Source organism: Bacteroides sp. AF32-8BH (genome assembly GCF_003435205.1).
Classification (GTDB): Bacteria; Bacteroidota; Bacteroidia; order Bacteroidales; family Bacteroidaceae; genus Bacteroides; species Bacteroides ovatus.
Map to the genome: position 1 here is coordinate 57,672 of NZ_QVLZ01000008.1, position 57,671 is coordinate 115,342.

Below are 57,671 nucleotides of genomic sequence, written 5' to 3' on the forward strand. Positions count from 1 at the left end.
TATAATCGGGAGATTCCGACTCGATCTTCCAATACTTATGAAACTGGCGGGCGTTAAGACCGGAAACTTGATTGTCTTGTGCATTCATGTTCATTCCCAAAGTGATGAAAAGGAACAAAAGAGGAAATATGTTCTTCATACGTCAATAAGCTATGTCACTCTGCAAAAATAGGGAGAGCCAATCAATTAAGAAATAGAATATTATACATATATATGTCGATTCGTTCAAATATGAAAAAAGAACAACCCGGCAGTAGACCGGATTGCTCTTTTTCAACAAACTTATTTCAAATGAGCGGTTCCTCATTCAAAGGCCTTTTCATTCTGCCTTTTTCAAAGTTTCAGCACCTACATAGTAACCTAAATTAGTTCCCTGATTATATCCCATATTCTGCATAGCTTGAGACATATCGTAATTATGATCAGTCATCAGGTGAGGAAGACGGAATTCAGTAGGATGGTTGGTAGAGAATATGTAAAGGGATTTACCATCACTTGAACCTAAAATCACCTCTTCACGATAATCACCCAAGAAGTCGCCATAATAACAAGGATTATACTTAGTACTATGATTACCATCATTACTACCATAAGCACCGAAATAGACCAAACGAGTTTTATTCGTCTTGTTTACATCCGGATTTTCCTTATAGCTCACGATACAAGCACGATCTAACATATCCCGGGTAGATTGTCCACTCCAATAAATTGTCACATTATACATAATACCACTACCAATACCGGTAGGGAATGTATTGGAGACTAATGCACCACTGCTGCAACTGAAGACCCCCGCATCCAATGAAGACCAGTATTCAAAATCAGGACTATCCGGATTAATATCTGCTACAATACAACGACCGACGTCAGCAGTCGAACCTGCCCCATGACCAGCTATCAAACTGCCATCTCTAGCATCAATCACCTGACATGCATACCCATGTCCTTGTCCATTATAATTGCTAGGTTCTTCAAAAGAAGCTACAATCTGCAATCCAGAACGATCCTTAATAAATTTACCTACATATAAACAGTCACCATGTCCGTTTCCTGTGCACCACAACTCACTTCCATCGTCATCAATTGCTGCAGAACCATACAAAATTTCATCTTTTCCATCACCGTCCAAATCCGCTACACGAAAACAGTGTGAACACATTGATAACCATTTTGAAGAGTGTTCGGCTGTATCAAACTTCCAACGGATTTCTAATTTGTTAGCTTTCAAATCAAGTGCCCATACTTGCCAGTTGTGATAAATCCCTCTACTGATAATCAAGCTGGGATTGCTTGTTCTTACTCCGGTATTTTCATCAGGAATACCATCCAGATAAGCTACTCCTATAAAGTAACGGTCCATACGATTTCCGTAATCATCCCCCCAGTATTCATTCCAATGTTTAGCCATAGATACTTTCCCTCCTTCTCCACCACGCGGTATATTATCTACACGGGTAATTTCACGTCCATCATATCCACGACAAATAGAAATATATTCAGGACCTTCCATTATCAAACCGCAAGTAGTGTAAAGACTGGCACCTGAATACCACCCTGCGCCATTCTCATCACGAATGCGATAGTCATTTACCTGTCCGAAAGCATCAGTTATTATTTTTCCGTCACCAAACTTCGTCCCTTCAGAAGAACGGAAAGCAATCTCACACAATCCGTCGCCATCAAAATCATATAGAATGTAAGAAGTATAATGTGAACCTGAACGGATATTAATACCCATATCAATCTGCCACAAGAAAGTTCCATCCATTTTATAAGCTTCCAGCAAAGTAGTACCATTACGCCATCCACCTTGATTGGCACCATCATAGGGTTCTCTCTTCAACACGATTTCCAATTCACCGTCACCATCCAAATCACCTACCTGAATGTCATCCGGAGAATAAGTTAACGATGCATCAGGAACATTCATATTCAATCTGATTTCATGATAAAATTTTGTGGCCATTTCGGGAGTAAATGTACGGTCACAAACAGTTTCGGTCTGTCCAGTCAGAGTCACCCGGTAATAGCTGGTCTTCGTCGGGTCCATATCCGCATCTGCCCAACTGGTAGAAGTAGAAATAGGCTCGCCATTTAACTTTACCTCTGTTCCTCCATCTACCGTCTTATAAATATCAAAAGCTACATTCGACGGATCGGTTTTTAACAACCGCCAACTAATCAAGGCAGATGATATTCCCGAAGAATTATTAGCATCAGCGTTTGGAGTAGGATCATAGCTTACCCACATAGCACGGCTTCCGGTGATAACTTCAGTTGGCAATGGCGGCAATTCTTCTTCCGTCTGATTACCGTTATTTCCCTTTACAACCGGATCATCGTCAGAACAGGCGGTTCCGGCCAGCAAGCAAAACATTCCCAATATGATATGATATTTCTTCATTTCTCTGTTCTTTTTGTTTTATGAATAATAAGTAGTTTCAAAATCCTATGATAAATTACCATCCCGGATTTTGTGTCAAATTTGAATTTTTCGCTCTCTCACTTTGAGGAATCGGGAAGAAATACATTTTATCATCCCATTGCCTTCTGACTGTATTACGATTATAAGTATATGTACCGTCGGAATTTCTTGTTATTTTCATCTCAACAATGCTCTTAAAGTGCTTGTCACCTTCTTTCCAGCGACGTACATCCCAGAAACGATGTCCTTCGAAAGCCAGTTCAACCATACGTTCGTTCTGATACTTTTTCCAAAACCCATCATTAGCCATTCCGATAGGAAACCCCGGCATTTTCGCACGATCACGAGTCATGCTCACGGCAGCGGTAGCGGACATGGTAAATTCGCCATCTGTTGCGTCCGCCGCAGTACTATTGCCGCCTAATTCAAAATACTTGAATACCGCTTCCGCATAGTTCAGATAAAATTCTCCCAAACGGAAGGTTATCCATGTATGATAATCCGCAGACGATGTGCTGGCGCGTAAATCGATAGCTGCCTGGCAATATTTCTTCAAGTAATAGCCAGTCGGAGTAGCACCGCTCAATGGCTCGGCATTTACTCCACCCTGATAAATCTGCAGAGGAGTGTCGTTCCAGCTTGGCCAGTTTTCATCTCCGTTTTTAGCAATAGTCAGATAAAAACGAGGGTCGCGACCTTCATAATACGGTTGTGCCGGATCATAACCACTAGTTTCGTCCGGTCGCAATCCGGTAGCCTGCATCTCATACGCATCCACCAATGTCTGTGTAGGACAGTTACCACCGTTGCAATTCTCCAATCCGACAGGGAAATTATATCCTTCGAATGAGTTAGTCGTACGGGTAGCACGACGCCCGAAAATCAGTTCGCTCAATGCAGTTCTATGACTGGTAGCACTCCATAACGCCGAATAGTCATTTATCAATGACATATTAGCAGCCACACAGCTATCAATCAATTCTTTATTGGCAACAGCAGCCCGATGCCACAGGTTTCTGTCATTTGTCGGATTAAATAAAGGACTGGCAGCATACAGAGCGGCCCGAGCTTTCAATGCCAGTACGGTCCGTTTATTGGCACGTCCCGTTTCACGTGCCTCATTAGACGGTTCCCAATCGCCCAGGTTTTCATAATTCTCAATAATCAGATCCTTAATCTCATCACACTCGGAGATGATAAAATCAAAGATTTCCTTTGCCGGACGACGTTCCAATGAATTGACTTCCGCAGTAGTCAAAACATGATCAGTAAAAGGAACATCCCCATATTGGCGCACCAGGTTGAAATAATAATACGCACGCAGGAAACGAACTTCGTATTGATAATTGTTATAACGATACATCTCTCCTTTATAATCGGAAATCAACTCATATTCCGAGAACGTCAACCCTGTAAATTCATCCAAGTACAAATTACAATTGGCAATCTGCTGATAGCAGGAAGTCCACATACTGCTTTTAGCATTTGTCGGACTCCACGCTCCATTATAGAAGTCTGCAATTTGATTACCCGTATGAGCATACACCGACTCATCGGTAGCCGATCCTAAAATAGCTCCGCTATAGTTTCCGTAGTCGGTATCCAGCCCTAAATATATATTGGCCACCAGCCCTCCCACATCACCAAAGGTACGTTTCACATAATCTGCGCCATAATTGCTATATTCTTTGTATTCCATTTGGTCAGAGCAAGCATTCAGCGTAGTCAGGCATAATATGCCATAGATTATTTTATTCAGTTTCATTATATTACTTTTGTCTTTAATGATTAAAAACCGATTTTCAAACCGACAACCACACTTTTATTCAGTGGGTTCGTCGCACCGTAAGATTCCGGGTCGGCAACATCAATCTTGTCGAAACAGAGCAAATCGACTCCACGAACATACAATTTTGCACTACCCAATATTTTTGTCTTTTGCATCAAGTTTTTAGGGAACTTATAATATAGTTCCACGTTACGCAACTTCAGGAATGAACGGTCTTCCAACCAAATGGTATTGGTCTGATAGTTGTTGGCATTACTTTGCGAACTCAGACGTGGATACTTAGCATTCAGATTTTCGGGCGTCCAACGATTCTCATAATAGTGAGAAGAGAGAGTGGTGTTATTAATCAACGGCCAGAACATACTTTTCGTATTCAAAACAGCCGAATAATTAGCTGTTCCCTGAAACATAGCACTAAACCCGATTCCTCTCCATTCGGCTCCCAAATGAAATGAATAGTAAATTTCCGGAGCTACCGTACTGTAACCGATAGCAATCTGATCATTGGAGTCAATCGTGCCGTCACCATTTACATCTTTATATTTGATATCCCCCGGCACTACAGTGCTGAAATTCTGTGTAGGACTACTTGCAATATCCGCTTCATCTTTGAAAAATCCTTCAGCTATCAAACCATATACTTGATTCAACCGATTGCCTGTCTGCACCAGATTATCGTACAAACGAGGTTCTTCCATCTGTTCCTTGATCTCATTCCGGTTCCACGCAAAGTTTCCACCGATATTAAACACTACATCACTGATTTGTTTCGTATAGTCCAGACCGATTTCCGTACCCCAACTATCTACAATTCCCGCATTCTCGAACGGGGCATCCATTCCTAATACTGAAGAATACTGTCCCTCGGAAGATACCCAAATATCTTTCCTCCTCTGATAATAACCTTCCACTGTCAGGTTCAATCCTTTAAACAAGGTAGCATCAATACCTACGTTGTACTTATATGCTTTTTCATGAGTCGAGTTAGTTGTAGCCAGACGGCTGATATATGTGCTACCAAACGCGGAATTATAACCCGAATCGAATCTATACATCGTACCAGTAGTTGTGTAAATCTGATCCCAGTAATTATATACAGTATCATCACCGTTTCTAGGCAGATAATCTGCATTGATGACACCAAAAGAAGCTCGCAGTTTAAGGAAATCAATCCATGATACGTTCTTCATGAAATTTTCCTCTGAAAGTACCCATGCAGCAGACACTGTCGGTGAAAAAGCCCATTTATGTCCAGGAGCTAACAAACTGGATTGTGAAGCCAATAACGCCAAGTCCAAATAATATCGTTTGTTGAATCCCAAATGGGTATACCAGGAAACATTCTGTCGATAAACAGTCGTGTTCAGCCCATAAGCATCACGATATTCATAGTCCCATTTCAGTTGCGAGTATATGTCGAACTTTCCCAATGAGCGATTATAATCAAAGCCACCCGCAAAATTAAACTGACGTGCCCAGTCATTTGTAGAAGCATCAGTCTTCATTTCTCCGGATTCTCCACCCGAGACTGTGGTATAGAACGGACCGTCCGCCCATCTGGTACTATATCCTTTAAAAGCAAAAGTCTTACTATGGTTTTCCCAAACAGAAGAATAATTATCGTAAGACAAACGGAAGTTGACACCCAGTCCTTTTACAAAGCCTGACAGGTCTTGTGAAAGAGTCAGATCGGCATACAGATTACGGGTATGCCCCTTACTATATGCTGCACCTTGAGATTGCGCTATCGGATTCATTGTACCTGCCCATGTAGTGCTACCACCCCAAGAGCCGTCTTCTGTACGTATAGGAAAAGCAGCAGCCGGCAACGAATAAACCATATCCCATAAATCGACAGATTCACCCGGACGACTGGATTCTGATAACGTACCAAGAAGATTAAGTTTCAACTTGGTTGTACTCGTCAAGTCAATATCCAGATTAGTACGCAAATTAGCTCTCGAATATTTGTTCTGTGTAGAATATCCGTCGTTTTCATTCGGGCTTTTCACAAACCCTTTATCTGTTAACAAACCGAGCATCGTATAATAACGAAACTTATCACCTCCCCCACTAAATTCAATCGTATATTTATTGGAGATACCTGTATCTTTGAAAGTCTCATCCATCCAGTTGACATTCGGATAAAGATAAGGGTACATACGAGAAGCACCGCCACCTGTCGCCCCATTGCGAAAAGCATCTACTTCTTCAGGAGCATAACGTGCGCTCAACCCTTCATAACCACGTGCTTCATTTATAGCTTCAGCGTACGTAGCCGCATCTACAAACTTAGGACGACGTGCCTGAAAGTTAGTCACATGATCATAAGTGAAAGTAACCTCTCTCGTGTTATACTTACCACGTTTTGTAGTGATTAGAATAGCGCCATTCACACCTTTGTATCCATAAAGAGCAACAGCAGCCGCATCTTTCAGAACAGACACAGACTCGACTTCCTCCGGAGTAACGAGACTCATGTCTCTTTCTAATCCATCTACCAACACCAATGGTGAACTGCTGGAAAGACTTTGCAATCCACGCACATAGAAAGTCGGTTCCACTGAAGCATAATTACCCGCATTTTGCAAAGTAGTCAGTCCTAATCCTTGTCCATATAATGAATTGGACATATTCTTAGCAGCCCGCTTATTAAAATCTTCGTTATAAACAGTAGATACAGCCGCTGTCGATTCTTGCCGCGTGAATGTCCGGTTGGCACCAACATCAATCGTCTGCGCCGCATAATCCATTACAATCTTCATCGCTTTTCCATGTTCCACTTTCACTGTAGTCGAACCTTTATCGGTTGTCACTACCTGCAAACTTCGTCCTGCATCAGCAGCTATTTCGAATTTGCCGTCTTTATCAGTCTCTACCCTGACATCCGGTATACCGGCCACATTGACCGAGGCACCGTAAACAGGATTTCCCCATTTATCAACAACAATACCTGTAATATTGCTGTCCGTATTCTGTGCTCCAACCGGAATGCTTAAGCAGACTAGCAAAGCCAGTATCAGAATTTTATTTTTTTTCATATCACTGTTCTAATATCGTTATATTCATGTATCGTTGACTCATCACCAGCCCGGATTCTGAACCAGTCCGTAACCTTTATTAACTTCAGTCTGTGGAAACGGAGAAAGGTACCATTTCGGTTCAAACCCATAAAGCCACCAATAACGACGACTATTTTTCAGTTCGAACTTTTCATAATCGAAATAAGTAGGCTGTAAAGCACCATCCACTTTACTCGTACTACCTGTACCGTCTCTCCAAGCTTTTTCAATTCGTCCACCGTTTTCATCTAAACGATAAATCAATAATCCATGCAATTGTTTTTCAAAACGGTCGGCACGTTTGTAACGAATCAAATCAAAGAAACGACTATCTTCCATTCCCAGTTCACAAACACGCTCACGGAGTAATTCTTCTATTAAAGCATCCTTGTCGGTTAACAAGCGCTTACCCGGATTAGACTGTACAAGCCCCGGCAATCCAACACGTGCACGCACTATATCAATTTGATCTACTGCACCTTGATGATCATTATTTGCCTGAAGTAAAGCTTCTGCATAAGTCAAATACAGATCCGACAAACGGAGCGCTACCCATTGTGTATTTTGCCGTAAATAGTCACTGCTACCTAAATAATATTTCATATTCTCATAACCAGTCGCATATCTCATCGTTTCATTAAAAGAATTTGATCCGGCATGGCTGCCGCCTACCCAAAGTTCATAAGGGTCTCCACCCACACTAACCGAACTCCAGCCCAAATTCCCCGGTAATCCATTCACAATCACCGATTCGTACAAACGTGGGTCACGGGTAAATACAATATTGGAAAGTAATTGTTCTCCATCATTAAACGTTCCGGTCAGGAACATCTCATCCAGACGCCCTTCCGCTTCAGTTTCATCCCAATTGAAGGGGGTTCCGTCACTCCATGGAAACATTTCTACATATTCCTGTGTAGGAGTATATGAGTTACGTCCGTTATCACTCCACGAATGCCAGCAATAGGATCCCGCACCAAATGAATCGTATCCATGTACACGAACAGAGTGTAACACTTCAGGACTATCCAATTCAATATATCCCATACGGTAAGCATAACGGTAATCAGCCTGTGTCGGTGTAGCACCTGTAGCCTGATTCAATTCATAGAACCCGTTCGAATTGAGTGCATTAAAGAACTCCCTACAAGCTTCCAGACATCTGGTCCAAAGGTCGGAACGATAGCCTCCATACCATACCAATAACTGTCGTTCTGCTTCAGAGCTTCCTCCTGCAAATCCTTGGTTATCATTGAATAGCGGCGAAGCAGCAAATTGTAAGATTTTGCATTTCAATGCCATGGCTCCCGCTTTGGTCCAATGTCCCGTATTAGTACTATTCGTCGATCCTGTATTGCCGTTATAGGCCCATTCCAACGATCCGGAGTTTATTGCATCGTCCAACATGCTAACCATATAATTCACGGTCTCTTCTACAGTGGCACGCGGCATACTATAACTGGATTCAGTTCCGGAAAATGATGCGTAAATCAACGGTAATCCTCCATAATGACGGAACAAATCAAAATAACGAGCAGCAATCAGACACTTGGCTTCCGCAACCAGCCTCTTCTTTTCCGTTTCATCCATTCCGGGTACCCGTTCTATATTTTCCATTAATATCCAGCACCAGCGCACTACTTCCCATACCATCTCACGAGTATATCCGAACTTGTCACCACGTTGCCCATAATTAGCCGTATGTGAACCATTATAATAACGATTATAAATAGTAGTACTCGAATAGTGTAGTTGCCAACAATCTGTCAATGCCTCAAACTTCCCCAAATAAGGATTTGATGTTTCAGGAACACCATCTTCTTGATTCTTGTTTATATAGGGTAATCCATAATATTGTCTACTGTAACAAGCGGTCAGGAACTGGCGCGTATACTCGGCACTGTTAAAAACCGTATCAATGGTAGCAGACCCTCCCGGAGCTTTCTCCAGAAAGCTGTTACCGAATTTTATCTCGTCCACGCAGGAAGTAGAAGCTACGCAAACTACTGCTCCCATTATCGCACCGACAAGCCATTTATTTTGTAATCTCATTGTATTTTCCTTTCCTATATTAGAATCCTAGTTTCAAGCTCAATGTATAAGTTTTAGTCAACGGGTAAGTAGGCGCATTACTTGCAGTCGCTTCCGGGTCACCCCACAAATAAGGAGAGAACGTCAACAGATTATACCCACTAAATGCTAGCTGACAAGTAGTTAATCCCAATTTTTTCATCAATGGAAACTGGAAATTGTATGCCACCTGAAGAGTTTTCAAGCGCAAATATTTCGCGTCTTTCTCAAATAGAGTAGAAGTCGCATAGTTATTGGAAGCATTCACCTGGGTAGCCCGAGGATATTCTGCACTTTGCGATGGATTCTCCGGTGTCCAGGTATGATCCAAATGATAGGACAGCAAGCCTCCGGCATTACTACCAGCAGAAGAAACGAACGGTTGACGGAAAACATCTGATATCATACGGCTCACATTCCATGCTCCCGTCCATTGTGTATTCACTTCCCAGTTCTTCCAGCTAAATCCCAAGTTCAAACCAATCATGTATTCCGGATCATCCGTAAAACCATAATCATAACTCATATCGTTTGCGTCTATCTTACGGTCACCGTTCAAATCGACGTATACAGCATCTCCATTTTCCAGTACTACAGAATGAGTTGGAAAAGGACGGTTGAAAGTCTTCTCATACAGTTCAGGCGTACTTTCATCATAATACCGCCAGAATACATATTGGCTCCGAGAACCGATACGATGATTCTTTCCATACTGATAATCATTGTCCTGTGGCGCTTCCTTCCGTTCTATGATTTTATTCTGGTTATAAGAAAGATTCATTGTCGCCCAATAACGGAAGTTTTTACCTATCTTATCGTTCCACTTCAAAGAAAGTTCCCATCCCCAACTATTCACTTCACCAAGATTGGCATATGGAGTTAAGAAGCCCAACATACCCGGAGCCGTACCATCTCGCAACAAGATGTCCCAACGATGTTCACGGAATACTCTGCAGTGGCACTCAAACGGTCATCAAAAAAATTGATATCAATACCGTAATTACGCTTGAAAGCCTTTTCCCAAGTTACATCCGGATTATTTTTCGAGACTTCACGCGCCCCATTTGTAACAGTATTACTGGTAATACCGAACAAATAGCCCCAAGCATCGGCAGCTTCACCACTGGCATAAATACGGTCAATTACTTTATCCAGATTTACACTATACGGATCTGCCAAATACATAAAACGAGCAGCATTCCTGTCAGGTTTATCATTGCCTACAAGTCCAAAACTAGCACGCAACTTCAAAAAGCTGACTACCGATTTCAAAGGTTGGAAAAACTTTTCCTCACTCATCAGCCATCCTACAGACCCCGCAGGAAAAGCAGAGAAACGCTTATCCGGCGCAAAATTTTCAGAACCATTATAACCAACATTGAACTCTGCCATGTAACGGTTCATCCAGTCATAAGTTATACGCCCTACTAAACCTACATATCCTTTGGGAATATCAGAATAAGTGGATGGATAATATGATTTAGACTGATTATAAAGCAATAAGCCACCTACCGTATGCCCACCGAAAGAACGATTATAATTGAAGCCGGCTTCCATATACCAATCACGGGATTTCCCTGTACCACTGGTGTAGCTGACATCTGTGTACTTACTATTATCAACAGGACGAAGTCCGACATTTCCTTCATCAACCAATACGGGATTATAGGTCATTTCAGTACCACCTGACATATATTTGTAGACAGTAAATGAACTGTTATATGAGCCCTTCAGCCTGAATGATAGCCCTTTGGTCAGGAAATCAAGATTCTGATTCAGGATCAAGTCGGCATTCAGCGAGTTATTATTGGTTTGAGTAGCACCACTTCCATAATACGTAAATGGATCGATATCGCCCACGAACGGGAGTTTCAGACCATCATCATGAGTATCGGCAGTACTGTAAACCAATTTATTGTCTACAAATCCGGCACTTCTGAACGGAGTAGAATAATAGATATTCTTAACCATTCCCGAAGATCCTTGACTGGTGCGCGGCTTATCTGAAGTATTCACATTACCGGCAACATTAAAGGAGATAGTAGTTGTTTTAGTTACATCCATATCCAAATTGCTACGATAATTAAAGCGCCGGTACTGGTAACTGATATTATACGGCAAATTGAACTCATTGAAAAGTCCTCCTTGAGTATAAGCACCTGCTGATATAAAGTAACGCACCTTATCCGTTCCTCCTGATATGTTGACATTATGTTGGCTTTGAAGCGTAGCATCTCCCATAATATAATCTGTCCATTTGATACTTGGGAAACGAATAGGATCCGTACCATCCTGGAATTTCTGAATCACTGCATCACTAAATACAGGAGAGGCTCCGTCGTTCCTGTTCATCGCATTGTAGAATGTAGCATATTCATAAGAATTAGCTTGCTCTACCAATTTTGTCGGTGCTAGAATACTTGCAGAAGTAGTGAATGATATCCTGGCTTTTCCTTCCTTCCCTCTCTTGGTAGTAATCAATATTACCCCATTGGCACCACGCACACCAAATACGGCTGTAGCCGAAGCATCCTTCAAAATGGTTATACTCTCTATTTCATTCGGGTCAATATCGTTCATGCCACGTTCGACACCGTCCACCTGAATCAATGGAGCAGCATCCGACCACGTAGCCTTACCGCGGATAAAGATATCAGCAGCATCCGAACCCGGTTCACCGGAATATTGCACAGTGGTGAGACCCGTCATCTGACCACCTAGGATATTAGCAACAGAACCTACTGATGTACGTGTCAAGTCTTCACTTTTCACACTAGCAATAGCACCTGTCATCGTCACCTTTTTTTGTACGCCATAGGCTACAATTTCTACTTCCTGAAGAGTGGTCGCATCTTCCACCAATATGACACGCATATCATTTTTGGCAACAACAGTCTTTGCTTCAAATCCTATAAAGGATATTTTCAATTTCGTACCGGCAGACACATTGAGTCTGAATACACCGTCAATATCAGTAATTGTACCGGTAGTAGTGCCTTCGGCAACTACATTTGCCCCGATAATCGGTTCTCCTTTCTCGTCTACCACTATTCCTTTAATGGCGCTTTGTTGCTGCACCTTGTCAATGGCAGCAGAAGCCGGCTGAAATCCCAATGCCGGCACTAAAGTAACCATGGAGAAAAACAGGGCAACAGGCAAAGCAGTCCTTTTTATATAGTTTTTCTTATTCATATTTATCTCATATAAGTCATCATAATGTTCTTAGAAAGCAAGCATCATACGGAATACTCCTGCAGTACTTCCAGCACTACGATAAGGAGTAGATATTCCACCGGAAACAAGATTGTGTTGATATACGACATACGAATTTCCCGGACGCTCATTTGAACTCCAATAACGGGAACCATTACCACCATTCTCTATGAGCTCCTCACCACCTGCAGCAGCTATCTTTGTATTGACAGTAGATACGACATCTACCAAGTCTGCTAATTCTCTTAGTGAAGGAAGAAACCACTCACAAGCACTGGCAGGCACAGGAACAGCAGTGCGATAAGCATTTATATAATTCAATGCGCCATCACATGCTAACGTTTTATTAGGAGAGTTTTCCATCAATACCGCATTGTTATAACCCAGTATCCCCGGAAGCGGGTCTCTTGTTTCTGAACTGATAAATTTACCCATCCAATCTTCATCAGTTGTAAACCAACTACCATAAAAGAAATCTCTTGAATTGGCAAACGGAGCAACCTTTGTTCCATTAACATCCGCATTATTCAAAGCAATCACCAGTCCATGTTTACAATTCGGATAATCCCGACGTAACGCATCATTATCCTCTGTATAAGAAGGATCGGCAGGAAGTGCTGACGGTTGAGGATTCCCCACATAGCACACAATACCAATTACATTATCGGGGACGGTTACCGCATCTTTACTTACAATTCTTCCATCAGCACAATAATAATCACCAACTGCCAATGTGAAGTCTATCTTATTAGGATCATTAATCGTATACTTTTTCGCTGTTCCATTTTCTAAAGAACCATCGGCAGTATATTCCATGTTCCTTACGCCTTCATAAGTACCTTTGATAGAGAAAGGCTTATTCGGATTTACAAGGAAACGGTAAGTATCCGTACTTTCCTGATAATAAGGGGTTACATCAACATCATTCAATGTAAACGAACCTACACCTGCGGGTAATGTATAGTCATCTATATTCGCATTGGTAAAATCATAAACGATTTCCGGCATTTGTATAACGGCAAGTGCCATCTGGTGCTTCATAGTGAAAGCTATTTTACCTTTCAGGCGGTCACCATCTACAGCCCCGATACTCGTCATCAGATCATACTTCGTATATTCCCCTTCACTCTGATCTGCTCCGACTTTCCAATTGTTCACATACGTCTCGAACGGGTTTGTCTTAGCCGGTTCAAAAGTAACATTCGGGTCATAAGGATAATAAGCATAGAAATTCATTCTCTGAAATTCAGAACCTTTGTATTCAATCTCATCACCACCGTCATCCAATGTCCAAATACCATCCTGCATGGTGAATTTACGGTTGTTGATTTCTCCTACTATTGCCTCATTTCTCACTGCAAAGACCCCTATTGCATCTCCTTCAACAAACTTTGTAGAGTAATCACTTTCAGTTGCACGTGTCTTGTTTGCATCCATATCCTGGAAACCACCATCGAGCACGCTGATTTGGAAGCTCTGTAAAGAGTCCATATTTTCTCCGCTCATTTCTTCATCCTGCGAACAAGACACAAAAATGGCTGTACCGACCAGGAGAAGCATTGATATGTAATTATATACTTTCATAAATCAGATTATATTTTTCGTTAGTATTTCATTTGTTTTTTTCGATATAGGATAAAATTAATTCCCAACAGGTGTAGGAATTATTTCCTCTTCCGTTATATTCCAAGAAGGATTAGTAGTCTCCGCATCAGTTCCGGCTACACTCGGATCGGATTCAATAGTTCCTCCATCCTCATTCTGCCATCCGACAATCTGCGTTTCTTCAGTAATAGTCAGCACAAACGGATTATCTTTATACTCGTTTGCTTGAATCGTATAATTATAAGAAACTCCCGGTTTTAATTCTTTCAAATTAGGAAAGTGAACTTCATAGTAATAACCATTCATTCCTGCCTGTATGTAGACCTCATTACCTACCGTTTGAGGAAGTAGAATTGCCTGTATCGTGTAATTATCAGCTGACCCCACTTTTGTCCATACTATATCATCGTCCACTGTAGCAGGTTCCCCAGTAACTGTTGTTTCTCCTGTGTTCGGATTAAACGTTCCTTTTGTCCTTAAATTAATAAGATAACATGTAATATCCGATAAAGTCACATTCTCACCTGCTGTGAAGGTAAGTTTAATACGGCTCATTACATGGTTGAATGCTAGTTTTACATTCGGAGTTTCGGCAGTTGCTTTTCCAGCTGCATAAAGGAAATCAATTTGCTCACGTGCAGCCGCTGTTGCTTGATTTTCACTATTAGTAGACACCTCGACAGCTATCGGTTCTTCTCCGGAAGTTCCTGTAAAAGGATAATAAGCCGTTACGTCATACTCTTGAGTTCCCAGAACCCAAATATTCTCTGCATATCCACTTTTTGCCGAAAACAGACTATTTTCACCACCAGTGTATTCATATTCAATATTTACTTGTCTGGAACCGCATGTAATTCCCACTAAGTCACCCATTTCCCAGCTCGTTTCCGTAGCTCTAGTTACAAGTTCACTTGCCTCTTGGTTATTAATCACTGCACTGAAGGAAACCTTCGCACCCGACTCTCCTGCAAACTTGATATCAGATTCTTTCACGTCATTACTGCACCCTGCCATGAGTAGCAAAGCCAAAGCAGCCGTTACATAGTTTATTTTCATACCATGTTTTTTAAAGTTAAACAAATATATTTTCATTATTAAATTCTCTATATGTTATAGGGAATAGCTCTCGGAATTCATCCTTCCCGATAGCAGTAAATAAGAGACAGTGTTTTCCATAGTTTATCATACTTCAAAATATTAAGTTAAACAAAAGTTAGATTTATATTTTGGAGTGAAAACATTGTATATCAATAGCTTATTAAATGACAGAAATTACCTTTAGACAATAATAGGGCAACCGTTGAGGATTATTCAACGGTCAAGAGGAATATGGAAACAGAAGAAGTATCTCACGATGATGGGGCACAAAGAAAGCAATGCTTTATAATAGCTGATCTAATATTTCTCTAAATACTTTATCAGCATGTTCCTGCATAATTTTAATATAATTGAATATAGGACGATTGTTTTTCATACTGTGCCCTATACAATACTCTATCTTTTCAATCTGGATTCCTAAATTGTATCCATGTTGTGCAAATGTTTTTCGAGCGGAATAGTAAGTCACCTTTTTATTTATCTCGGAAAGTCTCGTTACTTTATCTATATGTCGGAAGATTAAACTGTATATCTGTCTATAAGACGAATATTTCCCAAATTTCAAATATCCATCCCTAGCCAGATATTTATTTATGATAGCTTTTGCTTCGGATTGCAAGGTAAACACAATCTCATTCTCTCCTTTTTTACTATTACGTGTTTTATGACGCACGTACCGCATATAGTTTTTATCTTTGAAATTATATGCCAACAAGTCCCTTAGATTAATGCCACCTAAATAATAAGTAAGCATAAAAACATCCCTTACTATTGACAGAGTAGGCTTAAAAAGACGGACATCCCGTATTCTCTTTAATTCTTCGACGGATAAGTCAAGTTCTCGTACATTACTAACAGGCATTTTAAAAAAAATAAAAGGATGGATAGAGTAATTTACATAATTCATTTTTCCCGCATAATTCAATATTACTTTTAGTAGGGTCAAATAAATCCTGATAGTTGTATCTGTCAGATTCTCTTCGTGAAGAACTTTTGCGAATTCCTGTATATGGAGAGGGGTTAACTGGATTAAGGGAAAATCCCCTTTCATATACTTAATGAATCTTTCTGAAGCTATCTTATAAAGTTTGTAAGATTTCTCTCGTTCTTCTCCTTTCATGAAATCCATATATTCCTTCGCAACAGTTTGAAAAGTGATTCCTTTTTTTTTCTGTTCATAAGCTATAATATGGATTAGCTCAGTGCATGAGATTGCTGGCAAATAACTAATTGATGTAACAATCTCCTCATATTCATTTATTAGTTTTCGAAGGCATGCATTCATGTTTGTAGCATTTTCATGTCTTACTACTCTACCATTTTTTAACTGAGTAGCAGATTCTAAAATAAACTGCGTAGATATATATCTGGTTTTCGAATGATGTGCAACTGCTATCCTTATCCGATGCCTGCCATTTGATAGTTTTTTAGTTGGAACAATTACAATTGAAAAATTTGCCATATCTTTTTAGGTTTATAAATTACTATTTCTCATACAATAAAATAGAAACAAAAAGGTTCATAGCTATTGGTGGCTAATTAAAAAACGAACCCATAACATGGAATATCGTGCAAAAGACGGTATTTTCCATACATTTGTACGATTCTGCATTGCTATATTTTGATTTAGTCGTTATGTTTGCAACACTTTTTCACAGATAGAGTATGAAAAACTTCTTTAAAAAGAGAATCTAACTTTTGTTTAACTCTATAATAAAAACAAGATGTAAATATATTAATATCATATAATATATTACACTACTAAACATCTATAGAATAATACGTTATAAGAAATATCTATAAAGAAAAACAAAAAATCTTCAATAGAAGAAAAATCAACAATAAAAGATCTATAAACCAATATTTTATAACTTAATAATTAAAGTATGAAAAGCAACAAAAAAGGTAATCACCTGTACGCCTATAAGGATACTATCCGACGGCTATTTCTCCTCACTTTGTTTTCTTTTTTAATAGTAGAATCTTATGCCCAGAATAAGACAATTTCGGGCACAGTTACAGATTTCACCGGAGAACCGGTTATTGGTGCCAGTGTATTGGTTAATGGTACTACTAATGGTACAATTACTGATTTAAATGGCAAGTTTTCTCTTTCCAATGTGCCAATAAAAGGTACAATCACTATCACTTATATAGGATATAAAAAACAAGAAGTATCCGTAGCAGGAAATACCAACTTTAAAATTACTCTTCAAGAAGATACCGAGACCTTAGACGAAGTAGTAGTTGTAGGCTATGGAGTACAGAAAAAAAGTGACGTAACCGGTGCTATGGCTCGCGTAGGTGAAAAAGAACTGAAAGCAATGCCTGTAAGAAATGCGCTAGAAGGGATGCAAGGTAAAACAGCCGGTGTAGATATTACATCCAGTCAGCGTCCCGGAGAGGTGGGCAACATTAATATTCGTGGACAACGCTCTATTAATGCGGAACAGGGTCCACTGTATGTGGTAGACGGTATGGTAATTCAAAATGGAGGCATTGAAAATATCAATCCTTCCGACATTGAAGCTATTGACATTTTAAAAGATGCTTCAGCCACAGCTATTTATGGTTCACGTGGTGCCAACGGTGTGATTCTTGTAACTACCAAAAAAGGAAAAGAAGGTAAAGTGACCCTAAACTATTCCGGTACTGTCACTTTTGAAACGCTACACGATGTTACAGAAATGATGTCTGCCGCCGAATGGTTGGATTATGCCCGCTTAGCCAAATACAATGCAGGTTCTTATGCTTCTGCCACTCCAACTTATGAAGCCGATAAAGCTGCATTTGGTAGCGTAACTGCTTCATGGAAAAACATCGAAAAAGCATGGGTAAATGGAGTCTACGATCCATCTTTAGTAGGATCATATGACTGGGCTTCGCACGGTAAACAGACGGGGATCACTCACGAACATACCTTAAGTGCATCCGGAGGGTCTGACAAATTCCAAGGCTATGCCTCATTCGGTTATTTGGATCAGAAAGGTACACAACCAGGGCAAGCATATGAACGTTATACGTTAAAAACCTCATTTGATGTGACTCCTGTCAATTGGTTCAAAATGGGATCTTCAATTAATGCATCTTATTCCACTCAAGACTATGGATATAGTTTCTCCAAGTCTGTAACCGGTTCGGGTGATTTCTATAGCGCATTAAGAAGTATGATTCCGTGGACAGTACCTTATGACGAAAACGGTGAATATGTCCGTTATCCGAGTGGGGATGTAAATATCATCAACCCTATTCGTGAATTAGACTACAACACCAACCAACGCCGCACTTTCCGTGCTTCTGCCAGTTTGTATTCGCAAATTGATTTCGGTAAAATCTGGAAACCACTGGAAGGCTTATCTTATCGTCTTCAGTTTGGTCCTGAATTCCAATTCTACACTTTAGGAGTCGCTAATGCAGCAGATGGTATTAATGGAGATGGTAACAATGGCGCACAATACAAGAACGAACAAAAACGTGCATGGACATTGGATAACCTGATCTATTATAACAAAGCCCTGGGTCAACATAATTTAGGCATGACATTGATGCAATCCGCTTCTGCCTACCATTACGAGATGGGAGATATGAGAGCTACTAATGTAGCCTCATCAGATGAGCTCTGGTATAATATAGGATCTGCCGGTACACTAAACTCTTTTGGCACAGGTCTGACCGAGACTCAAATGGCATCTTATATGATTCGTCTAAACTATGGTTATAAAGATAAGTACTTATTGACAGCATCTATGCGTTGGGACGGCGCCTCTCAATTAGCCGAAGGGCACAAATGGGCAAGTTTCCCTTCTGCTGCTATCGCATGGAGAATGGATCAGGAAGATTTCCTGAAAGACATCAGTTGGCTGAATCAGTTGAAACTTCGTATAGGTATGGGTGTTACAGGTAATGCGGCAATCAAAGCATATGCAACTAAAGGCGCTATCACAGGCTTATACTATAACTGGGGACAGAATGAGTCATCCTTGGGCTATGTACCTTCAGATCCTTCACAGAAGGAACCCGCCAAAATGGCTAATCCAACTCTAGGCTGGGAAAGAACTACACAATACAATGTCGGTGTTGACTATGGTTTCTTTAATAACCGACTTACTGGTAGTATCGATGCATACAAAACGAAAACTGATGATTTGTTACTAGAAATGTCAATTCCTTCACTAACGGGTTATGTTTCTACTTATGCCAATGTAGGTAAAACATCCGGATATGGTATTGACCTACAAGTAAATGCAATACCTATACAAACAAAAGATTTTTCGTGGAGCACTACTTTAACATGGTCAATGGATAGAAACAGAATCGACGAATTGTCTAATGGTAGAACAGAAGATGTGAACAATAAATGGTTTGTCGGTGAGGAAATCGGTGTTTATTACGACTGGGTATATGATGGCATCTGGAAAACAGAAGAAGCCGAAGAAGCTGCCAAATACGGACGTAAACCGGGACAAATCAAAGTGAAAGATTTAAATAATGATGATACAATAGATGCCAATGACGATAAAAAAATTGTAGGTCACACACGTCCACGCTGGACAGGTGGATGGAGTAACACTTTCAGCTATAAGAATTTTGAGCTATCCTTCTTTATTTTATCACGTTGGGGATTTACTGTTCCACAGGGAGCTGTTACTCTTGACGGTCGCTATATGCAGCGTAAAATAGACTATTGGGTAGCCGGTACAAATGAGAATGCAAAATACTATTCACCCGGTTCCAACGGTGAAGGAGCCGATGCCTTTAACAGCGCAATGAACTATCAGGATGGCTCATACATCAAAGTTCGTAATATCTCATTGGGTTATAACTTTACCCCACAACAATTAAAGAACTTGGGTATCAATAATTTGAAGCTATATGTTCAAGCCATGAACCCATTCAATATCTATAAAGCATGTGACTTTTTGGATACAGACTTGGTAAATTATGACAATAATACCAAAACATTTGGTTCACCTACCACTTTGAAGAGTTTTGTAATAGGTGTCAACATCGGATTCTAATAAACAAATTAAAGTAAAGACATTATGAAATTAAATAGAATATTATTTGCTGCTTTAATAGCCAGCATAACAGGAAGCTCGATCACTTCGTGCAGTGAATCTTTCCTTGATGAGAATTTAACAACTCAATATAGTACCGACCGCTTTAAGACACAAGAAGGTCTTGATGAATTAGTGACTGGAGCCTATCAGAAACTGAAATTCAAATTCAACTATATATGGGGGATTCAGTGCTACAACATGGGAGTAGATGAATTTACTGATGCTAATAATGTTATTCCAGCATGGAATCACTATAGTCAAGATTTAAATTCATCTGAAAATGCCGCTAACCAACCTATCTGGGACAATTACTACGGACTGGTTGAACCCGCAAACATATTGATCCAAAACATACCTCAATATTATAACCAAAGTTCACCTACATACAACACACGCTTGGGAGAAGCACACTTTCTAAGAGCCTATGCTTATTTCGAATTAGTGAAGCAATTTGGTGGTGTGCCGTTGAAATTAGTTCCGTCTACAAGCGCGGAAACATATTTTACACGGAATTCTGCTGAAGAAATATACACACAGGTTATATCTGATTTTGGAGAAGCCTACAGACTACTTCCGGATAAAGGTGAATCAATCGGACGAATTAACAAATATGCTGCTGCCCATTTCCTTGCAAAAGCACATTTATTCCGTGCCTCCGAATTGTACAGCGATTGGAATAGTAATTATATAGCATCCGACCTCGATGCTGTTATTCAATATGGTTCGGAAGTTGTAGACGCACATCCGTTGTGTAATGATTATGTAGAACTTTGGGACTATGAACAGCCGAACGGAGCCAATGAAAAAGTAAGTGAAGTGATTCTAGCAGCTCAATTCTCTAATGATGAATCAACATGGGGACGTTATGGAAACCAGATGCATCTTTATTATCCGGCCGTATACCAAGGTAATGATATAGGTGGATGTAAACGTGACATCTCCGGAGGACGTGAATTCTCATACGTAAGTGCTACAGAGTATACCATGCAGGTATTTGACCGTGTCAATGACTCTCGTTTCTGGAAATCATTCATCACCTGTTATGGAGCCAACGAAACCAAAAGTGCTCCCACCTGGACAGCAGAAGATATGCCATACGCTCCGGCAGGTGTAAAAGAAGGTGACAAACGTTTCAGTGGAGGTGAACTCGGTATGAAATACATCGTGAATGACCCGGGAGACAATCGCTATGAGAAATATCCCAACGCTCCGGCATATACTGTTTTGAAAGATGGAAAAATGTGTAACACGTATACATATGTACGCTATTTCAAAGGACAGGAACACAGCTGGAATATAAATGAGAAAACAGGTAATTATTACGATATCATACCTCACAAGCGTTCAGTAGCTTTATCTAAATTCCGTGATGGTTATCGTGTTTCCATCGCATCTCAATTCGGTACTCGCGATGCTATCATCGCCCGTTCGGCAGATGATGTACTAATGGTTGCCGAAGCATATATTCGTAAAGGTGAAGCCAATTATGACAAAGCTGTCGAATGGATGAACAAACTACGTGAACGTGCCGGTTATAAAACTGGTGAAGACCGTAGTAAGAACGTAGATGGTGGACAAGCTTATAAGAATAATCCTTATTGTTCCGGGAAAGGAGGCGGTCACTCCTCCGAAGGTGCTATTTACTGGGAAGAAAACACCTATTATGAGTCAAACAATATCGAACAGGAGACTACTGCTTCTACCAAAACTACGATGAAATTAAATAGTGTGGCAGACGTTTATAACTCTACAGTCGACACTCCTATCTACAACGAACTGGGATGTACATCCAATGCTGACAAAATGATGTGCTTCCTATTAAATGAACGTACCCGTGAGCTTTGTGGCGAATTGCAACGCTGGGAAGATCTGGCACGTACCAAGACGTTAGACGCCCGCTGGCATAAATTCAACGACGGTGCCAGCAGAGGTCTTGGCGAATTCAAATCGGAGAAACATTACTATCGTCCGATCCCCCAAGCCTTCTTGGACGGTATCACCAATTCAAATGGTTCTGCACTAAGCAATGAAGAAAAGAAAGCAATGCAGAATCCGGGATATTAAGATAAACAACTAAACTTATTGCCACTTGGCACTCTTTGAAATAGTATTCCTAATCAAAGAGTAGCAAGTGGCAATATTATTTCTTATATTTCCGTTGTTTTTCACTTCGTCTTCCTCATAAACATCTTAATCTGTTCACTAATCTGCTCCATCCCCTTTATCGAAGGATGACCGCTCTTTTTGTCAATATCATGCAGTTCAATACAATCAATGTTATAGTGATTGCAGATAGCTCTGACTGATTCATTAAACTCTTCCTTTAAACCAGAGTTCAGCAGAAAGTAGATTTCAACATTAGGATAACGATCAATCATGTGGTCAAGCAGATATGCCATAGCCGGACGGAATGTATATAAATCTTCCTTGGTCCACCCTTCATACTTGTAATCCCCAAGCGGTGAGCCGGCCCAACAATCATTCGTTGCACCGAAAATAAAGATGATATCCGGACATCCCAGCTTATCCATACGGGTAATAAAAGAACGATCCGAATAATCAGCCTGATTATAACCGGTATTACAAATCGTTGCACCGGAAAAGGAGTTGTTGACACAAAGGCGGCAGTTATTCTCTTTGATGAATTTATGCCACCAGGTCTGCTTTACGGAAGTTACATCCGTTTGCTGTCGCGGAGAAACATAATACCAAATGCTATTGGTATCGGGTTGCAGGTATCCTTCAAATGTTGAATACGAATCGCCTAAAATAGATATAGATTTCAGGCTTTGAGCAAAGCTGATACTGCTATATAGAGTGATTAGCAGTAATAAATAAAAGGATTTCTTCATCTTAGCATAAAGTTTTCAATTTTGCTGCTAAGATACTACATTATACTAAAATTATAGCATGAAATTTTCTGCTACTTTCAGGAAAGGGTCATTTCCCTTTCCTATCATAAGTCACATTCTTTTCCACTACATTCTCTACATTATTCACTTTCTTCACGAACTCCTTTACCTCTCCTACTTTTACATCCCTAATCATTACATTCTTAGCCGGAAGTTTGGAGTTACCTTTCAGTTCGTAAATAGCATCTGCCGATTCACAAGTCACCTTATCCATATAAATACCATCAATACGAGTAATTCGTTCTTCATAAGTAGGTACCAGATCTTTCCATTGGTATAACACTTCGGTATCTATTTCGAGTACACGTTGAGCCGTTCCTGCCTTTACATTCTTCATATAAACATTCTCTATAAATCCACCTCTGCGATGATTGGTCTTCACAAAAAAAAGGCGCATCACAGAATTCGGAGCAGTGCAGTCATGCATATAAATATTCCGTATTCCTCCCGATATTTCACTTCCGATACCAAGTAAAGTATGTCCTTTTAGAATCTGACAATTACGGATAACGATGTTTTCACAAGGAGTATTCAACCGCCAAGCATCCTGATTACGTCCGGCTTTAATCACTACTGCATCATCCCCCTGATCGAAAGAGCAATCTTCCACTAAAAAGTTACGGCTCATTTCAAAATCAATACCGTCATTATTATGTCCATGTGCTTTTACATCGAGATTACGCACTAATCCCCCGTCACACATATAGAGATGAATGGTCCAAAACGGACTTTCACGAATCTTAAACCCATCCAATAAAACATTCTTGCAACGATTGAAATGAATCAAGTGCGGACGAAGATGATTCTCTCCTACTGCCATTTGACGTTCAATAACAGGAACATCGGTCGAAGCTTTCGTATATAACTCTTTCAATGCCTCCAAATGAGGTTGAGGACGTTTGAACCATACTTTCCAGGTATCCATCTTCGGCTGAAGAGTCCCTTTACCTGTAATCGCCACGTTCTCACATTCAAAAGCATAGAGCAATGGCGAATAATTATAACATTCCAAGCCTTCCCATGAAGTCATCACTGCCGGAAGATAATCAGAAGGATTATCCGTAAAATACAAAACCGCATTCTCCTCCAAATAAAGATTCACATTACTTTTAAAATGAATGGGGCCGGTCAGCCATGTACCTGCCGGAACAACAACACGTCCGCCACCGGATTGGTTACACGCTTCAATAGCACTAGTAATTGCTTTTGTATTATCTACTCTTCCTCCATTGACGGCACCGAAGTCTGTAATTATAAAGTCCTTATCAGGATAGATAAACACTTTAATAGGTTGCATCGGAAAAGGAGCGGTTACTTTAAGCACTTCATAGTTGCCATTTTTCGAAGTAAAAGAAGCGGCTAACAAATAAAAACAGGTACAAGTTATTAAACTTAGAAAATATCTTTTAATCATATCATTACTCTATTATCCAACATACCAAGATAAAACATTCTTAGTTATTTCACACTCTGAAAATCGGGAATTCGTTTCACATTAGCGCCTTTCATTACTCCCTTCTTTATTGCTTCATTTGTGGCTGTAATTTCTTGTTTTACTTTCTTATAATAATCTTTTGTTAGCCCATTGGCTATGGCATCTGACTCTGTTGCCGCCCAGAAATATTGATAATCTGTCAATATCAGATCCGGTGCCACTTTTGCGAAAAAAACAGAATCTCCTTCAAATTTTTCACGCAAATCTCCTAAATAAATAGTATCCGCCGGATTTATTTTCTTATCATTTTGAGATTTATTACTCGAATTACCAACACAAGAAGCAATTAATATTCCTCCAATCAAAAAACAATAGTTCAACAGTCTCATAATAAATAATTTAATTGTAACATAATTCTTTTCAACACTTATTTCACTGAAAACACCAATACACCCGCTGTAGGAATCTCTGTAGTCCCGATCAATGCTTTGGCTCCCTTCGATAAGTTGAAGGTATAAGGCTGATCTGAATAGTTTAATACAATTCCTAACCCATTCCGGTATTCCATTGTCACGCCATAAGGCAAATCCATTACCGGGATATTCAGTTGTGCATATAGCTTTTTCAATATATCTTTTTCCAATGCTCCGTTGTGGCTGTCCACTCCAACATAAGTAATCGTACCTTTCCCCAGTTTGCGGAAAGTCACAGCCGGACTTCCTTCATAGAATTCGTTCTTATAAGTAGCCCATATTTGAGCATCTGCCGGAGGATTCAGAATCTCTCCCCATGTATTCCAGGCATACTCTTTTCCGTTCATAACAACAGTACCGGGATCTTCGGGAAGAAGCAAATCATAAAAGTTCATTTCATTTCCGGTCAGCGGAGTAATCATAGAGCCAAAAGGAGCCTCCGGAAGACGGCCATAACGATCCTTCTGTGCCGTACGACAAGTAAGAATAAGGTTTCCGCCATTCTTCACATAAGAAATCCATTTGTCCACCAGTTCTTTATCAGCTAATTGATAAGCTGGCGCAATGACGACCGGATAATCGGACAAGTTCTTGGCTTCTGATATAAAATCGACAGGTGCTCCGAATGATTTTAAGGTACGGTAATACTTTTCAATATGTGCAAAAGTATCCCATGTCCGATTCTGCTTCTGCCGCTCGATACTCCAGGAATTTTCATGATTGAAAAGAATTGCAGTACGACGGGCAAGGTAATCGGCAGGTTTGGTTTCACGGGAAGAGCTATGTTTACGAAGTTCACGAATCTCCTTTATAAATGTCTCATATTCTCTTCCGCCGGGAGTAACAGTCACTCCGTCCGTGCCGACAATTCCGTAATGATATTGTTCCGTGCCGTAAAGAGGCTGGCGATAACGATAGGTGCAGATAAAATCACTTCCACCGGCAAACACACTCCACATCCACAGACGAACTGCGCCCGGAAGAGGTTGGGGATTGATACTGCCCCAGTTCACCTGTCCCGGCTGTAATTCCATCACACCATAAGTTCCCTGTATCGGACGGAAAAAGTCATTTGCCCAAGCTATCCGCAACGGATTACCTACCCGGTAGCCTCGACGACCAATCCCCTCATTATCACCATATACCATATAACGGGTATAACTTTGAAAATCAAGCGAGGGGCTACCACCGATGTGACCTTCATCATAATTCGGTATATAATTCGTAGTCACCCATTGGTTCTTTGCATATTTCTTTATCAACAGACATTGTTCGTTCAGGAAATCATTGGTTTGTGATGCAGCAAAACGACGATAATCCAAAATTTGATGATGATTCATGAACATCTGTACGCGCTTGGGAAGCGTTATTTCATCAAAGGACGAATAAGCCTCACTCCAGAAAGCAGTTCCCCATGCATTATTTAAAAGTTGAATGTCATTATTATATTTGGCACGAAGAAAATCACGGAAAGCAAGCTCCGCTTTCGGATTATAATCAAACTGTACAGCAGGTTCGTTGTCGAGTTGCCATCCGATAATACGGGAGTCATTGCCATAGTGCTGCGCCAGTTTTTCAATCATCTTGTATGATAATTCCCTGTAAAGAGGCGAAGCAAATGAAGCATGTTGGCGAGCACCGTGGTCAAGTATCGTTCCATCCTCATTCTTCAATAGAATTTCGGGATATTTCCGGCTCATCCATACAGGAGGAGTAGCAGTAGAAGTACACATGATAACTTTCAAATCATACTTGGCTGCCAAAGCTACAGCTCTGTCCAGCCAGGCAAAATCATAGCGCCCCTCTTCCGGTTCCAGTTGCGCCCAGGCAAACTCGGCAAAATGGGTAAATTCAAATCCCAGTTCATGCATTTTCTTGAAGTCACGTTCCCACTGGCTCTCATCCCAGTGTTCGGGATAATAATAGACACCCGTCAAAGTCAGGTCTTTATCATCAAACCAGGGAGAAGTTTCAATTACAGTCTTTTGAGCTTGCTTCTGTTGAGTTCCGGTTGCCAGTCTCTCTGCTGCCTGTATTCCAGTAGAAACGGTTAATAGACCGGCACAGAAAATAGCCAGAATTTTACTTTTTACCATATACTTCATAAATTCGATTGATTATTAGCGTTATAAAACGTTATTCATATATTTTCCATTCCCACAAACCGGCATCTCCCCTGCGAATATGAAGACGGAGATAACGTGTCTCTCCTATCTCCCTAGCAATGTGTGGAGAGCATACTTGCACTTTGCCTTGTTCGGCACATGTCTGCCAATGTTTTCCGTCGATAGACTTCTCCAGTCGCCAGGTATGTCCTTCAGTGGGACGGGTAAAATAGAACTGGCACTCCCCGACCTTACGGATTTCCTTTAAATCGACTGTAATAAACGGACTGCTATCCGTATCAGCCGCCATCCAACGAGTTCCATTCGATTCGTCAGCTACATGGGCAGCCTGATAAGTATGCGTGCGGGTATAGCTCTTCACCGAACCTTTTTCGGGCAATGGTTGATTGGGTTGCGTTTCGATATTGACCACGGAAGTACGGGGAGATTTCTCACTGGAAGCATAAAAATGCGACTGTAATGCCAGATTCGGCCGGGTCTCTTGGGAAGCAGCCAGATAACCTACACCACGCATATCGGGGATTAATGTCTTTATCGTTCCATCGTCATTAAATTCCATCCGGTTAGCATACACTTGACGGGTAGTTCCGCCATCTCCGTATTCCAGATAGAGAAAAATATATTCATCCGTTCCCTCGTCATAAAACACGTTGCCATGTCCCGGTCCCCACACTTGATTTTCAGGAGAAGAGAATAAAAAAATGTCGTTCCCCTCCGGCTTTACAAAACCCGTCAAAGGAGACTCGCGACTCATCATATAAGCATTGACATAATTCTGATGACCACTCAACGTATAAATATAGTAATAGATACCTTTACGCTTAAACATCACCGGACCTTCGGAATATCCCTGGCGGACTGTTGCCAGAGTTACCGGCTCACCTTCCAGATGAAGCCTGTCCGCAGAAAGCCGTCCCGCATTCCGGCGACGCCAGAAAATATATCCTGAACCGTCGTCATCAATAAAAGGTTCTCCGTCAATATCATCAACGACAGCCGGGCTATCTGTTCCTTCTTCTCCGGGAGGCAAAAGCCCCTGTCCCTCAGTAAAATGGAAAGGACCGTCCGGGCGATCAGCTATGAGCACATAAGTTCCCATCTTGTCATCCGGTTTCACAAACGTAACGTATAAATAAAACTTGCCGTCCTGCTCAATCACTTTTCCAGGCGCCCAATACCGGAAATAACCCTTTTTCTTTTCACCTTTATCATTCGTGTAGTCATATCCTTTCGACCAATCGAACCCGCTGATATGGGAGCCTTCGAAACTCCAGTTCACAAAGTCTTTCGATTTCCATACGACAGGAGTTCCGGCACGTCCAAGTCCGTAATCCAGATCGGTAGTGCCATAAAGATAATAGGTATCACCAAATTTGGAGACAGACGGGTCCGCCAGATTATCGGGAATAAGCGGATTATAGTTCCGGTCGGCAATCAGTGCCTCTACAATGGAGGCATCCACTGCAAACGCCGTTCCATGACGAATCCCCCTCGGAAAAAAGACCTGATCGGACACATCTTCCCATGTTTCACCATAGTCCAAAGAACGAACAGCTCCATAACGATGGTCACGGTATTTATCAAAATAGACATAAAGCGTATCACCTACAAAAAGAGGAGCCGGACCTTCCGCCCAATATTTTCCTGTAATAGGTGCCGATACTTTGGTCGGGAATCCTTTTTCTATCTTCTTTGTACGCGTCACACGCAAATTCTTTTCCGGCGGATTGGAATTTTCATTCTTGACTACCATTATCAAGTCTTCCCGCTTCGGGTCTTTCACAATAGCGGCATCAATCACACTGAAATCTGGATTGAAGAACATCTTCGTCTTTGAGAAAGTACGAAAATCCTTCGTCGTTACATAATAAATACGATGATTCAGTCCCTTCTCACTTTCACTGGTAGCCACTTCTTTGTGACGGCCGGGAATCGTAGTTGCCCAAAAGATATAATAGGTTTGTGAAGGTTCATCATAAAACAGTTCGGGAGCCCAACAGTTATGTGCATCCGGCTCGTGCATCATCACAGGGATTGCTTGTTGCTCACTCCAATGAACCAAATCGCGTGAAGAGGCATATCCGATAATCCGGTCCGTCCAACTGGAAGTCCAGACCATGTGAAAAGTTCCGTCCGGCGACTGGCAAATGCTGGGGTCACGCATTAATTTATCTTTACCAACCGTAGGGGTAAGATAAGAACGTCCGCCATGTAAAGGCAGCCAGTTCAATCCATCATAACTATATGCTAAATGCAATCCGTCTTTACTGTCATTGATAAAATAAGAAAAGAGGTAAGCTGTCTCACCGGCAAAGACTGTCATCACCGACCAAAGACTTAGAGCTATCCAGATTACTACTTTTTTCATGGTTCCTTATTAAGATTAAAAAGTTTACCTTGCAAAGATAAGGCATCTCCGCCCCTCCTCAAAGATAAAGAGCATGGACAATATTTCAAATCCATGTAGTTTTGTACACGAACGCTTTTAGATGTCCATTTTGATACAATATTCTATGTATCTGTACATCTTTCTATTTACTAAACCCTTAAAAAGCTCTACTTTAGCGGCAGATTTTAAAAAGAATGAAAAACATATCAACTCTATATATCATGAAACGACTTTTAGTAAGTATTGCTATCGTATTTATCTCCATACTGACCGTAGCGGGACAAAATCACTCTTTCAGTTTATCCGGCAAATGGAATTTCCAGATAGACCGGGAAGATACCGGCGTCAAGGAACAATGGTTCAAAAAATCCCTCGACGATTCTATCAACCTACCCGGCTCCATGCCCGAAAAATTGAAAGGAGATGAAGTGACCGTCCGTACCCAATGGACCGGAAGCCTCTACGACAGTTCTTACTACTTCAACCCATATATGGAAAAATACAGGATAGAGGGACAAGTAAAGCTACCCTTCTTTCTGACTCCCGACAAACATTATGTAGGTGTGGCCTGGTATCAAAAGAAAGTGACAATTCCGGCTGACTGGAAAGGAGAAAGAATCACTCTTTTTCTGGAACGTCCGCACATCGAAACTACTGTATGGGTAAATCAGCAGGAGCTTGGTATGCAAAACAGTCTTTGTGTTCCCCATGTCTATGACCTGACTGCTGCAACCACCCCCGGAAAAACGTACCTGATTACCATCCGTATCGATAATAGAATCAAAGAAATCAACGTAGGTCCAGATTCTCACAGCATCACCGACCAGACACAAGGTAACTGGAACGGTATCGTCGGACGAATCGAATTACAAGCTACTCCCAAAGTCCATTTAGAAGACATTCAGGTATATCCCGATTTGAGCAATCAGAAAGCGCTGGTTCGCATGAATATACGGTCTGCTTCTTCCACCAAGGGAGAGATCACCCTTTCCGCTGCGAGCTTTAACACGGACATTCAGCACAAAGTGGCTCCCGTACATCAAAGTTTCAACATCCGTCCGGGAGATAATCCGGTGGAAATGGAACTTCCGATGGGAAAAGAGTTTCTGACGTGGGATGAATTCAGTCCGGCACTTTATAAACTGACGGCAAAATTGACCAACGGCAAGCAAACTGACACGCAACAAGTACAGTTCGGTATGCGTGATTTCAAGATAGAAGGGAAATGGTTCTATGTAAATGGCCGCAAAACGATGCTTCGCGGTACGGTGGAAAACTGTGACTTCCCATTGACAGGCTATGCGCCGATGGATGTAGCTTCCTGGGAACGGGTGTTCCGCATTTGTCGTAACTATGGTCTGAATCACATGCGCTTCCACTCTTTCTGTCCGCCGGAAGCAGCTTTCATCGCTGCCGATCTGGTCGGTTTCTATCTGCAACCGGAAGGACCGAGCTGGCCGAACCACGGTCCGAGACTGGGTAACGGACAACCGATTGACAAATACCTGATGGACGAAACCATTGCACTGACCAAGGAATATGGGAATTACGCTTCTTACTGCATGCTGGCTTGCGGCAATGAGCCTTCCGGTCGTTGGGTGGCATGGGTCAGCAAGTTCGTGGATTATTGGAAAGCAACCGATCCACGTCGTGTATACACAGGAGCCTCCGTTGGAAACAGCTGGCAATGGCAACCTCACAATGAGTATCATGTGAAAGCCGGCGCACGCGGACTTAGTTGGGCAGGTGCGCAACCGGAAAGTGAATCGGATTATCGTGCAAGAATCGACACGGTGAAACAACCGTATGTATCACACGAAACAGGTCAATGGTGCGTATTCCCGAATTTCAATGAGATCCGTAAATATACCGGAGTCAACAAAGCGAAGAACTTTGAAATCTTCCGGGATATTCTGAACGATAACCACATGGGAAGCCAGAGTCACGACTTTATGATGGCTTCGGGCAAATTGCAGGCACTCTGCTACAAACATGAGATTGAAAAAACCTTGCGTACTCCGGACTATGCGGGATTCCAGTTGCTGGCTCTCAATGATTATTCCGGTCAGGGAACTGCATTAGTCGGTGTACTGGACGTGTTCTTTGAAGAAAAAGGATATATCAACGCAGAACAGTTCAGACGCTTTTGCAGTCCGACCGTACCTTTGGCGCGTATTCCTAAATTTGTATATGCCAACAATGAAACATTCCATGCTGACATTGAAGTATCTCATTTCGGAGCTGCTCCCTTGAAAAGTGCAAAAACAGTATATACCATTAAGGATAAATTCGGAAAAGTATATGCTCATGGAACTGTCGGCACCCATCACATTCCCATCGGAAATCTTTATTCTCTGGGTAGTGTAGATATGACTCTGGAAGGAATCGATACACCGCAGAAACTAAATCTGGAAGTACGTATCGAAGGCTGTGATGCCGTAAACGACTGGGATTTCTGGGTATATCCGGCACAAGTGGAACTGGTACAAGGAACAGTATATACCACCGACACCTTGGACGCCAAGGCATTGGCTGTGTTACAAGACGGAGGAAATGTGCTGATTACGGCTGCCGGAAAGATACAATACGGCAAAGAAGTCAAACAATACTTCACTCCCGTATTCTGGAATACTTCCTGGTTCAAGATGCGTCCGCCGCACACAACCGGTATTTTCCTGAATGAATATCACCCTCTTTTCCGCGAATTCCCTACCGAGTATCATAGCAACCTGCAATGGTGGGAACTGCTGAACAAAGCGCAGGTGATGCAATTCACCGACTTCCCGGCAACATTCCAGCCAACGGTTCAAAGTATTGATACTTGGTTTATCAGCCGGAAAATCGGCATGTTGTTCGAAGCAAAGGTATTGAACGGTAAATTGATGATGACCAGTATGGACATTACTTCCCAACCGGAAAAACGAATCGTTGCCCGCCAGATGCACAAAGCAATCCTGAATTATATGAATTCGGATGCTTTCCGTCCGGCAGACAAGATAGCTCCGGAGCTGATACAAGCATTATTCACCAAAGTGGCGGGAGATGTGAAATCTTATACCAAAGATTCTCCTGACGAGCTCAAACCGAAAATTAACTAAATGGGAATTATCAGGCACGAATTACACGGATTACGCTGTTGCTTTATAAAAGCGTAATTCTAAAAACCGTGAAATCCGTGTAATCCGTGCCTAAATTCCATAAACAATATACATTAATATCATTTTACATGAAAACTACAATCATAGGCTTGCTACTCTTGGCAACGGCAAGTGTCAATGCACAGGAGAAAGCCCAAACATACCAGTTGGCAGATGCTCCCCGCTACAGTGAGGAGACGGGATATGGATATGATCTCGTCGCTACTCCCGAAAAAGGCAGCAAGGCACCCTTCTTCTTTTCTGTCCGCGTGCCGGACGGTAACTATCAAGTAACCGTTCGCCTGGGAAGCAAGAGACAGGCAGGGGTGACAACAGTAAGAGGCGAATCACGCCGACTGTTCATTGATAACCTCGCTACTAAAAAGGGACAATTCGTAGATGAAACATTTATCATCAACAAACGCAATCCCCGCATTTCCGAAAAAGAATCCGTACGTATCAAACCCCGCGAAAAAGCCAAACTGAACTGGGACGATAAACTGACGCTGGAATTTAACGGCGATGCACCCGTATGCCAGAGTATCAGCATCGAGCCTGCCGATCCGTCAGTGATTACCGTTTTTCTATGCGGTAACAGTACCGTAGTCGACCAGGATAACGAGCCATGGGCAAGCTGGGGACAAATGATACCTCATTTTTTCGGTACGGACGTTTGTATCGCCAATTATGCGGAATCGGGCGAATCAGCCAATACGTTTATTGCCGCAGGACGTTTGAAAAAAGCATTGAGCCAGATAAAGAAAGGAGATTATCTTTTCATGGAATTCGGGCATAACGACCAAAAGCAAAAAGGGCCGGGCAAAGGAGCTTATTACTCTTTTATGACCAGCCTGAAAACATTTATTGATGAAGCCCGTGCACGGGGAGCATACCCCGTATTGGTCACTCCCACCCAACGCCGGAGTTTCGACGCAACCGGACATATCCGTGACACACACGAAGATTATCCGGAAGCCATGCGCTGGCTGGCAGCTAAAGAAAATGTTCCGTTGATCGACCTCAACGAAATGACCCGTACGCTTTATGAAGCTTTGGGAACAGAAACGTCGAAACGTGCTTTCGTACACTATCCGGCAGGCACTTATCCGGGACAGACCAAAGCTTTTGAGGATAACACCCACTTCAATCCATACGGAGCCTATCAAATAGCCCAATGTGTGATTGAAGGAATGAAGAAAGCCGTACCGGAACTGGCTAAACACCTGAAAATAGACCCGTCCTATAATCCGGCACAGCCGGACGATGTAAATGGTTTCCACTGGAACGAATCACCATTCACGGAAATTGAAAAACCGGACGGAAATTAAGAGATAAGTAGTAGGTATTAAGTATTAAGAATCAGGCATTAGATAAATATGAAAACCAAAAGCATCTTCCCCCTGTTCCTATTGGCAGGCACACTTTTGACAGCAGCTTGCGCCACCCCAACGGTTAAACAGGCAGGAAACAACAGCTTCGAATGGGGGCAAGTACCGCAACAACCGGATTTGTCATGGGCCGATAGTGTAGGCAGCCGGCAAATGCCCGGAAACCATGTAATTTTATCCGCTAATTCTTTTGGCGCAGTAGCAGACAGCACGGTGCTTAGCACGGAAGCTATCCAGAAAGCAATTGACAGTTGTGCCGTCAGCGGTGGAGGAACGGTAGTTCTCCAGCCGGGATATTATCAGACTGGCGCACTGTTCATAAAAAGCGGTGTCAACCTGCAACTGGACAAAGGGGTGACTTTACTGGCCAGCCCATCCATTCATCATTATCCCGAATTCCGTTCGCGGATTGCAGGAATCGAGATGACATGGCCCGCGGCAGTTATCAACATTGTCAATGAAAAGAACGCTTCCGTCAGCGGAGAAGGAACGCTGGACTGCCGGGGAAAAGTATTTTGGGATAAATATTGGGAAATGCGGAAAGAATACGAAGCAAAAGGATTGCGCTGGATTGTGGATTACGACTGCAAACGGGTACGGGGCATCCTCATAGAACGTAGCTCGGACATTACATTGAAAGGATTTACCCTGATGCGTACCGGTTTTTGGGGATGTCAGATTCTTTACTCCGATTATTGCACGATAGACGGATTGACCATCAACAACAATATAGGTGGACACGGTCCGAGCACGGACGGTATCGACATTGATTCTTCCTGCAATATCTTGGTCGAAAACTGCGATGTAGACTGTAACGATGATAATATCTGTATCAAATCGGGACGGGATGCAGACGGACTGCGGGTGAACCTTCCTACGGAAAATGTGGTCATACGCAATTGCATCGCCCGCAAAGGTGCCGGACTTATCACCTGCGGAAGCGAAACTTCCGGTAGCATACGGAATGTATTGGGATATAATCTGGAAGCAATCGGCACCTCCGCCGTGCTGCGGTTGAAAAGCGCCATGAACCGTGGAGGGACAATCGAAAACATTTATATGACCGAAGTAAAAGCGGAAAACGTCCGTCACGTGCTGGCGGCGGACTTGAACTGGAACCCCAGTTACAGTTACAGCACTTTACCCAAAGAGTATGAAGGGAAAGAAATCCCGGAGCACTGGAGAATCATGCTGACTCCGGTAATGCCTCCCGAAAAAGGTTATCCGCGTTTCCGCAATGTCTACGTATCAAAGGTAAAAGCGGAAAATGTGGACGAATTTATCTCCGCTTCGGGATGGAATGATTCGTTACGTCTGGAAAATTTCTATCTTTATGCCATCGAAGCGCAGACCGACAAACCGGGCAAAATCTGCTATACGAAGAATTTCAACTTGTCTGAAATCACATTAAAGACAGAAGAAAAGAATGTCATTGAACTAAAAGAGAATGAACAAAGTAATATCAACTTCAACTATGTTAAGACATCTCCTGACCATCGTACTGCTGGGAATCTTGCTCATTGATGCGCAAGCACAAGCACTGACGCCACCTGCCGGCACTTTCCGGTTGGGTATATCAAAAGGAAATGAAAGCCACTGGCTAAAGCCTAAAGAAAAGATACGGGGAGTGTCCTTCCAATGGAAAGCACTGCCCGATAGTCGTGGATTTATTCTGGAAGTAGAAGTCGCCTCTGCTCCGGAAGCCGATGCCCTATTTTGGAGTTTCGGCGATTGCCAACCGGATTCGGACATCAATGTATTCAGCGTGGAGGGACAAGCCTTCACTTGCTACTACGGAGAAAGTATGCAATTACGGACGCTGCAGGCTGTCACTCCTACCGATGATATTCGCTTGAGTGACGGACATAAGGATGCAACTCCCCTGATGCTTTACGAATCAGGCAAACGAACCGACCGCCCTGTACTGGCCGGACGTTGCAGTCTCTCCCCGGCTTCTTCGCGAAACGAAGGAAGCAAGCCTTTCCGGCTTTACTTCTGTTTCTACGAACAGAATGAAAAAGCGGATTACAACTACTATATGTTACCGGATATTTTTGCCAAAATCGACAAAAAATGAAAAGGATCTATTTATTATTCAGTCTGTTAATAGGTTGCATCTATCTACATGCAGCCATTTATAATGTAATGGACTTCGGAGCCAAAGCGGATGGGAAAACGATTGATTCGCCTGCCATCAATCGTGCAATTGAAGCGGCCGCACAGGCCGGAGGAGGCACAGTATATCTACCTGCGGGAGAATATGCGTGTTATTCCATCCGGTTAAAAAGCAACATTCATATCTATTTGGAACAGGGCACCCGTATCATTGCCGCCTTTCCCGGAAAAGAGGAAGGATATGATACCGCCGAACCGAATGAACATAATAAGTATCAGGATTTCGGTCACAGCCATTGGAAAAACTCTTTAATTTGGGGAATCGGACTGGAGAATATTACGATCAGTGGTCCCGGCTTAATCTATGGCAAAGGCTTGACCCGTGAAGAGAGTCGCCTACCGGGGGTAGGCAATAAGGCTATCAGCCTGAAAGATTGCAGAAATGTGACCCTGAAAGATTTATCCATGCTGCATTGCGGGCATTTCGCCCTGTTGGCTACCGGAGTGGATCATCTGACGATTATGAATCTGAAAGTAGACACCAACCGGGATGGCTTTGATATTGATTGCTGCCGGAACGTACGTATCAGCCAATGCACGGTGAACTCCCCCTGGGATGATGCCATTGTATTGAAAGCCTCTTATGGATTAGGACGCTTCCAAGATACGGAAAATGTGACGATCAGTGATTGTTATGTCAGCGGCTTTGACAAAGGCAGTGTAATGGACGGCACTTGGCAGTTGGACGAACCGCAGGCTCCCGATCATGGTTTCCGTACGGGACGCATCAAACTCGGCACAGAAAGTAGTGGAGGTTTCCGCAATATTGCGATTACGAACTGTATCTTTGAACATTGCCGTGGATTGGCATTGGAAACAGTAGACGGAGGACATCTGGAAGATATTGTAATCAGTAACATCACAATGAGAAATATAGTCAACGCGCCTATTTTCCTTCGGTTGGGCGCACGTATGCGCAGTCCTGAAGGTACTCCTGTAGGCACCATGAAACGTATTCTTATCAGCGATATCAATGTATGGAATGCCGACAGCCGGTATGCTTCTATCATCAACGGAGTGCCGGGTGCATGTATTGAGGACGTAACTTTTCGGAATATTCACCTCTATTATAAAGGAGGATATAGCGAAGAGGATGGCAAACGTATTCCGCCCGAACAGGAGAAAGTATACCCCGAACCCTGGATGTTCGGCACTATTCCCGCCAAAGGGTTTTATATCCGCCACGCACGGAACATTACCTTCGACGGCATCCGCTTCCACTTTGAACAGCCGGACGGACGACCGCTTTTTGTAACTGATGACGCAGAAAATATAGAATACTATAACACACCGAAAGAATGATGAATAAAAGAGAATTGATAGTTCTTTGCCTGCTCGCCGCAGGTGGAGTAATGCAAGCACAACAATGGCCGGACACTCCGGTGGAAGCACGTCCCGGCGCCAGATGGTGGTGGCTGGGAAGTGCCGTAGACGAAAAGAATCTGACGTATAATCTGGAAGAATACGCACGTACCGGAATGGGAGCAGTAGAAATTACTCCTATCTATGGGGTGCAAGGCAATGACGCGAATGAAATTCAGTTCCTTTCTCCCCGCTGGATGGAAATGCTTAAGCATACACAAGCGGAAGGAAAACGTACGGGTATTGAGATTGATATGAATACCGGAACCGGATGGCCTTTTGGCGGACCTGAAGTTAGTATAGAAGATGCGGCTACCAAGGCTATCTTCCAGACATACGAAATAGAGGGCGGCAAAGAGATTGAACAGGATATTAATGTGACCGATCCCAAGCAACAACCATTTTCTGTACTAAGCCGGGTGATGGCATATGATGAGAAAGGCAAATGTATCAACCTGACTGCTCACGTCAAAAAAGACAAACTGCAATGGAAAGCGCCTGCCGGCAAATGGAAAGTGATCGCTCTTTACATCGGAAAAACAAGGCAGAAAGTGAAACGGGCAGCTCCGGGAGGAGAAGGCTATGTGATGAATCATCTCTCAAAAAAGGCAGTAAAAAATTATCTTTCCCGCTTTGACCGTGCTTTCAAAAGTAGCAAGACAAGTTATCCACATACTTTCTTCAACGATTCATACGAAGTTTATCAAGCTGACTGGACGGATGATTTCCTGGAACAGTTTGCTCGTAGACGGGGGTATAAACTGGAAGAACATTTCCCCGAATTCCTGGATAAAAACCGTCCGGAAGTTAGCAGACGTATCGTGTCGGATTACCGGGAAACCATTTCCGACCTCTTATTGGAGAACTTCAGTCATCAATGGACAGACTGGGCACACAAAAACGGTAGTATCACCCGTAATCAGGCACATGGTTCGCCCGGTAATCTGATTGATATCTATGCTTCCGTGGATATTCCGGAATGTGAAGGTTTCGGACTGTCGCAGTTCCACATCGAAGGATTGCGTCAGGACTCATTGACCAAAAAGAATGATTCGGACCTGTCTATGCTGAAATATGCCTCCTCGGCAGCTCATATTGCAGGAAAAACGTATACTTCTTCCGAGACATTTACATGGCTGACGGAGCATTTCCGTACTTCCCTGTCGCAATGTAAACCGGATATGGATTTGATGTTTGTTTCCGGAGTCAATCACATGTTTTTCCACGGCACTCCGTATTCTCCGAAAGAAGCCGAATGGCCCGGATGGTTGTTCTACGCTTCTATCAATATGAGTCCGACAAACAGTATTTGGCGTGATGCTCCTTCGTTCTTTAACTATATCACCCGTTGCCAGAGCTTTCTGCAAATGGGACGGCCGGATAATGATTTCCTGATTTATCTTCCGGTATATGATATGTGGAATGAGCAACCGGGACGATTGTTATTATTCACGATACACCACATGGATAAACTGGCTCCTAAGTTTATCGACGCTATCCATCGCATCAACAACAGCGGGTATGACGGGGATTATATTTCCGATAACTTTATTCGCAGTACACGTTTCAAAGACGGACAGTTGGTTACTTCAGGCGGAACGGGCTACAAAGCATTGGTAGTGCCTGCTGCACACCTAATGCCGAGTGATGTATTGGCACATCTTTATGAACTGGCCAAACAGGGAGCTACTATCGTATTCCTCGAAAATTATCCGACAGATGTACCGGGATACGGTCAGTTGGAACAAAAACGCCAAAGTTACCAGCGTACGCTCCGGCAACTTCCGGCTGTTTCTTTCTCGGAAACAACCGTTACTCCAATCGGAAAGGGGAAGATTATCACAGGAACGGATTATGCACGCACATTGGCCAGCTGCAATATTTCTCCCGAAGAAATGAAAACCAAATTCGGACTACAAGCGATCCGAAGAGTGAATGATACGGGACACCACTATTTCATCTCTTCCTTGCAAAATAAAGGAGTGGACGGTTGGATCACATTGGGAACGAATGCAGCCGCAGCCGCTCTCTTCAATCCCATGACCGGAGAATGTGGTGAAGCTAAGGTAAGACAGGCAAACGGAAAAACACAAGTCTATCTGCAATTAAAATCCGGTGAATCGTTCATTCTGCAAACATATCAACAACCTTTGCAGGCATCCAAACCGTGGAAGTATGTCAAAGAGCAACCTTTCAGTCTTCGTCTGGATCATGGTTGGAAGTTACACTTCGCCGAAAGCAAACCGGAAATTCAAGGAACATTTGATATAGATCGCCCCTGTTCATGGACCCATATCGATCATCCGGCAGCCCAAACGAACATGGGAACCGGTGTTTATTCCTTAGACATCGAATTGCCGACTTTGCAGGCCGACGACTGGATTCTTGATTTGGGAGATGTACGCGAAAGTGCCCGTGTCCGCATCAACGGACAGGAAGCGGGATGCGCATGGGCAGTGCCTTATCAACTAAAGGTGGGCCAGTTCTTAAAACCCGGAAAAAACCACATCGAGATAGAAGTCACGAATCTCCCTGCGAATCGAATTGCAGAATTAGACAGGCAGGGAGTGCAGTGGCGCAAATTCAAAGAAATCAATATTGTTGATTTGAACTATCGTCCGGCCAATTATGGACATTGGAGTCCATTACCCTCCGGCTTGAATAGTGAGGTACGGCTGATTCCGGTAAATGTGATGCCATAGTTGAGGCATTGTCATATCATCATACTGCAACAAACTAGTTTTTCAATCTTGTACTTAAGACTTTTCAGTGCAAAGATTAAGGGTTTTCAGTGCAGAGATTAGTAGTTTTTTATGCAGCCGGTAAGTCGTCCCGTTACAATGGGACAATAGGCACATTGCAAAGTGACCAATATCACCTTATAAGATGATATTGGTCACTTTGTAATATGATTACCTGTCTTTGGGAAGATGAGAAGCACTAAAGATACAAAATTAAATAGTAAAAAGCAAGAGTGAGACAGGAAATATAGCTTCATCCCCTGAACGGATTGATTTTATTTCCGAACCGGGTAATGGACTTAAAAGACTATTTTAAATCCATTACAGCCTGCTCCAACTGTTTCAATGCTTTTTCCAGCGTAGCACGTGGACAAGCAACGTTCAACCGCATAAATCCCTCGCCTTCCTTACCGAATGTTGTTCCATCATTCAGCGCCAGATGAGCATCTTCTACAAAAAGACGGTTCAGTTCTTCCTGATTGAGTCCCAATGCGCGGCAATCCAGAAAGATCAAGTAAGAGGCTTGCGGACGGATCATCTTGATAGCAGGAATATGTTCTTTCAAATACGTTTCAGTGAAATCCACATTTCCTTTAATATATGCTACCACTTGGTCCAGCCATTCTGTACCATGACTGTAAGCAGCTGCTACACTTAAATAAGCAAAGAGATGTCCTTCGCTAAACTCGCTTGCTTCCATATATGTCTGGAAACGGTGACGAAGTTCGTCGTTCTCAATAATTGCATAAGAACTAGCCAATCCCGGCATGTTGAATGCCTTGCTGGGAGACATAAAGACAAGAGAGTTCATCCGTGCCTTCTCTGAAATCAAAGCAAAGGTAGGATGTTTGTATGGAGGCAGGGTTAAGTCAGCATGAATCTCGTCAGAGATAATCAATGTGCCGCTTTCATAGCAGATGTCGGCTATTTGAGACAGTTCCTCTTTGGTCCATACACGTCCACCCGGGTTATGGGGGTTGCTTAGAATAAGCAATTTGCATCCTTGAATATCTTGACGGAAGCGGTTGAAATCAATATAATATTGTTCATCTTTCAGGACTAACGGACTGAATACCACTTCACGTTCATTCTTTTGAGTGACTAAAAAGAAAGGATGATAAACAGGGGGCATTACCATTATCTTATCTCCTTTTTGCGTAAAGCAGTGGATCACAAAAGCCAAGCCGCGAACAATACCGGGAGTGAAAGTCAACATCTCTTCACGGATTGCCCAACCATGGCGCTCCTTCACCCAGTTAATAATAGACTCCGACCATTCTTTGCAAGCAAATGTATATCCAAGTACTTCATGTTCCAGGCGTTTTTTCAAAGCCTCTATGACAAAAGGAGCTGTGCGGAAATCCATATCAGCTACCCACATCGGAATCAGGTCATTGCGTCCCCAACGATTCTCTACTGCATCCCATTTTACAGAATCTGTACCATGACGGTTTATTATTTCATCAAAATTATAGTTCATACTGCATAATGTTGTTAGGTTATGTGTATAATAAACAGTTAGCAAAGATAGTTGTTTTCGTGGTATTACCGAAAGGCAGCCTCTAATTTTGTATGCTCTATCAAAACATAGAGGGCCGGAGCAATACAGCATCCGACCCTCATATTCATACCCTGAAAAAAAAACTAAGAACCTATTTGTCTTTATTATTCATTCCAACGATGCACTATAAATCCACGCTTACCATCTTCTGTTTTTAAAGAGATGAAATAGATATGCGGATGGCTCGTCGGACCTGTACCGATACGTTTTTCCAAAATAAACTCGGTCAGTTTAACGGCAGAGGCTGCTTTGTCTGTATACGAAGTATTAGTGTCATTGATAGTCGTTTCAAACTTCGGATTACGGTTGGCAGCATTCACACAATTTAAATTGTTTGCCCAACCACCGTTAAAGTAGACATAATATGTATCTTTCACTTCACCGTTTTGTTGATACCAGTACATATCTTTTGGCGTTGCATAAGATCCGGTACTGGAAACTCCGACCGTGTTAATATCGGCACGATAACCATCCCAATAAATACGTGGCGTCGGGTCGTCAAGATTGAGCGGTACCCATAAATCTATGGAACGGCTTTCCTTTTCCTGGTCGGTCACAGTAATAGTTGTACCACCGTCACCTACCACGGTAACAGTTACTGTGGTGCCGGATACTGCCACAGTAGCTACCCCCTCATTCAGAGATTTAACGGTATAGCCACCATTACCGGAAGTGATATTGAAAGAAATCTGTTGAGGCGTACCCTCGTACACATATTCTCCCTCAAGAGTCCCCTCTTTATCAAACAGAACAGGACGAATCGGATTCGTCACCCGCACTTTAAGAGTAGCTGACTTGTTTCGGGAATCTGTCACAGTAATCGTTGCCTGATCGACATTCGCTTTACCGCCAAGTATCAGTTTATATCCTCCTGTTACGTCGGGGTCTTCCACTATTTCAGCGCTGATGGCTTCAGGAGCAGAATTGGTTACTGTATAACCGCCATTACCGGTCAGTATTTTCATTTCACGAAGAATAACACCGTCATTATCCAGACGCAATACTTCCACTCCCTCCGGGAGCGATTCGAGTGTCAGTTCCTGAAGTTTACGTACTTCAACCGTCATGAGAGCACGATTGTAGCTATCATCCGAAAGGCGAACAATGGTGCTACCTATGTCACCGCCTGTCAACAGTATTTCGTTGCCGACCACCTCGGCAGTCACCACATCCTCATTATCACTCTCTACACGATAATTCACACCGTCCAAACCAATACCGATATGCAGAACTTCTCCCTCAACGAGCACCGGATTGTGCGTAGTGAGCGGAACATTGACATAAGGGTAATACACATCTTTGTCATTTTCACATCCCGTCATCAAGCAGAGAAGAGCCAGAAAAAGGATAAAGGATAAATATTTTATTTGTTTCATTGATTCAAGATTTTTAAAGCCCGATTAAATCTCCCCAAGGGAATATCCGGACAGACTGTTAGTTTTATCAAGTTCTGCAATATCCCGTCTTATTAAAACAGAAAGAAGCATAATTGCCATCCCATTAATAATTAGGATTCTGATTTATCGGCCTGCTGCAACGAGGCACCTTACTGCCTACTTTTGTAGATTACGAATGGTTTGGCAATATCAAAATTAACCATGACGAACTTTTCATCCGGATCATCGAGAAACTGCTTCCTATCGTAGAAGCGAATAATGAACCCAGAAAGGTTATCGTATTGTCCGACGTGCTTTTCTCGTTTGACGGAATGAGCGAAACGGCATTGACTTTCAAAATAAAAGCACTCAAGAAACTTGGACAAAAAGCGTATGCACAAAGTGTTTATGACCGTTTCCAAAAGGAGTACCAGCAACTCTATGGAGAGAAGTATAAGGAGAATTCGTTAGAAGAATAAAGACTTGATGCCATGCTTGGGAAACTTTTTTAGTCAAAAGAATAAAGGAACCTATTATAATTAATCATTTTATTAGGCACTTTTAAATAATTGTGTTCCTATCGATAAGAGTAGAGATTTAAAAAAAGCATAAGAGAAATCTCCTAATTGCTATTTACATAGAAAAATAGTACTTTTGTACTCCATTCAAAAAAGAATTTATGACGAAAGCATTATTTTTTGATATAGACGGAACATTGGTCAGTTTTGAAACTCACCGCATCCCGTCGTCTACCATTGAGGCACTGGAAGCCGCCCGTGCAAAAGGACTGAAGATATTTATCGCTACGGGACGTCCGAAAGCCATTATCAACAACCTCTCCGAATTGCAAGACCGGAATCTGATTGATGGATATATCACCATGAACGGGGCTTACTGCTTTGTCGGGGAACAGGTAATCTATAAAAGTGCCATCCCCCAGGACGAAGTAAAAGCGATGGGAGATTTCTGCGAGAAAAAAGGCGTTCCCTGTATCTTTGTAGAGGAACACAACATTTCCGTTTGCCAGCCCAATGACATGGTGAAAAAGATATTCTATGATTTCCTGCACGTGAATGTGATTCCGACTGTATCTTTCGAGGAGGCAACCAGTAAGGAAGTCATCCAAATGACACCCTTTATCACGGAAGAGGAAGAAAAAGAAATCCGTCCGTCTATTCCTACCTGCGAGATAGGCCGATGGTATCCTGCATTTGCCGATGTGACCGCCAAAGGAGACACCAAGCAAAAGGGCATTGATGAAATAATCCGCTATTTTGATATTAAACTCGAAGATACCATGGCTTTCGGAGACGGAGGAAATGACATCAGCATGCTCCGCCATGCAGCCATCGGAGTAGCCATGGGACAAGCCAAAGAGGATGTGAAAGCCGCTGCCGATTATGTGACAGCTCCCATCGACGAGGATGGCATCAGCAAGGCAATGAAGCATTTTGGTATTATCTGATTATGAGCGTAGACACCAATAACGCAGCGTTTCAGGACGCCCTGAACCTGATTCAATATACGCGTCAATCGGTTTTCCTGACCGGGAAAGCGGGTACAGGGAAATCTACATTCCTGCGTTACGTCTGCGAAAATACCAAAAAGAAACACGTTGTACTCGCCCCGACAGGCATCGCTGCTATCAATGCCGGAGGAAGTACGATGCATAGTTTCTTCAAACTCCCTTTCTATCCGCTGCTGCCGGATGACCCGAACTTGAGTCTCCAGCGTGGTCGTATCCATGAATTTTTCAAATACACCAAGCCTCACCGGAAGCTGTTGGAACAAATAGAACTGGTCATCATCGACGAGATTTCAATGGTAAGGGCGGATATCATTGATGCCATCGACCGAATCCTACGTGTATACTCTCACAATCTGCGTGAACCTTTCGGAGGAAAACAACTGTTATTGGTAGGCGACGTATTCCAACTGGAGCCCGTCGTAAAAAACGACGAACGGGAAATATTGAACCGCTTCTATCCTACACCCTATTTTTTCTCTGCCAGAGTATTCGGCCAGATAGACCTGGTATCCATCGAACTTCAAAAGGTATACCGCCAAACAGACCCAGTTTTTGTCGGCGTCCTCGACCATATCCGGAACAATACAGCCGGAGCGGCTGATCTGCAACTACTGAACACCCGTTATGGAAGCCAGATAGAAGAATCGGAAGCTGATATGTATATCACTCTGGCCACCCGTAGAGACACGGTAGACTCTATCAACGAAAAGAAACTGGCGGAACTTCCCGGAGACCCAATTACTTTTGAAGGAGTCATCGAAGGAGATTTCCCCGAAAGCAGTCTACCCACCTCACAAGAGCTCGTACTGAAACCCGGTGCACAAATCATCTTTATTAAAAATGATTTCGACCGCAGGTGGGTAAACGGTACCATTGGTGTCATTGCCGGAATTGATGAGGAAGAAGAAACCATCTACGTTATCACCGACAATGGAAAAGAATGTGACGTAAAGCGTGAATCATGGCGCAATATCCGTTATCGCTACAACGAAAAGACAAAAGAAATAGAAGAAGAAGTCTTAGGTAGCTTCACACAATATCCCATTCGGTTAGCTTGGGCCATCACTGTCCATAAGAGTCAGGGACTGACTTTCAGCCGTGTAGTCATCGACTTCACAGGTGGTGTATTTGCAGGTGGACAAGCATACGTGGCACTAAGCCGCTGTACCTCACTGGACGGTATTCAGCTCAAAAAGCCTATTAACCGTGCTGACGTCTTCGTCCGCCCCGAAATCGTAAACTTTGCCGGACGTTTCAACGACCGGCAGGCTATCGACAAAGCTCTGAAACAAGCGCAGGCCGACGTGCAATACGCTGCTGCTTCACGCGCTTTCGACAAAGGAGACATGGAGGAATGTCTGGAACAGTTTTTCCGCGCCATTCATTCCCGCTATGATATTGAGAAACCTGTTCCCCGCCGTTTTATCCGACGTAAACTCGGTGTCATAAACACCTTGAAAGAGCAGAATAAGAAACTCAAAGAGCAAATGCGCGAACAGCAGGAACGCCTCCGCCAATATGCTCACGAATATCTATTAATGGGTAACGAATGTATCACCCAGGCACACGACTCACGTGCCGCCCTCGCCAACTACGACAAGGCACTTAGTCTCGACCCTAATTATGTGGATGCCTGGATACGCAAAGGAATCACTCTCTTCAACAACAAAGAGTATTTCGATGCTGAAAACTGCTTCAACATTGCAGTCACCCTCTATCCGGCAAACTTTAAAGCTGTCTATAACCGCGGAAAGCTCCGGCTAAAAACAGAAAACACAGAAGGTGCCATTGCCGACCTGGACAAGGCCACCAGCCTGAAACCGGAACATGCCGGTGCACACGAACTCTTCGGAGACGCTCTGTTGAAAGTCGGGAAAGAAGGAGAAGCCGCCTTACAATGGAGAATTGCAGAAGAACTTAGAAAGAAAAAATAGCCTATTCTTCCCGACCTCCGCACCTATCCATCTTTGTCATCTACACACTTACATAAAAATCATCCTACACACAATATCTCCATCAAACAGTGCCCCCGCATGGCCTCCCGGCCTCGTTTTTCCGACGTCAAGCGCAGGTGGTTTCTCCGGCGTTAAAAAGGGCAAACTGTTTGAGCGTAGCGAGTTTCTGCCCTTTAGCCGGAGGAAACACCGGAGTAGTCGGAAAAACGTAGCCTTGATTCTTTCTTTTTGGTTCCTTTTCTTTCGTATCAAGACGAAAGAAAAGGAACTGATTCTCCCTCTATATCAAAAACTTTTATTAGTTTTGCTCTTTGTAATATCTCAAACTCTTAAAATAGAAGCAAATGAAAAAAGGTTTGAAAATCGCAGCTATCACAGTAGGAGTCATCATCATTCTGATGTTCCTTCTTCCTTTCGCCTTCCAGGGAAAGATAGCCGACATTGTAAAAACAGAAGGCAACAAGATGCTTAATGCACAATTTGACTTTAAGAACCTTAACATTAGCCTGTTCCGTAACTTTCCACAGGCTTCTGTCACTCTCGAGGATTTCTGGTTAAAAGGTACTGGTGAATTTGCCAACGACACCCTTGTACAGGCCGGAGAAGTTACTGCCGCAGTCAACTTATTCTCTCTTTTCGGAGATAGCGGTTACGATATTTCTAAAATATTCATTGAAGATACACGGTTACATGCCATTGTATTGCCGGACGGACGTGCCAACTGGGATATTATGAAACCGGATACAACAGCAACAGCCGAAGCTCCTGTTTCAGAAGAAGAAGCATCTTCTCCTTTCAAAGTGAAGCTACAACGCTTTGTTATCAAAAACATGAACCTGATTTATGACGATCAACAAGGAAAGATGTATGCTGATATCCGCGACTTTAACGCAGTCTGCGCCGGAGACTTAGGAAGTGACCGCACTACTCTGAAGTTGGAAGCGGAAACCAAATCACTTACTTACAAGATGAATGGAATCCCTTTCCTGGCCAATGCCAATATCTCCGCAACAATGGATGTGGATGCCGACCTTGCCAATAACAAATACACATTAAAAGACAACACCATCCGCCTCAACGCCATTCAGGCAGGTATCGACGGTTGGGTAGCCTTGAAAGATCCGGCTATCGACATAGACTTGAAACTTAACACGAACGATATCGGGTTTAAGGAAATCTTGTCACTGATTCCAGCCATTTATGCAACGGAATTCTCCAGTCTGAAAACAGACGGAACCGCTACGCTTACTGCAACGGCCAAAGGTATCTTGCAAGGCGACACCGTTCCTGCATTCAACATTGATATGCAAGTCAAGAATGCCATGTTCCGCTATCCGGCTTTACCGGCAGGAGTGGATCAAATCAATATCAGTGCCAACGTCCAGAACCCGGGAGGAAATATCGACCTGACGACGGTCAATATCAATCCTTTCAGTTTCCGTCTTGCCGGAAATCCGTTTAGCCTGACGGCTAATGTAAAAACACCGATCAGCGATCCGGACTTTAAAGCTGAAGCTAAAGGGATTCTCAATTTAGGTATGATAAAACAAGTCTATCCACTTGGAGATATGGAGTTGAACGGTACCATTGACGCCGATATGCAAATGTCAGGACGCCTTTCCTATATCGAAAAAGAGGAATACGAACGTATGCAAGCTTCAGGTACTATCGGACTGACGGGTATGAAACTCAAAATGAAAGATATGCCGGACGTAGAAATCAAGAAGTCTCTCTTCACTTTCACCCCGAAATACCTCCAGTTGAGCGAGACAACCGTCAACATCGGAAAGAATGATATCACAGCCGACAGTCGGTTTGAAAACTATATCGGTTACGCATTGAAAGGTACTACATTGAAAGGAAACCTGAATATTCGTTCCAACTATTTCAATCTGAACGACTTCATGGCTGCTTCTGCGGATGAAGCGACTGCATCAGAAACTGCGTCTACCGACTCCGTAGCTACAGCTGCCACGGGTATTATGGAAGTTCCCCGCAACATCGACTTCCAAATGGACGCTAACCTGAAACAGGTGTTATTCGATAAGATGTCTTTCAATAATATGAACGGCAAGCTTGTGGTAAAAGATGGCAAAGTGGATATGAAAAACCTCTCCATGAATACCATGGGTGGCAACGTGGTCATGAACGGCTACTACTCCACTGCCAACGTAAAGAAGCCGGAAATGAAAGCCGGATTCAAACTCTCCAATATCGGTTTCGCACAAGCTTACAAAGAATTGGACATGGTGCAGAAGATGGCTCCTATCTTCGAAAACCTGAAAGGTAATTTCTCCGGAAGTATTAATGTACTGACAGATTTGGATGCAACCATGAGCCCTGTACTGAATACAATGCAAGGTGATGGTAGCCTTTCCACCCGTGATCTTAGTTTAAGCGGAGTGAAAGCAATCGACGAAATAGCCGATGCCGTTAAACAGCCAAGTCTGAAAGACATGAAGGTGAAAGATATGACACTGGATTTCACCATCAAAGACGGACGCGTAGAAACCAAACCGTTCGATATCAAGATGGGAGACTACACATTGAATCTTTCCGGTAGCACAGGCCTCGATCAAACCATCGACTACTCCGGAAAAGTGAAGTTGCCGGCATCTGTAGGCAATATCTCTAAACTAATGACTCTTGACTTGAAGATCGGAGGTTCATTTACCTCTCCGAAAGTCAGCGTCGATACTAAAAGCATGGCCAATCAAGCTGTCGAGGCTGTAGCCGATGAAGCTATCAGCAAACTCGGACAGAAACTGGGACTGGACTCTGCCGCTACCGCCAATAAGGATTCAATCAAACAAAAGGTGACAGAGAAAGCAGCAGAAAAGGCACTGGATTTCTTAAAAAAGAAACTCAAATAAGAGAGAAGGAGAATGAATTATGCTTCTGAAGCTATATGACAAAAATAATAACCCGCAGGATTTACAACGAATCATCGACATCCTGAATGACGGCGGACTGATTATCTATCCCACTGATACGATGTACGCCATCGGCTGTCATGGTTTGAAGGAACGTGCTATAGAACGGATATGCCGGATCAAAGAGATAGACCCTAGAAAGAACAATCTGTCTATCATCTGTTATGACTTGAGTAGCATCAGCGAATATGCGAAAGTAGACAATAATATATTCAAGCTGATGAAGCATAATCTTCCGGGGCCATTCACCTTTATTTTGAACGGAACCAACCGGTTACCCAAAATCTTCCGCAACCGGAAAGAAGTGGGTATCCGTATGCCGGATAATAATATAATCCGCGAAATCGCACGCCTGCTGGATGCTCCCATTATGACGACCACTCTGCCTTACGAAGAGCATGAGGACTTGGAATATATGACAGATCCCGAACTGATAGATGAGAAGTTCGGTGACATTGTCGATCTGGTCATTGACGGAGGTATCGGAGGTATAGAACCTTCCACTGTAGTGAAATGTACCGACGACGAACTGGAAATCATCCGGCAAGGGAAAGGCTGGCTGGAAGAGGTATAAAAGCCGAAAAATGAATCGAACTGGTATGCTATATGATAGGAACGTGAATAAATAAGTTTTATTATTAGTAGCATGCCAGTTCGTTTATACACAGCAAAACAACGATTGGTTATCCCCCCAACAAACCAAAATCATCATATTCATCATGAAAAAATTAAATCACATCGGCATCTTTCTTGTATGTCTATTCATTACTATCCAATCATTTGCAAGTGAACCCATACGGGTAGCGTGCATAGGAAACAGTATTACTTATGGAACATTCATCCCCAACCGGGAAATGAACTGCTATCCGGCACAACTTCAAGCTTATCTGGGAGATGGGTATGAGGTCAAAAACTTCGGAGCCTCTGGTCGAACTATATTGTCTAAAGGAGATTACCCATATTCCGAAACAGATACCTACAAAGCATCTCTGGAATATCAGCCCGATATTGTATTAATCAAATTAGGTACTAACGATACCAAACCGCAAAACTGGAAATACAAAAACGAATTCAAAGACAATTACCAGACATTAATTGACACATACCAGAATCTGAAATCACATCCACGTATTATTCTCCTGACTCCTATCCGTTGTTTCCTGCCGGAGGGTTCGGAAATCAATGCACAACTGATAGAAAACGAGGTACGCCCCACGGTGGAAGAATTGGCCTGGAAAAATCAACTGGAAATTATCAATCTGTTTAATCTCTTCGGCGACCAGTGGGATTCGGTTATGCTACCGGACAAACTGCACCCCTCTTCTATCGGAGCAGGAGTCATGGCCCAAAAGATATATAAATATCTCGCTGTAAAAGCAACAGCTTCTCCAACAAAGCTGCAGACATCACTGGGAATACAAGATGCCAAACGATTCAACTTCCATGGACACCAAGGGTATGAATTTGAGAATGAGGGAGTAAAATGCCTTGTAGTAGAGCCCGCAAAAGAAGCCATAGGAAAACCTTGGATGATTCGTGCACGCTTTTGGGGGCATGAGCCACAGACTGACATAGCATTATTGGAACATGGCTTTCATATTGTTTACTGTGATGTAGCCGACTTATATGGCTCGGATAAAGCTGTTCAACGCTGGAATAGTTTTTACAAGCGAATGGTGAAAGCCGGATTCAACAAGAAAGTGGCACTTGAAGGGATGAGTCGTGGCGGGCTGATTGTCTATAACTGGGCGGCACAAAACCCGGAAAAAGTGGCATGTATTTATGCAGATGCCCCCGTAATGGACTTCAAAAGTTGGCCTATGGGACAAGGTAAATCTGCCGGTTCCGCCATGGATACGAAACAACTTCTCAATGCTTACGGTTTTAAAAACGAAGCTGAAGCGTTGAACTGGAAAAAGAATCCGATAGACTGTGCACCGACAATGGCAAAAGCTGGAATCCCCATCCTGCACGTGGTAGGTGATGCTGATCAAGTGGTGTCGGTTGCTGAAAACACAGCCATTTTCGAACAACGTATGGAGGAATTGCATGCACCAATTACTATTATTCATAAGCCTGGAGTGGATCATCACCCGCACTCCCTCAACAATCCCGAGCCTATTGTGCAGTTCATCCTCAAAGCTACGAACAGGGCGGAAAATATGCGTGTGCATCCTGTACCGGGAAATGAATTCCGTTCGGCAGCCGGATGGACCCAAAACTCGGACTGGAACAGCGTAGCAAAAGACATAACCGCCACTCTCAATGGGAAACATTTAAAACTGTTGTTATTGGGAAATTCCATCACACAAGGTTGGGGAGGTAACAGAAAAGAAGTGACTTACAAGCCCGGCAAAGAGGCTATGGACAATGCCATAGGAAAGGATAATTGGGAAAGTGCCGGCATATCCGGCGACCGCACGCAAAACCTGCTTTGGCGTGTCCGTTATGATAACTACAATAGTTGCCACCCTGAAAACATAGTGATTGCCATTGGAATTAATAATCTGATAAGTGGAAAAGACAGTCCTGAAAACACGGCTGAAGGAATTATCGCAGTAGCCAATGAAGTACGGAAGCAATTCCCCGAATCACGTATCATTCTTTTAGGTCTGTTTCCATCCGGTAAGGAACAACAGAGTAAAGTGCGCACACAATGTGATAAGATTCATGACATATTACAACATCACCGATTCGAGAAAGTTGAATATATCAATCCCACCAAATGGTTCACCGAAGCGGACGGAACTATGAAAGACGGACTTTATGGAAATGATTACATTCATTTCACTGGTGAAGGATATAAAGTAGCAGCAACAGAAATAGCCAAAATACTTGCTCGTTAGACAATCATCCAAAATCTAATCTTCACATAATAGTATCAGAAATTAAAAGGGCTGCGTCACATTTTCAGTGCGCAGCCCTTATTTCTATTATTTCATCACAAATTACTTAATCAATGATTCTGGATCCAAATGAGCAGATTCGATATCTTTGAAGTAACGGTAAGTACCCACTTTCAATTCAGCTGTAGCAGCATCATCACAAACGATAATACCCTTTTCATGCATTTGCAATGCACTGATTGTCCACATCTGTGTGATAGCACCTTCTACCGCATGATACAAAGCACGAGCTTTGTTATGACCATTTACAATAATCATCACTTCTTTTGCAGAAAGCACAGTACCTACTCCCACTGTCAAAGAAGTCTTAGGAACTTTGTTGATGTCATTATCAAAGAAACGGGAGTTAGCAATGATGGTATCCATTGTTAACGTTTTCTGACGAGTGCGTGAAGTCAATGAAGATCCCGGTTCGTTGAATGCAATATGTCCGTCAGGACCAATACCACCCATGAACAGGTCGATGCCACCGTATGACTTGATCTTTTCTTCGTAACGTGCACATTCTGCATCCAGATCCGGAGCGTTACCATTCAGAATATTAGTATTCTCGGGTTTAATGTCGATATGACCGAAAAAGTTATTCCACATGAAAGAATAATAGCTTTCCGGATGTTCTTTCGGCAATCCTACATATTCGTCCATGTTGAATGTTACCACATTCTGGAAGGAAACGATTCCTTTCTTATTCAGGTCGATCAAAGCTTTATACATGCCCAGAGGAGATGATCCGGTGGGACAGCCCAATACAAATGGTTTCTCGGGGGTTGGATTGGCAGCTTTTATTTTAGCGGCAACGTAATGTGCAGCCCACAGAGATACGGACTGGTAGTCCGGCTGAATAATAAGTCTCATAAGTCGATTATTTTATAGGTTAGTTAATAAATTATCTCATTCACTGTTTTAACGATCTTTCTTCAAACGGTCCGCCATGGCACGTGCCAGATTTTCGCACTGGGTATAAGTCAGGTCTTTCATAGCCTGCTTCATCTCCACCGGATCACCGATCAATTCGAATTTACTCTTTTCAGCAAACTCCGCCAGACGTTTCACCGCAGCACCTGCCCATGCAAAAGAACCGAAGTAACCCAAATAGCGTCCTTTCACCTCACGCAGCAGAATCTTTGAAAGCAGCGCTTCCACCTCCGGAAATATCTGATTACTATACGTAGGAGAACCGATAATCAATCCCTTATAACGGAAAATATCCGCTATGATATAAGAAGGATGACTCTTTGTTACGTTATGCATAACGATATTCTTAACCCCCTGTGCAGAAAGCTCTTCAGCAATAGCTTCCGCCATCTGCTCTGTATTTCCATACATGCTTCCGTAGGCAATAACAACACCTTCATCCGCATCATAACGACTCAAACGATCATATATGCCGATCACCTTTGCAATATTCTCTGTCCATACAGGTCCGTGAGTAGAACAAATGGCAGAAATGGGAAGTCCACCTAATTTCTGCAAAGCCCTTTGCACGGGGCTTCCGTATTTACCAACGATATTAGAGTAGTAACGAACCATTTCTCCCCAGTACTTATCGACATTGATCCGGGTATCCAGGAATCCGCCATCTACAGTACCAAAACATCCGAATCCGTCACCGGAGAAAAGAACTCCATCCGTTTCATCAAAAGTCATCATCGTTTCCGGCCAATGCACCATTGGAGTCATATAAAAACGCAGTTTGTGACGTCCTAAAGCGAGGAAATCACCGTCCTTTACCAGATATTGTTCACCGGTTACCCCATAGAAACCTTCAATCATACCGAATGTTTGCTTATTACCCACGATAATAATTTCCGGATAATGTTGTTTAATCAATCGGATAGATCCCGAATGATCCGGTTCCATGTGATTTATAATCAAATAATTAATGGGACGTTCTCCAATCACTTGCTTGATTTTACGCAAGTAGACTTCAAAATAACAGATATCTACCGTATCTACCAATGCCACCATTTCATCATCAATCAGATAAGAGTTATATGAAACTCCATAGGGCAATGGCCACATCGCTTCAAATCTGTGCTTGTTACGGTCATTTACTCCCACATAGTGGACATTTCCTTTAATTCTTGTTTTACTTTCCATCTTTCAAATCCATTAAATATTTCTTCCACTATTCTATACTCCGCAAAACAGCTATTTATTAAGTGGTAAGTTTATCGTTTGCAAAAATAATCCTTTTTTCCGAATCCCTATACTTCTTACCTTGATAAGCACCTCTTTCTTTCATTCTTTTTTGTAAACGAGCTACAAATTCATAATTTTTCAATCCCCAGTCCGGAGCTATTAATAAATCTTTAGGAGATTGGGAAACAAAACGTTCCACAACCATATCGGGACGGAGATGTTCTACATAATCAATCACCAGATCAATATATTCCTCAACCTCGTTAAACAAATGAAAGCCAGCAGGAGTTACGTCATACTCATGCGCCATTCGCGTACCACGGATCAACTGTAACTGATGGATTTTAAGTGTAGCTAAAGGCAGATCGGAAAGAATTTCGGCATGTGCCACCATTGTATCATGTGTTTCTCCCGGAAGTCCGAGGATGATATGTCCACCTGTCAGGATACCACAGGCCGCTGTCTGACACACAGCTTCTACTGTATCTGCATAAGTATGCCCCCGATTGATGCGTTTTAAGGTTTCATCACAAGTGCTTTCGATCCCATATTCTACCATGAGAAACGTATGTTTGTTCAAATCTTCCAGATAACGCAACAAACTTTCCGGCATACAATCGGGACGCGTACCAATCACCAGCCCGACTACCCCATCCACCGCCAATGCTTCCTCATACTTACGCTTCAAGCCTTCCAACTCCGCATATGTATTGGTGTAGGCCTGAAAATAGGCCAAATATTTCATTTCCGGATATTTATGGGCAAAAAAGCATTTACCTTCTTCCAATTGAATTGCAATAGATTTCTCTGTCCGACAATAATCCGGATTAAAAGTCTGGTTATTGCAGTAAGTACATCCACCCCACCCTTTTGTACCATCACGATTGGGGCAAGTGAAACCTGCATTCAATGAAATCTTTTGTACTTTGTAAGGAAAATATTTCCGTAAAAAAGTAGGGAAATCATTATATAATAGCTGTGTAGACATATTCATTCACTTCATTCTTTATTTTACCTACAAACATAAGCAAAATCAACGAGTTACGGAAAGTTGGCACAAAATATCTTCAATATATTAAAAATTTCATAAATACCATAAGATAAATTAATAAATATTGCAATTCGAAAAACTATTTAATTAGCTTTGCTATGATTTTAGGCATTGGCAGGAGGATACTTGTGAAAGTCTTGTGCAATTTATTCCCCAATTATGATTTCATCTCACCATACCCCATGCAACTCTTGTCAATAAAATTATCCTCTTTATAATCTTATTCAGATTATAAAGAGGATTTTTTTAACTAATATTACTCTCTTATTTTTGTTCAAAACACAACATAGAGATCAATGCTGTATAGGATGAAGAGGAAAAAATAGGAAAAAACGAGTATTATTCGTTCAAACCGCTTATCGGACTTTCCATTCTGCATTGTTTTGTTTATTTTTGCTATAAACATTAAAGTAACTACTATGAAACGGCTCCATACTTTATTTCTTCTTCTAACAATAGCGATCGATATAGCTGCTCAACCTATCTGCCAAGTTAAACATTTCTCCGTGAGTGACGGTCTCGCTCAAGGTAATGTAATGAGCATTTTACAGGATCAGAAAGGGCTTGTTTGGTTTAGTACCTGGAACGGGCTTAACAAGTTTGACGGATACACTTTTAAGACATATAAAACTTCGCAAGAGAGTAAATATGCATTCGGCAGTAATCGCATGGGAACTATTTCAGAAAGCAAATACGGAGATATATGGTGCCCCACTTACGATGGACAAGCCTGTCTTTTTGATGTGGAAACCGAGAAGTTTATTGATGTTCTCCAACCTATTGAACTTTCCACGAAACAAACTAACAATGTTACACGCATTTATTCGCTGGAGAAAGGGATTGCCTGGATTCTCTGTGAAAGCGGATATGCATTCAGAGTGGACGAACAATTATGCAAAAAAGGAGAAGGTATCACACTTTATTCAGCTTCCAACCACAACCTGAAAGGATATCAAATATTTAACATTTATCAAGACTCTGAAGAAGATGAATGGATATTGACAGACAAAGGTGTTTCCATCATAGGAAAGAAAACACTGGATACTGACTTTCCTTTCCAGTTCATCACCCAAATAAAGGAAACGATCTATCTGATTGCAGAAAATGACAAGTTAGCCAGATATGACTTCCACACTAAAAAACTGAAATTCGTAGATATTCCTTATCCGCATCATAAAATAAACAATGTCACCACCATAGGAAAAGATATGCTGGCCTTGGGAACGGATAATGGAGTGATTTTGTATTCTATCCCGAAGAACAGTTTCCAGCAAATAGACATCCGTACAGCTACCCAAACTTCCAACGATGTAGAATCTGTCTATCAAGACCACTTGGGAGATATCTGGATTTTTTCAAAAGATCCGGGCATTGTCCATCTTAACCTCGTGACCAATGAAAAAGAGCATCTGTTCACCCCAAAAGATGAGATTATCAAGCATGGGCGTAAAAGTCGCAAACTTATTTTTGAAGATAATGCGAAAAACCTATGGTTACTCCCCACGGAAGGAAACTTTTGCTACTATGACCGGAAAGAAAGAACTCTCAAACCGCTTCTTACGGATATCAATAATCCTAAGTCTATTTTCAGTCCGTTAGTCAGGTCTTATACATTGGATAATCAGGGAAACTGTTGGTTTGCAACAGCACGTGGTGTAGAGAAACTATGCTTCTTTCCACAGAGCTATCAATTTAACCTGACTGATTACGAGGCAGAAACACGTGCATTCCTGCAAGACAGCAATAAACGTCTATGGAC

The 57,671-nt window shown here is 42.4% G+C and carries 33 protein-coding genes and 1 pseudogene (2 of these 34 cut by a window edge); 15 read left to right on the forward strand and 19 right to left on the reverse strand.

What is annotated here, in order from left to right:
• From DWZ47_RS07170 to DWZ47_RS07210, 9 genes and pseudogenes are all read right to left on the reverse strand, one after another.
• A protein-coding gene (locus DWZ47_RS07170; RefSeq protein ID WP_117512669.1) for a DUF6250 domain-containing protein crosses the window boundary here: on the reverse strand, window positions 1-139 show its 5' end (the start). It extends 3,284 nt beyond the left edge of the window; 139 of the gene's 3,423 nt are visible here — the first part of the coding sequence; the start codon lies at window positions 137-139; the stop codon falls past the left edge of the window.
• A 180-nt stretch (window positions 140-319) separates the two neighbouring features.
• On the reverse strand, window positions 320-2,404 hold the full coding sequence (locus tag DWZ47_RS07175) for a hypothetical protein (RefSeq protein WP_117512670.1): 2,085 nt from the start codon (window positions 2,402-2,404) through the stop codon (window positions 320-322).
• A 55-nt stretch (window positions 2,405-2,459) separates the two neighbouring features.
• Window positions 2,460-4,190 (reverse strand): RagB/SusD family nutrient uptake outer membrane protein, encoded by a 1,731-nt coding sequence (locus DWZ47_RS07180; RefSeq protein WP_117512671.1) that lies wholly within the window; start codon window positions 4,188-4,190, stop codon window positions 2,460-2,462.
• A gap of 23 nt (window positions 4,191-4,213) precedes the next feature.
• On the reverse strand, window positions 4,214-7,255 hold the full coding sequence (locus DWZ47_RS07185; RefSeq protein ID WP_117512672.1) for a SusC/RagA family TonB-linked outer membrane protein: 3,042 nt from the start codon (window positions 7,253-7,255) through the stop codon (window positions 4,214-4,216).
• A gap of 42 nt (window positions 7,256-7,297) precedes the next feature.
• Window positions 7,298-9,328 (reverse strand): RagB/SusD family nutrient uptake outer membrane protein, encoded by a 2,031-nt coding sequence (locus DWZ47_RS07190; RefSeq protein WP_004324918.1) that lies wholly within the window; start codon window positions 9,326-9,328, stop codon window positions 7,298-7,300.
• A 19-nt stretch (window positions 9,329-9,347) separates the two neighbouring features.
• Window positions 9,348-12,538, reverse strand: a pseudogene (locus DWZ47_RS07195) (SusC/RagA family TonB-linked outer membrane protein).
• 30 nt (window positions 12,539-12,568) lie between these two features.
• Complete coding sequence (locus tag DWZ47_RS07200) at window positions 12,569-14,143, reverse strand: fimbrillin family protein (RefSeq protein WP_117512673.1); 1,575 nt, start codon at window positions 14,141-14,143, stop codon at window positions 12,569-12,571.
• A gap of 57 nt (window positions 14,144-14,200) precedes the next feature.
• Window positions 14,201-15,220, reverse strand: coding sequence for a fimbrillin family protein (locus DWZ47_RS07205; RefSeq protein ID WP_004324915.1), 1,020 nt, complete (start codon window positions 15,218-15,220; stop codon window positions 14,201-14,203).
• A 325-nt stretch (window positions 15,221-15,545) separates the two neighbouring features.
• Window positions 15,546-16,724 carry a tyrosine-type recombinase/integrase gene (locus DWZ47_RS07210; RefSeq protein ID WP_004327456.1) on the reverse strand — a complete coding sequence of 393 codons (1,179 nt, stop codon included), beginning with the start codon at window positions 16,722-16,724 and terminating at the stop codon, window positions 15,546-15,548.
• Between the two features lie 424 nt (window positions 16,725-17,148).
• Between DWZ47_RS07210 and DWZ47_RS07215 the strand changes: the two genes are divergently transcribed.
• Together DWZ47_RS07215 and DWZ47_RS07220 are read left to right on the forward strand one after the other, a co-directional pair.
• Window positions 17,149-20,280 carry a SusC/RagA family TonB-linked outer membrane protein gene (locus tag DWZ47_RS07215; protein ID WP_004324911.1) on the forward strand — a complete coding sequence of 1,044 codons (3,132 nt, stop codon included), beginning with the start codon at window positions 17,149-17,151 and terminating at the stop codon, window positions 20,278-20,280.
• Between the two features lie 24 nt (window positions 20,281-20,304).
• Window positions 20,305-22,386: a RagB/SusD family nutrient uptake outer membrane protein gene (locus DWZ47_RS07220; RefSeq protein WP_004301560.1), complete on the forward strand. Its 2,082-nt coding sequence runs from the start codon at window positions 20,305-20,307 to the stop codon at window positions 22,384-22,386.
• Between the two features lie 101 nt (window positions 22,387-22,487).
• Here DWZ47_RS07220 and DWZ47_RS07225 read toward each other — a convergent pair whose 3' ends face one another.
• From DWZ47_RS07225 to DWZ47_RS07245, 5 genes are all read right to left on the reverse strand, one after another.
• Window positions 22,488-23,174: an SGNH/GDSL hydrolase family protein gene (locus tag DWZ47_RS07225; protein WP_008650749.1), complete on the reverse strand. Its 687-nt coding sequence runs from the start codon at window positions 23,172-23,174 to the stop codon at window positions 22,488-22,490.
• Between the two features lie 88 nt (window positions 23,175-23,262).
• Window positions 23,263-24,648, reverse strand: coding sequence for a glycoside hydrolase family 28 protein (locus DWZ47_RS07230; protein ID WP_182281619.1), 1,386 nt, complete (start codon window positions 24,646-24,648; stop codon window positions 23,263-23,265).
• A gap of 44 nt (window positions 24,649-24,692) precedes the next feature.
• Window positions 24,693-25,058: a hypothetical protein gene (locus DWZ47_RS07235; RefSeq protein WP_004301557.1), complete on the reverse strand. Its 366-nt coding sequence runs from the start codon at window positions 25,056-25,058 to the stop codon at window positions 24,693-24,695.
• Between the two features lie 38 nt (window positions 25,059-25,096).
• Window positions 25,097-27,247, reverse strand: coding sequence for a beta-galactosidase (locus DWZ47_RS07240; protein ID WP_117512675.1), 2,151 nt, complete (start codon window positions 27,245-27,247; stop codon window positions 25,097-25,099).
• Window positions 27,248-27,278: 31 nt separating this feature from the next.
• Window positions 27,279-29,636, reverse strand: coding sequence for a family 43 glycosylhydrolase (locus tag DWZ47_RS07245; protein ID WP_182281620.1), 2,358 nt, complete (start codon window positions 29,634-29,636; stop codon window positions 27,279-27,281).
• 242 nt (window positions 29,637-29,878) lie between these two features.
• On the opposite strand from DWZ47_RS07245, the gene DWZ47_RS07250 reads away from it, so the two are divergent.
• The 6 genes from DWZ47_RS07250 (at window position 29,879) to DWZ47_RS07275 (ending at window position 40,421) form a co-directional block, all read left to right on the forward strand.
• Window positions 29,879-32,755 carry a sugar-binding domain-containing protein gene (locus DWZ47_RS07250; protein ID WP_117512676.1) on the forward strand — a complete coding sequence of 959 codons (2,877 nt, stop codon included), beginning with the start codon at window positions 29,879-29,881 and terminating at the stop codon, window positions 32,753-32,755.
• Window positions 32,756-32,883: 128 nt separating this feature from the next.
• Complete coding sequence (locus tag DWZ47_RS07255) at window positions 32,884-34,122, forward strand: rhamnogalacturonan acetylesterase (RefSeq protein ID WP_117512677.1); 1,239 nt, start codon at window positions 32,884-32,886, stop codon at window positions 34,120-34,122.
• A 48-nt stretch (window positions 34,123-34,170) separates the two neighbouring features.
• Window positions 34,171-35,706 (forward strand): glycoside hydrolase family 28 protein, encoded by a 1,536-nt coding sequence (locus DWZ47_RS07260; protein WP_117512678.1) that lies wholly within the window; start codon window positions 34,171-34,173, stop codon window positions 35,704-35,706.
• Window positions 35,657-36,259 (forward strand): DUF4450 domain-containing protein, encoded by a 603-nt coding sequence (locus tag DWZ47_RS07265; RefSeq protein ID WP_032847391.1) that lies wholly within the window; start codon window positions 35,657-35,659, stop codon window positions 36,257-36,259. Before DWZ47_RS07260 ends, DWZ47_RS07265 begins: the two co-directional genes overlap by 50 nt.
• Entirely contained in the window at window positions 36,256-37,659 is a 1,404-nt protein-coding gene (locus tag DWZ47_RS07270; protein WP_004309132.1) for a glycoside hydrolase family 28 protein, read from the forward strand. The genes DWZ47_RS07265 and DWZ47_RS07270 overlap by 4 nt, the downstream gene beginning before the upstream one ends.
• Window positions 37,656-40,421: a glycosyl hydrolase gene (locus tag DWZ47_RS07275; protein ID WP_182281621.1), complete on the forward strand. Its 2,766-nt coding sequence runs from the start codon at window positions 37,656-37,658 to the stop codon at window positions 40,419-40,421. Before DWZ47_RS07270 ends, DWZ47_RS07275 begins: the two co-directional genes overlap by 4 nt.
• 346 nt (window positions 40,422-40,767) lie before the next feature.
• Here DWZ47_RS07275 and DWZ47_RS07280 read toward each other — a convergent pair whose 3' ends face one another.
• Both DWZ47_RS07280 and DWZ47_RS07285 read right to left on the reverse strand, forming a co-directional pair.
• On the reverse strand, window positions 40,768-41,940 hold the full coding sequence (locus tag DWZ47_RS07280) for a MalY/PatB family protein (RefSeq protein WP_117512679.1): 1,173 nt from the start codon (window positions 41,938-41,940) through the stop codon (window positions 40,768-40,770).
• A gap of 185 nt (window positions 41,941-42,125) precedes the next feature.
• A complete protein-coding gene (locus DWZ47_RS07285) occupies window positions 42,126-43,397 on the reverse strand; it encodes a hypothetical protein (protein WP_117512680.1) in 1,272 nt (423 codons plus the stop codon).
• A gap of 332 nt (window positions 43,398-43,729) precedes the next feature.
• Between DWZ47_RS07285 and DWZ47_RS30600 the strand changes: the two genes are divergently transcribed.
• The 6 genes from DWZ47_RS30600 to DWZ47_RS07310 all read left to right on the forward strand — a co-directional run bounded on the left by DWZ47_RS30600 (window position 43,730) and on the right by DWZ47_RS07310 (window position 52,659).
• The gene (locus tag DWZ47_RS30600; RefSeq protein ID WP_004301546.1) at window positions 43,730-43,876 is read left to right on the forward strand and encodes a hypothetical protein; all 147 of its coding nucleotides are present in this window, start codon (window positions 43,730-43,732) and stop codon (window positions 43,874-43,876) included.
• A gap of 200 nt (window positions 43,877-44,076) precedes the next feature.
• Window positions 44,077-44,862, forward strand: coding sequence for a Cof-type HAD-IIB family hydrolase (locus tag DWZ47_RS07290; protein WP_004301545.1), 786 nt, complete (start codon window positions 44,077-44,079; stop codon window positions 44,860-44,862).
• 2 nt (window positions 44,863-44,864) lie between these two features.
• A complete protein-coding gene (locus tag DWZ47_RS07295; protein WP_004309435.1) occupies window positions 44,865-46,859 on the forward strand; it encodes a tetratricopeptide repeat protein in 1,995 nt (664 codons plus the stop codon).
• Between the two features lie 365 nt (window positions 46,860-47,224).
• Window positions 47,225-49,753: an AsmA-like C-terminal region-containing protein gene (locus DWZ47_RS07300; protein WP_004309434.1), complete on the forward strand. Its 2,529-nt coding sequence runs from the start codon at window positions 47,225-47,227 to the stop codon at window positions 49,751-49,753.
• A gap of 19 nt (window positions 49,754-49,772) precedes the next feature.
• Complete coding sequence (locus DWZ47_RS07305) at window positions 49,773-50,387, forward strand: L-threonylcarbamoyladenylate synthase (RefSeq protein ID WP_004301542.1); 615 nt, start codon at window positions 49,773-49,775, stop codon at window positions 50,385-50,387.
• 145 nt (window positions 50,388-50,532) lie between these two features.
• Window positions 50,533-52,659 carry a GDSL-type esterase/lipase family protein gene (locus tag DWZ47_RS07310; RefSeq protein WP_022199656.1) on the forward strand — a complete coding sequence of 709 codons (2,127 nt, stop codon included), beginning with the start codon at window positions 50,533-50,535 and terminating at the stop codon, window positions 52,657-52,659.
• A 102-nt stretch (window positions 52,660-52,761) separates the two neighbouring features.
• Here DWZ47_RS07310 and nagB read toward each other — a convergent pair whose 3' ends face one another.
• The 3 genes from nagB to DWZ47_RS07325 are packed head-to-tail and all read right to left on the reverse strand — an operon-like array spanning window position 52,762 to window position 55,855.
• Entirely contained in the window at window positions 52,762-53,574 is an 813-nt protein-coding gene (gene nagB, locus DWZ47_RS07315; RefSeq protein WP_004301540.1) for a glucosamine-6-phosphate deaminase, read from the reverse strand.
• Between the two features lie 48 nt (window positions 53,575-53,622).
• Window positions 53,623-54,819 carry an FprA family A-type flavoprotein gene (locus DWZ47_RS07320; RefSeq protein ID WP_004309431.1) on the reverse strand — a complete coding sequence of 399 codons (1,197 nt, stop codon included), beginning with the start codon at window positions 54,817-54,819 and terminating at the stop codon, window positions 53,623-53,625.
• 58 nt (window positions 54,820-54,877) lie between these two features.
• Window positions 54,878-55,855, reverse strand: a complete 978-nt coding sequence (locus DWZ47_RS07325) for a TIGR01212 family radical SAM protein (protein WP_004305273.1) — start codon at window positions 55,853-55,855, stop codon at window positions 54,878-54,880.
• A 476-nt stretch (window positions 55,856-56,331) separates the two neighbouring features.
• On the opposite strand from DWZ47_RS07325, the gene DWZ47_RS07330 reads away from it, so the two are divergent.
• Window positions 56,332-57,671 carry the 5' end (the start) of a hybrid sensor histidine kinase/response regulator transcription factor gene (locus tag DWZ47_RS07330; protein ID WP_008775409.1) on the forward strand. It continues 3,001 nt past the right edge of the window, so only the first 1,340 of its 4,341 coding nucleotides appear in the window; the start codon lies at window positions 56,332-56,334; its stop codon lies off the right edge, out of view.

Excerpts from the sequence above, each read along its gene's own strand:
- DWZ47_RS07185 (WP_117512672.1), bottom strand. The coding sequence starts at position 7,255 with ATGAAAAAAAATAAAATTCTGATACTGGCTTTGCTAGTCTGCTTAAGC.
- DWZ47_RS07265 (WP_032847391.1), top strand. The coding sequence starts at position 35,657 with ATGTTAAGACATCTCCTGACCATCGTACTGCTGGGAATCTTGCTCATT.
- DWZ47_RS07290 (WP_004301545.1), top strand. The coding sequence starts at position 44,077 with ATGACGAAAGCATTATTTTTTGATATAGACGGAACATTGGTCAGTTTT.
- DWZ47_RS07215 (WP_004324911.1), top strand. The coding sequence starts at position 17,149 with ATGAAAAGCAACAAAAAAGGTAATCACCTGTACGCCTATAAGGATACT.
- DWZ47_RS07240 (WP_117512675.1), bottom strand. The coding sequence starts at position 27,247 with ATGAAGTATATGGTAAAAAGTAAAATTCTGGCTATTTTCTGTGCCGGT.
- DWZ47_RS07205 (WP_004324915.1), bottom strand. The coding sequence starts at position 15,220 with ATGAAAATAAACTATGTAACGGCTGCTTTGGCTTTGCTACTCATGGCA.
- DWZ47_RS07300 (WP_004309434.1), top strand. The coding sequence starts at position 47,225 with ATGAAAAAAGGTTTGAAAATCGCAGCTATCACAGTAGGAGTCATCATC.
- DWZ47_RS07230 (WP_182281619.1), bottom strand. The coding sequence starts at position 24,648 with ATGATTAAAAGATATTTTCTAAGTTTAATAACTTGTACCTGTTTTTAT.
- DWZ47_RS30600 (WP_004301546.1), top strand. The coding sequence starts at position 43,730 with ATGAGCGAAACGGCATTGACTTTCAAAATAAAAGCACTCAAGAAACTT.
- DWZ47_RS07220 (WP_004301560.1), top strand. The coding sequence starts at position 20,305 with ATGAAATTAAATAGAATATTATTTGCTGCTTTAATAGCCAGCATAACA.
- DWZ47_RS07245 (WP_182281620.1), bottom strand. The coding sequence starts at position 29,636 with ATGAAAAAAGTAGTAATCTGGATAGCTCTAAGTCTTTGGTCGGTGATG.
- DWZ47_RS07175 (WP_117512670.1), bottom strand. The coding sequence starts at position 2,404 with ATGAAGAAATATCATATCATATTGGGAATGTTTTGCTTGCTGGCCGGA.
- DWZ47_RS07260 (WP_117512678.1), top strand. The coding sequence starts at position 34,171 with ATGAAAACCAAAAGCATCTTCCCCCTGTTCCTATTGGCAGGCACACTT.
- DWZ47_RS07200 (WP_117512673.1), bottom strand. The coding sequence starts at position 14,143 with ATGAAAGTATATAATTACATATCAATGCTTCTCCTGGTCGGTACAGCC.
- DWZ47_RS07285 (WP_117512680.1), bottom strand. The coding sequence starts at position 43,397 with ATGAAACAAATAAAATATTTATCCTTTATCCTTTTTCTGGCTCTTCTC.
- DWZ47_RS07225 (WP_008650749.1), bottom strand. The coding sequence starts at position 23,174 with ATGAAGAAATCCTTTTATTTATTACTGCTAATCACTCTATATAGCAGT.
- DWZ47_RS07325 (WP_004305273.1), bottom strand. The coding sequence starts at position 55,855 with ATGAATATGTCTACACAGCTATTATATAATGATTTCCCTACTTTTTTA.
- DWZ47_RS07320 (WP_004309431.1), bottom strand. The coding sequence starts at position 54,819 with ATGGAAAGTAAAACAAGAATTAAAGGAAATGTCCACTATGTGGGAGTA.
- DWZ47_RS07270 (WP_004309132.1), top strand. The coding sequence starts at position 36,256 with ATGAAAAGGATCTATTTATTATTCAGTCTGTTAATAGGTTGCATCTAT.
- DWZ47_RS07250 (WP_117512676.1), top strand. The coding sequence starts at position 29,879 with ATGAAACGACTTTTAGTAAGTATTGCTATCGTATTTATCTCCATACTG.
- DWZ47_RS07280 (WP_117512679.1), bottom strand. The coding sequence starts at position 41,940 with ATGAACTATAATTTTGATGAAATAATAAACCGTCATGGTACAGATTCT.
- DWZ47_RS07210 (WP_004327456.1), bottom strand. The coding sequence starts at position 16,724 with ATGGCAAATTTTTCAATTGTAATTGTTCCAACTAAAAAACTATCAAAT.
- DWZ47_RS07180 (WP_117512671.1), bottom strand. The coding sequence starts at position 4,190 with ATGAAACTGAATAAAATAATCTATGGCATATTATGCCTGACTACGCTG.
- DWZ47_RS07295 (WP_004309435.1), top strand. The coding sequence starts at position 44,865 with ATGAGCGTAGACACCAATAACGCAGCGTTTCAGGACGCCCTGAACCTG.
- DWZ47_RS07235 (WP_004301557.1), bottom strand. The coding sequence starts at position 25,058 with ATGAGACTGTTGAACTATTGTTTTTTGATTGGAGGAATATTAATTGCT.
- DWZ47_RS07255 (WP_117512677.1), top strand. The coding sequence starts at position 32,884 with ATGAAAACTACAATCATAGGCTTGCTACTCTTGGCAACGGCAAGTGTC.
- DWZ47_RS07305 (WP_004301542.1), top strand. The coding sequence starts at position 49,773 with ATGCTTCTGAAGCTATATGACAAAAATAATAACCCGCAGGATTTACAA.
- DWZ47_RS07275 (WP_182281621.1), top strand. The coding sequence starts at position 37,656 with ATGATGAATAAAAGAGAATTGATAGTTCTTTGCCTGCTCGCCGCAGGT.
- DWZ47_RS07310 (WP_022199656.1), top strand. The coding sequence starts at position 50,533 with ATGAAAAAATTAAATCACATCGGCATCTTTCTTGTATGTCTATTCATT.
- DWZ47_RS07190 (WP_004324918.1), bottom strand. The coding sequence starts at position 9,328 with ATGAGATTACAAAATAAATGGCTTGTCGGTGCGATAATGGGAGCAGTA.
- nagB (WP_004301540.1), bottom strand. The coding sequence starts at position 53,574 with ATGAGACTTATTATTCAGCCGGACTACCAGTCCGTATCTCTGTGGGCT.